We start from the raw sequence: 52,962 nt of genomic DNA on the forward strand, positions 1-52,962 counted from the left end.
ATGGCGGGCGTGGTGTTCGCGGCTGAAGGTGATGGGGTTGGCTTTGCAACCGAATCCTACGCCGCATCAGCGCTTTACACCACGCTCGCCAGCCTCTCAGGCGCCTCTGACGAATAAGACGGGCTAGGCGTGAGTCTTATCAAGCGCTTAGCGCTTCCATTTTCGGTTGTGTCATAAGTTGAGTGTGACTCAAAAAGCAGAATGGACCGGTAATCTTGGCCACTTTGCGGATTGCAAGAAGTTTCTTCTTTCGCGAATCAGCGTGCTGATTCATTTTCGCCTCCTGGGGTCAATCTGGAGGCCAACGTATGAACGTGATTGTTTTCGCTTCGCGTAAGGGGGGCTCGGGGAAAAGTACCCTGGCTGCTCACCTCGCCGCGCAAGTGCACAAGGCAACGAAGCCCTGTCTGCTGATCGACGCCGATCCGCAGGGCTCGCTGACGCTCTGGCATAAATTGCGCGGCACCAACGAGCCGGCGATCAAGACGGCGGTGAACTCGGTCAGCGGGATCATTGCTCAAGCCAAGCGCGACGGCATCGAGTGGGTGTTCATCGACACGCCGCCGAATCTGTCGGCTGTGGTCGACGACTCCATCAAGAACGCCACGATGGTGATCATTCCGGCGCGGCCCGGCGTGTTCGACGTCAACGCGGTGCAGGAAACGATTCAGACCTGCCGCTCGATGCGCAAGCCCTACGCCGTCGTGATCAACGGCGCGCCTGCGCAGCGTGACGGCGCCGAAAGCCGCATCGTCGCGATCGCGCGTGAGGCGCTGGCGAAATTCCGCGCACCGGTGTGGAGCGGCCAGATCACCAACCGCGCCGACCTTCTGATGGCGCTCGGCCAGGGTGAAGGCGCGCGCGAATATTATGCGGAGGGCCGCGCTGCCGCCGAGATCAATCGGCTGTGGGCCGCGATCGAACGCTCGATCAAGGCGATCCGCGGCACGGCGTCTGCGTCCGGCGCGATGCACAAGCAGGCGGCGTAACAACGCCGCTTTGGTTCGAACTGGAAAGAACGCGCGGCACTCGCGCGTTTTTTGCGTGTTGAGGCAACGAGGCAATCGCAGATTGCCTCGCTGGCTTTGGCGATCACGCGATGGATGGCGTTACGCCACCATCAGCAGATAAAAAACGATCACCGGCGCCAGGGTCAGGATCACCGACCAGATGCCGACAGCCCAAAGAATATCCTCGGTCGTAAAGCCCGGCTGACCCGGCCTCACGGCAATAAAACCATTCCTCGAATTCACGACGCCCCCGCGTTGGTCTCAAGCGCAATGCGGAGACTGATACGCGAGCGGTTTTAATATCCCGCTCGGAATTTCGCTGGCATTTGCGCGCGGGTGCTACTTCGGATTAACCACAGCCCGGGCGGCGGGCTGCATCCGGCGGGAGGCCCAAAGCCTCAGTGCATGCCTCCATCCCGATCGCGGATCGCGCCGAGATGCTCGTTGATCCGGAACACGATCAGGATGAACTCGGCGGCGATGCGCGACAACACGATGCCGACGAAGATGCTGGCGATCGACGCGAGCAACTGGATGAAGCCGACGAACGGGCTGATCGCCATCGCGGTGAGGCTCCACAGGATGCCGGAGATCCCGAACAGCACGATGACCGCGATCACCAGCCAGTAGAACGTCTTGATGATCGTGGGCGTGATGAAGCGGTCCCACTGAAACAGATCCTGGAAATCGAACATCATGGTTCTCCCGGCCAGCCGAAATATGATTCGCGTCGCGTGCATCCTACTGCGTCACCCCCGGCGTGATCACTTCGTCCCGGCAGCCTGCACAGCAGGCGTCGGTCAGGACGAGGCGTCTCGCCGGGCCCATGGTTCGGGGCGGCGCCAAAGCGCCTCCGCACCCAGAGGGATCGATAACGCAGAAGCCCAATCAGTCTCGCCAAAGCCAGGCCCGGGACCGGGCACCGGCAGTCCAGGAGCGAGCTATGCGAGTAGGCTGGTTGTGATTGCTGCAAATAACGGCCACAATCGGGCTTCCCTCCAGCATATCCTCACTCAATGACCACGCTGACCTTCGAAGACTTCAAGCCCGGCCGTTTCGGCACGTTCGGCCCGCGCCATGTTTCGCGCGAGGAAATCCTCGCCTTTGCCGCCGAATTCGACCCGCAGCCGATGCATCTCGACGAGGAGGCGGCGAAGAAATCCATGCTCCGCGGCCTGTCGGGCTCGGGCTGGCATCTCGGCTCGCTGATGATGCGGATGATGTTCGACGGCTTCATCGGCCGCACCGCCTCGCTGGGCGCGCCCGGGGTCAACGAGATGCGCTGGGTGGCGCCGCTGCGTCCGGGCGACGATTTGACGCTGGATGTCGATGTCGTCGAAGCGCGCGTCTCGAAGAGCCGCCCCGAGACCGGCATCGTCACCTTCAAGAGCACGATCCGCAACGCGCGCGGCGAGATGCTGTGCGAGATGGAGGCGCCGATCATGATCAGCCGCCGTGACGCTGCGAGCGCGTAGGAGACATCATGCGCTTTTTTGAAGACATCGAAATCGGCGCACGGCGCGAGTTCGGCTCATTCACCTTTACCGCCGAGGACATCAAGCGGTTTGCCGCGCAGTTCGATCCGCAGCGCTTCCATCTCGACGAGGAGGAGGGGCGCAAGTCGCTGTTCGGCGGGCTCGCCGCATCGGGCTGGCACGTCGCCAGCGTCTGCATGAAGCTGCTCGTCGCCGACGGCAAGCGGCTCGCCGCGGAAGCCGCCGCCCGCGGCGAGACGGTCGCGGTCTGGGGACCCTCGCCGGGCTTCCGTGAGCTGCGCTGGATCCGCCCGGTGCTGGCCGGCGACACCATCAGCTTCACCAACCAGATCGAGACCAAGCGCACGTCCGAGAAGCGGCCGGAATGGGGTATCCTTCAGGCGCGCAACACCGGCGTCAATCAGCGCAATGAGGTGGTGTTCTCGTTCCTCGCGACCGCCTTCGTACCGCGCCGGAATCCCGGTTCCTGATGTTGCCCCAGCGCCTCTGATGTTGCACGGACGCCATGGTTGGCAGCTACTTCTGCTGCCGACGTAGTTGTGCGTTGCGTGGAACTCATTTTTTGCTAACGCATTTTGAACCTTTGTCCCTGCCTTATGGCCGGGGGCATGAGCACTTGGGCGAACACTTGGCCTGGCACGTGGGCTGAAAACTTGGGCCGAAAACTTGGGCCGAACACCTGGGGACGACTATGGCAGATCGCAGCGCGCTGAAACTCGTCGGCATTATCTTTGCGACGGTGACGGTTGTCGTGATGCTGGCCACCGGAATGGTCGTGAAGGGCTTTGCCGACGGCAATTATTCCTTCGAGACCACCGCGAGCATCGATCGCTGATCGACCGTCTGTAACCCTCGGCGCCCGAGCGGGCGCTGTAGCGCGCATTCGCGCTTTTCAATGTGACCCGTCGGCAGGCCGCGTCACACTTCTCCCGATCCCGAGATTCAACGATTCCAGATCAGCACCATCACGACGGTCGCGGCTGCCAGGATGCCGAGGAACCGGATCATGATCGTGCCGATGCCCTGCTGCGGCTGGCGCCGCGGAATCGGATCGGCGGCGTTATCCGGCCGGACGCTCTGCATGTATTCTCTCCAAATGGACGTCCCGCCAAGGCGCGGTCCGAACGCGAATTCCGGATTGGACGCGGGCTCGGCATCTCAAGTTCAAAATCGGCTTCTGCAAGAATTGACGCCGCGGAGTTTACACCGCGCTGAATAACGAATCGTTCTGCGCTGAATCGGCCCACGCAAAACCAAGCCGCCGCCCCCTGGTCGGGAGGCGGCGGCCATCAGTCTGGAAAACTGATCGGGATCAGCTGTTGCGGAGGCCGTCGGCGGCGCGCTTCCACTGCGAGACGTTGTCGGCGATCATGCGCGTCGACTTCATCGCGGCCTGGCTCAGCTGGGCATAGCCGGAGATCTCGCGCTGGACGCGCTGGCCCTCGGCATGCAGCAGGTCGCGCAGGCTCTCGAGCTCGCCGATCAGCTTCTCGATCTCGGCGAGCGAGGTGCCGGCGACGCGCTGGATCAGCGAGTTGACGTTGCTGACGGTGGCATCGGTATTGGTGTCGGTCGGCGCGGTCTCCGGGCTCGCCACCGGCCGGCGCAGATAGGCGATGTCGTTGCGCACGAAGTCACGGATGCCGGCTTCGACTTCCGAGACCGCAGCAAGGTTGGAATCGACCTCGGACGTCGTTTCGGCTTCGGCTTCCTCGGTACGGTTGGTGGCGTTCATCGGCTTTCCCCTGGTCGCAATAGCGAAGCGCGGCTTGTCCCCCGCACGACGAATTGATGAAGTTACGGACCTATCAGTGCCGCCGAATTTGACCGCATCTGGGCCAAGTTGGGGCAATGCCTGATCATTAGCGCGACAGGGCTAACAGATCGTTCACCATGAGCGCTTGTAGCCGGCGCCGATGCTCTTGTTGATCGTGCCCTGGGGGGTCTCGCCGACCGAGCCGGAGACGGTGACGCCGTCGAACAGCTTCTGCTCGGCGCCGACCCGGCGCAGCCATCGGTCCTCGGCGGTCGACAGCGTCTGGCCGGCGGTGATGCTGGTGCCGGTGTCGGTAACGGACAGGCGCGCCGACTGATCGGTATCGTAGCTGCGCGTCGGGTGGCCGTCGACGCCGGGCACCGGCACCACGCCCTGCTGGATCAAATTGTAGCCGCTCTGCAAGGTCAGCGAATACTGCTCCGACAGCGGCACCGATTTGCTGAGCGAAGTGCCGACCTTGCTCTGGTCGGCGCCGGGATCGACCCGCGCCTCGACCGAGGTCTTGTCCCAGATCGAAGCCACGCCACCCGTCGAGATCGACGCCCAGGCCGAGCCGCCGGATTGCGGCAGGCTGCCGCCATTGGCGAGCCGCTCCGACAATTGCTCCGACGTCGTCATCGTGCCCTGTTTGGCGACCGTCATGTCGGCGCCGATGCGGGTGTCGAGGAACGGCGAGATCGACTGTTTGACCGACACCGCCGACGAGCCGTTGGCGTTGTTGTTGGTCGACCAGGACGGATCGTTGCCGGCGATGCTGCCGCGTTTGGCCGCACTCTTCGGCGCCAGCGTGGGCAGGCTGGTGGAATCGGTGTCGAGCTGGCTCCAGTCGAGCTTGCTCTGGTCGATGTCCTTCAGGATGTCGGCGTCATTGGCATCGGCCGCCGGCGGCGCCTGGTCGGCCGCAGCCTCGGCGTCATCAGCGGGGGTGTCTTTCGCGCTGTCCTTCGCTATCTCTTGGGCGGCGGGAGTGATCGCCCATGGTGAGGTCTGCGCCGTGGCCGAAAACGCGATCGCCACGCTGCAGCCGGCCGCCAGCACCGGCAGCCTTGTCCAGCTAAATCGTGATGTAGAAGTCATTCCCAGCCCGCAAATTCCAGCGCCGCAACATGCGGTTTTCGTGGCGCGAAATTGTGGCAACGGCGCTGCGAAGGCAACTGATCAACGCGTGATCGTCATGTCCGGGACAAACGTCCCCCGGGCGCGGCCGTTCGGGGCTGGCAAAACAGGCCGCGGCGGCCGGGGCGCCTTAACGCGAAGGCGCGGCCCCGGACATGACGAAGGCGTGAAATCGCGGGTCCGTCAGACCGCGATGCGCGGCAGATGGATCGGGTAGCCGACGGTCTGCTCGACCAGGTCGAAACTGTCGACCAGCACACGGAAGCTCGTGAGCTTGCCGGCCTTGAACTGCGCGAAATGCGCGATCCTGAGCGAGATCGGCTTGTTGGAGTCCAATGCCGTCAGCGAATAGCGCAGCATCGAGGCCGCGGAATCCGTGCCCAGCATGATGGACTCCCGATCGAAGCGGTGAACCCTCAGGTTCTCGCCGATCTGCCTGATCACCTCGAGCACGGCGGCCTTGCCGCGGCGCGAGCCGAAAAAGGAAAACAGGTCGATCGGCCCGTAGATGGCCCATTCGACCTCGTCATCGAGCAACGGCTCGATGTCTGCAAGCTGGCGTTCGTTGATCGCGCGATGCAATGCGCGCGAAAAACGCCAGAGGCTGTGCTCTGTCATTTTGGTCTCGTCCTGAAACTGGATTTTCAAAGCAAACGAATGGCAGGCGGTCAGCGCCGACGCCCTGCCAGGTTGCTGCACGTCACTATTACGGGCTGAAATAGGGCGGAACGGCCAAAACGCAAATGACATTTTTGCAATGCACAATTGCGCCGGTCTTGACCGGAATGTGACCGCCCGCCACAGATCCTGGTTTGGACGCGTTTTCTTCACGCGAACCGGCATCCACTTCGCTCGAAAACGCTCCGATCACCGCAATTCAGCGGTCGCGCTGCCGCAGCGGCTGCCGCTCGATCACGATCTCGGCGTCGCGGATCGCCACCACCGCGAACAGCAGCGCGCCGCCGATGCCGCCGATCGCGGCGCCGAGCGGCATGAAGGTGAAAAACACCAGCGTTCCGCTGTCGAGACCTGAGGTTTTGGCCAGTCCGATCCAGGTGAGCCCGGCTCCGATGCCGAGAGCGGCGCCGCCAAGGGCGCCCAGCGCAAGGCCAAGCACAGCGAGCAATGCGACTTTCATGGTGATTTCAGCCCCGACCGCAACAAGCCCAGTGATAGGTCAGCGTCGGGCCTTCGAGGTTCAACGCTGGCGTTGCGAATTTGCGGGGCGGTGACGCTGGTGTGGGTTGCCCCGTGTTCCGGGAGCTATTCCGCGTTCTGCCCGGTCAGCGCCGCTGCGATATCACGCTCGAGCACCTGCTCGACGAGGTCGAATGTGTCGATGATCTCGCGGATCTCGGTGATCTTGCCGTCGCGCAGCGTATAGAACACCGCGACGTCGAACTGCACGACGCGGGCGTTGTTGCGCTTGCGGAAGAACACCCGCAACTGGGCCGCGACCTTGTCGCCTTCGGCCACCACCAGCGGCGCCTCGTAGCGCATATCGGAATAGCGCTCGTGGATCGTGGTCCACATCTGGCGCAGCGCAGCCTTGCCGCGGTGCTGGCCCATATGCGGAAGAATGTCGATCGGGGCGTTGGCGAGAAACGCGACGTCGTCGCTGCAGCGATCGAGTGCGCCCTCGATGCCGCCGGCATAATAGACGTCGAGGAAGTTCAAGACGCGTTGCCGGTTCAGATCCTCGCCCATGATCGACTCCGCCGGTTCAGTCCGACCGGCCCTTGACTGGCCCTGGCCCGCATTGTGAACCGAAGCGTTCCACTCTCAAACATATGTTTTGACGCACGAGACGCGATTAGGTTCGGCAACCGGAGCGTGCATTGCGGCACAACATGCATGCGGTTGCGCCGGGGTGCCATCCCGGCATGGCAGGAAACTGAACTGATGAAGCTGAACTGATCGCGTCTCGAAGACGTGAAGCGCACGCGGGGGCAGGTGGCCGCGAATTCGTGAGAACTCCCCGGGCGTTTCACGTTGGCCCTGACGCGGCGGGAACCGGCGGGGCGGCTCGGCCGTTGATGCGTTAGAATTCCATTGGAGCCGCATCATGAAATCGATTCTTCTCGCGTCCGCCATTGCCGTCAGTGCGCTTGCCGCCACCTCGCCCGCCGACGCCAAGGGCTGCATCAAGGGCGCGGTCGTCGGCGGTGTCGCCGGTCATTATGCCGGTCATCACGGCGTGCTCGGCGCCGCCGCCGGATGCCTCTACGGCCGCCATCACGCCAAGGAGCAGGAACGTCAGCGCCAACAGCAACAGGCGCAGCCCTCGCAGCAGGAGAAGCTGTGAGGCCCGACCAGTTGTGAAGTCTCATTTCCGGGAACGCCGCCCGCACGGGCGGCGTTGTCTCGTTGCGTACCGGAGACGATGATGACGAAGCCACTGAACAAGACCATCCAGCCAGTTCCCGAGGACAACAAGAGCCACAAGGGCCCCGGCAGCGCCCCCAGCGTTCCCATCGACACCACCAAGGGCCATCGCGACGACGAGAAGCACAACATCCGCGAGCAGGCCGCGCACGGCAATCTGATTCAGAACACCAGCAACAGGCGGTCGGGGTAGGGCGGCGAGGCCGCGGCATATTCCGCCGTCGTCCCGGCGAAAGCCGGGACCCATGACCACAGGGTTACGTTGTTGAAGCATGCTCGGGCCACAGCGCGGGACAACAATTCCTGCCTGTGGTTACGGGTCCCGGGTCGCGCTGCGCTTGCCCGGGACGACGGCGGTGAGATTCCGCCTCGCACATCAAACAGACCCGTAGGCAGCGATCCCGTTTCCGGCGTGACCTGCATCACGCCGCAGGCGCGGGCGCGCGGCTAGCGTGGCGGCATCGGATCACCCGATTGAGAAGGGATCGCCGCCATGAATGCCATCGCTGCACCGAAATCTTCAGCGCAGAACCGGCTCGAAGGCTTTGCGCTCACCGCCATCCTGCAAGGCCTGCCGACCTTCGCCGCCGCCGTGCTGGTGTTGAAGATCCTCGGTGCCCGTGAGATCGTCCGCGAACGCTATGGCGCCGCGATCTTTGTCGTGCTGGCCTCGCCGTTCTCTGCCGCGATCTCGCCATTGCTTGCGGCAAGGTTTCCAAAGCGGTTCGCGCACGCCTACGCGCCGATGTTCTTCGACGCCAGCCTGTCGCTGTCCGAGAAGATCGCGCAGTGGCGCGCGCAGCCCAGCGTCTCGCGGCAACTTGTGACGACGATGGTCATGATGTCCCTGCTAGGGGTCGCGCTGGTCAGCGTGCGGTGACGCGCCGCCTTGCGCCGCTCCGCCGATCAGCCTTAACCTGCCGGAATGCAGATCAGAGATGAACGTGACGAAGACGCCGCGGCGATCAGCCGCGTCACGGCCGCCGCATTCGCGAACGCACCTCACAGCAGCGGCACCGAAGCCCGCATCGTCGCGGCGCTGCGCCAGGCCGGCGCGCTGACGATCTCGCTGGCGGCTGTATCCGATGACGGCAGCATCGTCGGCCACGTCGCCTTCTCGCCGGTGCAAATCGATCGCACCGCCGGGCGCTGGTACGGCCTCGGTCCGATCTCGGTCGTACCGGAGCTGCAACGGGTCGGAATCGGCAGCGCGCTGATTTGTGAGGGACTCATTCGGCTTGCTGCGCTCGGGGCCGATGGCTGTGTCGTGCTCGGCGATCCCGCGTACTACCGTCGCTTCGGCTTCCTCGATGATCGCGCGCTGACCTATGGCGACAAGCGGAGCCGGTACTTGCAGCAGCTCGTCATGAAGGGCGGATCGCCGAACGGGGATGTCAGCTATCACCCGGCGTTTGACGTCGCGTGAGGGGGGGCGGCCGAGACGGCTTCTAAAATGTGCTCTGCCGTGCTAGCTGAGCGCCGCGGCAACAGGTCGTGTTCGCAGACCAGTGGAGGGCGTCATGCGCAAGGATCGCGATCTCGAAAACCTCCCCAGCTTTCAGCATCACGCGTAAGCGGCGGAAGTCCTTCCCCTCAGAAACCCACGTCAAGCGTGGGCACCGCGTCGTCCATGGCGACGTCGAGCTGAGTGAAAAGCTCGGCCGCGATGATCTATGCCCGTGCGGCTCCAGACGCAGGTTTCAAAACTTGCTGCATGAAGTCCGGGGCGCATGATGGCGCCAACCGCAACTATTACTTTCAGAGAGCGGTGATTTCTGAATGTGTCAAACGAGTGCGTCGCGAGAAGCGGCGCCCTCGGAATGCCGCCTGCTAGTCTTCGTCATCATCGAGAAGTTTTTGAACGTCGGATTGGTCTTCGCCGAATGTCACGATTGATAGCGGCAAGCCGATCAGCACGAGCGGACAGGGATTGCCGACGCCACGCTGGACGCGGTCCTGCAGCTTGCTCCAGTGCGTCGTCGCAGCTCCGAATTTGTCTGACACAAACTGATCGGTCCACGCGTCCCGAAATGGAATGGGATTCTTATTGCGCGTGACACGCTTCATCACGTCACGAATTTGCCTCCGCGTCGGGTTGAGTCCGATTCGTTCCATGTCATCGTGTGAGTTTATGTTCTTTTCGTCGGCGAAACGTCGAACCAACGTCCCAATCGAATCCTGGAGGCTCGCGCCGCGCGTGACGATAATACCGAGCGAGATGCCGCCGTCGGCATGAAGGCGTTTGAAGTTTTCCAGGTCGCGGTCGAAAAAGGGATCTTTGTTGTTCCATTCGATTTCAAGCGCAATCGTTCCTGCGTCGAAGGTCTTTACATGATCGATTTCATGCGACTGAGCCTCCCGCTCGACACCGTCGATGATTTTCTGAACAACGAAGTTGTGCTTGCGCCAGTCGTGGCGCGCGAGGGCGTTGCGGAGCCGCTGCGTTCCCTTTGTTTCGCCACCGCCGGAGCCGATGATTTCTTCGATCGGAATCGTGGACGCAAGCAACACACTCTGAAGCTGTTCGGCGACTTCCGGGAAATCGACTCCCAAGATCGCCTTGGCATGAGAGCTAAACTCGATCTCGAAGCCGCGTTCCTTTAGGAGATCAAACATCAATCCACTGTCCCGACCCACCGCAAATAATTATCCACTATCCATCTTGAGAACGTAACGTGAACATGATATTATGCCTTCGGCATACCGCGTATATCGATCATCATGCCTAACGTTTTGGAGTCGCCGATGCTTTCCGCCGGTCAGGATTTGCTGCGCTTTGCGGATGGTCGTCGGTTCTCCACAGTCCTGGCTGATCCGCCGTGGCAATTCACCAACAAAACCGGAAAGGTCGCCCCCGAGCACAAGCGCCTGTCCCGCTACGGTACCATGAAGCTCGATGAGATAGGCGCGTTGCCGATCTCCGAGATCGCTGCACCGACGTCGCATCTGTACCTCTGGTGCCCCAACGCGTTGCTCCCCGATGGGCTGGCCGTGATGAAGGCGTGGGGCTTCAACTACAAATCCAACATCGTCTGGCACAAGGTGCGCAAGGACGGCGGATCGGACGGGCGCGGCGTTGGCTTTTACTTCCGCAACGTGACGGAACTGATCCTGTTTGGTGTTCGCGGCAAGAATGCCCGTACGCTCGCGCCGGGACGACGGCAGGTCAATCTGCTGGCCACGCGTAAGCGCGAACACTCGCGTAAGCCCGATGAGCAGTATGAGATCATTGAAGCTTGCTCGCCGGGACCGTTTGTCGAGTTGTTCGGTCGGGGACCACGGAAAGGTTGGACGACGTGGGGCGATCAGGCGCATGACTACGCGCCGACTTGGAAGACCTACGCCAACCATTCGCAGGCGGGATTAGTTGCCGCCGAATAGGCAAGCAGTCTGCATTCCGTCTAGATTATCGAAGCTTAACTTCCCCAATCCGCGCCGGCACCGCGCCAAAATCGCTGAACCTCACCCAGCGCGGCCTCACGCGGACATAGCCGATATTCGGCCAAGTCTCGCGCTCCGGCCCGTCGGGCCAGGCCGCGAAATAGACCTGCTTGCACGCCGCCAACTCCGCGCCGGTCGGAAAGTCGGCGACACCCTCGAGCTGCGCGGTCTGCTCGGCGTCCCAGCCGATCACCAATGCGGCGCGAGGATCGGTGCGGAGGTTCTGGTATTTGCGCGAGGTGGTCAGCGTGTCGAAGATGATCTCAATGTTGTCGCTGACCGCGATGCCGACGACGGCGGCCTGCGGCGCGCCGTCGTGGACCGTGCTGACCACAGCGAGCCGATGCATCCGCAGGAAGGCGAGAAGCTCGGCACGCGTCATGGTCTACCTTTTCTTCCACCCGCCGCGCTTGCCGGGTGCTCCCCCGCTGCTCCGCGGCGCTGGCCCGAACTCCGGCCCGGACTGCCGCGAGTCGTTCGGCTGGATGATGCGGCTCGTCGTGCCGAACGGCTTCGCGGGCAGCGCGCCGCTCGGGCGGAAGGGCAGCGATTCCGGACCGTGCATCTCGTCGAGGTCGGGCTTGTGCACCCGTGAGCCGGACTTGCCGCCGCGGCTCGCCTTGAGCGAGGTCTGCGCGGGCTTGTTCTTCAGCGCGGCGACCGGCAGGTTGGCGGAGTCGCCGTATTTCCTGGTGCCGGCATAGGCGCCGGCCTGCTTCTGCACGTTGCGCTGCTTGGCGGTCGGATCATCGACCACGGCCATCTCGGTGGCGCGCAGCCGCTTGACCTCGTCGCGGAGCCGGGCGGCTTCCTCGAAGTTCAAATCGGCCGCGGCCTCGCGCATCCGTGTTTCGAGGTCGCTCAGCACGGCCTCGAAATTGTGTCCGATCGAGATCACGTCATCGGCCATGCCGCCGTCGCCGATCTCGACCAGCACGTGGTCGCGCTCGTAGACCGAGTTGAGGATGTCGCCGATCGACTTCTTGACGCTCTCCGGCGTGATGCCGTGGGCCTCGTTGTACTCGACCTGCTTCTCGCGGCGGCGGTTGGTCTCGGCGATCGCGCGCTCCATCGAGCCGGTCATGCTGTCGGCATAGAGGATCACCTTGCCGTCGACGTTGCGCGCGGCACGGCCGATGGTCTGGATCAAGGAGGTCTCGCTGCGCAAAAACCCTTCCTTGTCGGCGTCGAGGATCGCGACCAGCGCGCATTCGGGAATGTCGAGGCCCTCGCGCAGCAAATTGATGCCGACCAGCGCGTCGAACGCGCCGAGCCTGAGATCCCGGATGATCTCGATGCGCTCGATGGTGTCGATATCGGAGTGCATGTAGCGGACGCGGATGCCCTGCTCATGCAGATATTCGGTCAGGTCCTCCGCCATGCGCTTGGTCAGCACCGTGATCAGCGAGCGGTAGCCGGCCGCCGCGGTGGCGCGGACCTCGCCGACGAGGTCGTCGACTTGCGTACGGGCCGGGCGGATGTCGACCGGCGGATCGATCAGCCCGGTCGGGCGGATCACCTGCTCGACGAACACGCCGCCGGACTCGTTGATCTCCCAGCCGCTCGGCGTCGCCGACACCGCGACGGTCTGCGGCCGCATCATGTCCCATTCCTCGAAGCGGAGCGGGCGGTTGTCCATGCAGGAGGGCAGGCGGAAGCCGTATTCGGCTAACGTCGCCTTGCGGCGGAAGTCGCCGCGGAACATGCCGCCAATTTGGGGGACGGTGACGTGGCTTTCGTCGGCGAACACCAGCGCGTTGTCGGGCACGTATTCGAACAGCGTCGGCGGCGGCTCGCCGGGGCGGCGGCCGGTCAGGTAGCGCGAATAGTTTTCGATGCCGGCGCAGCTTCCGGTCGCCTCCATCATCTCGAGATCGAAGGTGGTGCGCTGCTCCAGCCGCTGCGCTTCCAGCAGGCGGCCCTGGTCGTTGAGCTGGTCGAGCCGCATCTTCAATTCTGATTTGATCGACTTGATCGCCTGCACCAGCGTCGGGCGCGGCGTCACATAGTGCGAATTGGCGTACATCTTGATGAATTCGAGCTCGTCCTGCTTGTGGCCGGTGAGCGGATCGAACTCCTCGATGGTCTCGATGGTGTCGCCGAACAGGTTCACGCGCCAGGCGCGGTCCTCATAGTGCGCCGGGAAGATGTCGATGACGTCGCCGCGGACGCGGAAGGTGCCGCGGGTAAAGTCGGCCTGGGTGCGTTTGTATTGCAGCGCGACCAGGTCGGCGATCAGCTGCCGCTGGTCGATGCGCTCGCCCTTCTTCAGCGCGAAGGTCATCGCGGTGTAGGTCTCGACCGAGCCGATACCGTAGATGCAGGACACCGAGGCAACGATGATGACGTCGTCGCGCTCGAGCAGCGCGCGCGTCGCCGAGTGGCGCATGCGGTCGATCTGCTCGTTGATCGAGGAATCCTTCTCGATGTAGGTGTCGGTCCGCGGGACGTAGGCTTCCGGCTGGTAGTAGTCGTAATAGCTGACGAAATACTCGACCGCGTTGTCGGGGAAGAAGCTCTTGAATTCGCCATAGAGCTGCGCGGCCAGCGTCTTGTTCGGCGCCAGAATCAGCGCCGGGCGCTGCGTCGCCTCGATCACCTTGGCCATGGTGTAGGTCTTGCCCGAGCCGGTGACGCCGAGCAGCACCTGGGTGCGGTCGTTGCGGTTGATGCCCTCGACCAGCTCCGCGATCGCGGTCGGCTGGTCGCCCTTGGGTTCGTAGGCGGACTTGATCTCGAACCGCACGCCGCCTTCGGATTTCTCCGGGCGCGGCGGCCGGTGCGGGGTCCACACCCGCATCGAGCCGTCATCCCTGCGGAATTCCGGGCGGCCGTCGCGGATCAGGTTTTCCAGCGCGTCGGCGGTCGCCTTGACGCCGAGCGCCTCCATCTTGCTGCGCGGCGGACGGGCGAGCGCCTCGTCATCGTCCTCGGCGGTCGGCAGCCCGAGCTGCCGCGCCAGTTCCGGATCGAGCGTCGGGATGGTGGCCGAGGTGCCGTAATTGGCCTGCGGGGCTTCCTCGAGGCCGGACGCATCGCGCCTGGCGACGTCCTCGCTGGTCTCGCGCGTCGACGCGCGCGCGCGATGCGCGGCGGCCTCGCCGCCGGCGCGGCGGTCCCAGGAATTGTCCGGCGGCGGCTGCAGGCCGGTGCCCGAACCCATGCCGGCATCGCCGCGGTTGATCGCGGGATTGAGCAACTCAGCCAGCGCCGGTCCGATCGGTTGGACCTCGGGCCGGTGTGCCTTGGATTTGGGGGATTTGCCGGGCTTTTTCGGAGTGTTCGGTGTCTTCGCCATGCCGGGAATATGGGACGAGTCCGGCAGCGAGAAAAGGGTAATCGACGGCTGGATTGGGGCACAGACGAGGCTGCTGACAGCAGGGTGTCAGCAGCCGGCGCCGTCGCGGCCGTCAGGCGCGCGGCAGGTCGATGATGTCGAGATGGATCCCGCCGCAGCCGTCGCAGCGCATGGTCCAGTAGTCGGCGGCACGGCCGGGAATCACGCGCAGCAGCGAGAGCCGGGCGGCGCATTCCGGGCAGCTGGTTCTGACCTGCGCCGGCCAGACCGGATCCGGCTCGCGTTGCGGGACGACGGCGACCACGACGTTGCCGGTCACGCCGACGGCATTGTCATGCCATGCCGTTGTGCGAACCGGTCGATAGTCCGCTTCGCGTCGTCGATCGCCGCATCCGGATCGGACCACGCAAAGCCGATGTCGAGCATCGGAAACGGCATGCCATCGATGACGACCGGCCTTTGATCGACCCGTTGAATCCTGGCGTGCCATTGCCCCTTCCCCATCTCGAACGACTTGATCTCAAAACCGCTGTAAATCATGGCGACCTCGGGATGCCCCTTCTCGTAGGAAGCACGGGCGCTGGGGTGCCCTATGTGAACCAGATCACAAGTCGCGCGGTTTATTTCCGACGGGCAAAGGAGTTCCAGCTTTTTGTTTTGACGCGGGTTCTTCAGGCGAACCGCACCAACGCGCTAACGCATGATGAGATTAGGTCAAGCTCGAGCGGCATCGAATGTCCACCTCTCCCTTGGGAGAGGTCGATTTGCGCAGCAAATCGGGTGAGGGGTTACGGTTTATCGAGAGAGCAAGCGCCCTCACCCGGATTGCTTCGCAATCCGACCTCTCCCCGACGGGGAGAGGTGGCCTGAAATCGCGGCAAGCCGGTTCAACCCAATCTCATCAAGCTCTAGCCGCGAGCCGCGATGTGATCGGCGAGCACGGCCGCGTCGTCGCCGACGCCCGACAGGAACGAGGATTTCATCTTCGACAGCCATTGCAGGCCGAGAAAATACAGGCCCGGGACGTCGGAGACGCCGTGGCGGTGTCGTGGTGCTCCATCGGCGTCCAGCACCGGTATGTCGATCCAGTTCAGATCGAGCCCATAGCCGGTGGCCCAGATCACGCTAGCAATCCCTTCGGCGCGCAGGTCGATCGTGCGCAGCGGCGCAGTGAGGGCCGGCGGATCGGGCAGGCGGATCCGCGCCAAGGGATCGTCGGGATGATCGAGGCCGCGTGCCGCGACGAAGTCGTCGACGATTCCGAGGAATGTCGCGTAGTAGGCGTCGCCATTGGCGATGTTGGTGGCGAGATCGGGCGCGATCTCGAGCATGCCGTCGCGCGCCGCCGTCACGCGGCCGAGCAGCGTCACGCCGTCGGCGGCGAAGCGGCGGAAATCGATGGTGTGACCGCCATGGGCGCCCGAAATCACCGGCAGCAGGCGGGACGGGCCGCGCTGCTCGACCGGCGTCTCGTCGACGCTCATCTCGGCCAGCCACCAGAACAGGTCGCGGCCGCGATAGCGGCGCGGCAGGCGGTTGTGACGCCCGACCGAAAGGAAGACATGGCGGCCGGCGCGCATCAGCTCGTCGGTGATCTGCGCGCCCGAGGCGCCGGCGCCGATCACCAGCACCGCGCCGTCGGGCAATTGCGCGGGATTCTTGTAACTGCTGGCGTGGACCTGAAACAGGCCGGGATGACCGTCCAGCACGTCGGGCCGCAGCGGCCGCTGATAGGGGCCGGTGGCGATGACGACGTTGCGAGCGGCGATGCGGCCGCCGGCAAATTCGGCGAGGAAGCCATCGGCGTTGCGGCGCAGCTTGGTGACCTCGACGCCGCAGCGGATCGGCGGCGCGACGAAGGCGGCGTAGTCCTCGATGAAGGCGATGATGGAGGCGGTGTCCGAGAAGCCGTCGGGATCGCTATGCGGAAACGCAAACTCCGGCAGCCGCACCGACCAGTTCGGAAACTGGAACATCAGGCCGTCCCAGCGTTCGCTGCGCCAGCGCTCGGCGATCCGCCGCCGCTCCAGCATCAGATGGGCGATGCCGCGCTGCTTCAGCCGATGGCTCATGGTGAGCCCGGCCTGGCCGCCGCCGATCACCAGCGTGTCGATCCTCTCGTCAGGCATTGCGCGCTCCCTTGCGGCGCGCGGCGGGTTCCGCGGCGGCACGGATGATCCAGCGCCGGAACGCGGCGAAATCGCGCTGCTCGGCGTGGAAGCCGCGATAGACCAGATACCAGCGCATCCCCTTCGGTACGCTGAGCGCAAACGGCGCCACCAGCCGGCCGGCGGCGAGATCGTCATCGATATAGGGCCGGATGCCCATCGCGATCCCGAGCCCGTCGCTAGCTGCCTGCAGCGCCTGGCCGTAGAACTGGAATTCCGGCCCGCGCGCCGTCAGGCGCGGCACGCCCGCGGCCTTCAGCCAGGACGGCCAGTCGTCGGGCGAATGCGCGACGCGGATCAGGCTCGGCCCCTTCAGGTCGCCGGGACGCTTGAGGGTGTTGGCGAGCCGCGCGGTGCACACCGGCATCAGGTCGGCGGCGAACAGTGGCTCGGCGACGAGGCCCGGCCACTGGCCGTCGCCGAGCTGGATGCCGCAGCTCCAGTCGTCGGCGAACGGCACCGCCATGCCGCCGGTCGTGATCCGCACCTCGATGTCGGGCTCCGCTTTGCGGAACTCGGCGAGGTGCGGGATCATCCATTTCAGCGCGAAAGTCGGGCCGACGCCGACGGTCAGCACGCGCGTGCTCGCGGATGCCGTGACCTGCGCGGTGAGGCTCGCCAGCGCGTCGAAGATCGGCGTCAGCCCGCCCTGATAGGCGCGGCCGGCCTGTGTGGTGACGAGGCGATTGGCCTTGCGCTCGAACAGCGCGACGCCGAGCCGCTCTTCCAGGAGATGCACCATCCGGCTGATCGCGGCGGCCGAAACGTTGAGCTCGCTGCCTGCCGCGGCGAAGCTACCGGTCCGCGCCGCGGCCTCGAATGCCTTGATGCCGTTGAGAAAGAGCAGCCGCCGCATGAACCCTCAGGAAAACTGATGCAAGGGCAAGATAACTCAGTTTGCCGGCAGAGGCCAAGCAGCGCAGAAATACCGGAGACGATTTTGAATCCCTGCTGACCCCGGCGAGGACCAAATGACTGAGACCACAGACGCCCTGGTGCTCGATCTCGTGGAATGGGTCGCGCGCGAGCCGCGGCCCTATGCCGAGGTGCTCGAGGTGTGGCGCACCTCATGCCCGAGGCTGACGATCTGGGAAGACGCCGTCGACCGCGGCTATGTCGCGCGCCGTCCCTCGGTCGAGGGCATGCGGGTGATGGTGACTGAAATCGGCGAGACCTTCTTGCGCGCGCATGGGCGGATGCATTGATAGTACGGCAGCGCGGTATCTGACCCCTCTCCCCATCGGGGAGAGGTCGATTTGCGCAGCAAATCGGGTGAGGGTCTCAGGTCCTATGAGATAGCGTAACCCCTCACCCGGATCACATCTAGCGATGCGATCCGACCTCTCCCACAAGGGGAGAGGTGAACCGATTGCGCGGTGGGAGATCGATGACGACGAGTTAGCGTCCCGGCTCCGCCAGCCTTGGCCGGATGATCTCGACGATGCGGTCGGCCGATGTGCCCGGCGGAAAGAAGCCGAGATAATTGCCGTCGCGGTCCATCAAATAGATGTAGGCGGTGTGGTCGACGGTGTAGTCACGGGCGTCCTTCAGCGGCACGCGGGCATAGTAGACCTTGTAGGCATCGGCGACCTTGCGGATCGCATCATCGCTGCCGGTCAGCCCGATCAGCCGTGGGTGAAACAGCGGCACGTACTCCGCGAGGTGGGCCGCGGTGTCGCGCTCGGGATCGACCGTGATGAAGATCGGTTGCACCTGATCGCCGTCAGGGCCGAGCTTGTCGAGCGCCAGTCCGATTGCCTGCAGATCGGTCGGGCAGACGTCGGGGCAATAGGTGAAGCCGAAATAGACCAGCATCAGCCGGCCGCGGAAATCGCTGTCGGTGCGGACATGCCCGGTCTGGTCGGTCAGCGCGAACGGGCCGCCGACCGGCTCCCGGTTCCACATCAGGATGTCCATGATTTCGGCAGCCGAGCGCGTCGATTGCGCCGGCGCATCGCCGGCCAGTGCTGACGCCAGCGTCAGCAAGAGGCCGGCGCCGGCGCATGCGAAGCCCCGCAGGATCGGCGCGATCATATGCCGAAGGAGAGGCGGCTGCCGGTTGTCGTGACCAGCACCTTGTCGCCCATCTGCGCGGTCGCCTCCTGCACGAAGTTGAGCCCGGAGCAGTGCATCGGGACCACCACATCGGGGTCGAGCTTCTTGATCTCGGCGACCACCTCGGTGAGGTAGTCCTTCGGCGCCGGTCCGAGATGGAAGCCGCCGACGATCGCGTGCACCTTCTGGATGCCGGAGACCTCCTGCGCCTGCTTCACCGAATTGACGATGCCGACATGGCCGCAGGACGAGATCACGACGAGGCCGAAGTCCCGCACGTTGAAGCAGGTGGCGTGCTCGTGGATGTGCTCGTCGGGCACGATCTTGCCCTCGAGCTCGGCCGGCAGATAGTGGCTGGCATTGCAGCCGAGCCCGTCCTTGATGCCGAACTCGACCCAGGTGTTGGGCAGCACGCGCTCGATGCTGCGGCGGTTGATCTTGCCGGTGGTGAAGGCGTGACCGGCGATCACGGTCGGAGATTCGCACAGCACCGTCGTGATGCGTTGCGCCGCGAGCTGGCGCCGATCCAGCGTGCCGAAATCGGTGAACTGGCCCTTGGTCGGCGTTGCGCTGACCCGGTGGCAGAAATTGTCCTCGCCGCCGGCATAGAGTTTCACGTCGGCCGGCAGCTTGTCGCGGAATTTGTCGAGGAAGCCGTTGAGGCCGCCGAAATGGTCGTAATGCCCGTGGCTCACGATCAGCGCGTCGATCTTCGCCGGATCGACGCCGACCAGCGCCATGTTGTTGAGCAGGACGTCCGGCGTGTAGCCATAGTCGAGCATCAGCGTGCGCTGCGCGCCCTTGGCTTCCGACTCCAGCCACAGCGACAGGCCCCATTCATTGTGCAGCGACTTCTGGTAGTCGGCGGTGCGCGGCGGCGGCGCGATCGTGACGCCTGCCGCCTGCTTCGGCTTGAAGAACAAATCGTAACTGGAATCGACCAGCACGCGGATCGAGAGCTTGTCGACGGTCGGTACCTCGATCGGCGCCGCGCTCGCGATCTCGACGCAGGAGAATGCATTCGCGGCTGCGGCGCCAGCCAGTGCCGCCGAGCCCTTCAGAAAGTCGCGTCGTGCCAGATCCTTGATCATCGCAATTCCTCCCGCTGCAAATGTCGTCATGGAAACAAAACAAAACTATTTGCGGAGCCTATTCCCAATCGTGGACCCGCTCAATCGGCTCATCACAATTGCGCGCGAATGGGAGCCGGCCATTGACTTGGCATCCGGATTATTCAAATTCATGCAAACGCATCTTTCGCCGCGCAACATGTCCGACAACAGGATCACGCCCATGATCGATCTCCACTACTGGTCCACGCCGAACGGTCACAAGATCACGATGTTCCTCGAGGAGACCGGCCTCGAATACAAGATCTTCCCGGTGAACATCGGCAAGGGCGATCAGTTCAAGCCGGACTTCCTGCAGGTCGCGCCGAACAACCGTATTCCGGCGATCGTCGATCACGCGCCGAAGGGCGGCGGCAAGCCGATCTCGTTGTTCGAATCCGGCGCGATCCTGCTCTACCTCGCCGAGAAGACCGGAAAATTCCTGGCCGAAGATCTCTACGGCCGCTATGACGCGATCCAGTGGACGTTCTGGCAGATGGGCGGGCTCGGGCCGATGGCCGGGCAGAACCATCATTTCCGCAACTACGCGGTCGAGAAGCTGCCTTACGCGATCGATCGCTATGTCAACGAGACCAACCGGCTCTACGGCGTGCTCAACAAGCGGCTCGCCGACCGCGAATTCATCGCCGGCGACTATTCGATCGCCGACATGGCGAGCTATCCCTGGGTCGTGCCTTACAAGAACCAGGGCCAGGAGATCGACGACTTCCCGCATCTGAAGCGCTGGCTGGAGACGATCGGCAAGCGCCCCGCGACCGAGCGCGCCTATGCCAAGGCCAAGGAGGTCAACCCGAATTTCGGCCAGCCCGCGATCCGCACCGAGGAAGAGCGCAAGCTGCTGTTCGGGCAGACCGCGGCGGTGGTGCGGTAGGGCGAAGGTCTCCTTCGCCGTCATTGCGAGGAGCGAAGCGACGAAGCAATCCATGTTTCCCCGCGCGAGGACATGGATTGCTTCGCTTCGCTCGCAATGACGGGTGTGGGACCAGCGGAGCTCACGCCCCGACATACTTCGCCGGCCGCCGCTCCTTCCACGCCGCGAGCCCCTCGGCGAGATCACGGCTCGGCACCAGCGCGGCGAACTGCTCGCTCTCGACCAGCAGGCCTTCGGCAATCGGCATGTTGAGCCCGCGCGTCACCGCGGTGATGGTGCCGGCGACGGCACCGGGCGAATGTCTGACGATGCGGCTGGCGAACTCGCGTGCGGCGGTCAGCAATTGATCGTGCGGCACGATCCGGTTGACCAGCCCGATCTCGCGTGCGCGCTCGGGCGGGAACGGATCGCCGGCCAGCAGCAGTTCGAGGGCGCGCTTGCGTCCCGCCAGCCGGGGCAACCGCTGCGTGCCGCCGAAGGTCGGGGGCATGCCGAGCTTGATCTCGGGTTTTGCGAATAGCGCGCGGTCGCTGGCAATGGCGAGATGCACGGCTTCGGTGATCTCGCAGCCGCCGCCGAAGGCGAGCCCGTTGACCGCGGCGATGACCGGCTTCTTGAACGCTTCGAGCCGCGCTGTCATGGCCTGGCCGCGGCGGACGAAGTCGCGCACCGCGACCGCGGCGCCCTGCTTGGCGCTTTCCGAAAATTCCTTGATGTCGGCGCCCGCCGAGAAGGCGCGTTCGCCGGCGCCGGTCAGGATCACGGCGCGCACGCCGGCGTCGCCCTCGATGCGGTCGAGCGCCGCCATCAGCGCATCGATCAGTGCGTAGTTCAGCGCGTTGAGCTGGGCGGGACGGTTCAGCACGATCAGGGCGATCCCGTCGTCGATTGCGAGCAGGATGGGGTCGGGCATGGTGACTCTCCGGCATGGGTGTTCGTGGCGCGGAACCTAGAGGCTCCCGCAACTTGTGTATATTCACTGGTGAGTATACATACGACGGATGCCCAGGCCCTCCGAACCCACCCGCGCGCGCATCGTCCAGGCGGCGAATTCGCTGTTTTACAGTGAAGGCATCCGCCGCGTCAGCCTCGACGAGGTGGCCGCCAAGGCCGGCCTCACCAAGCGCACGCTGTATTATCACTTCAAGAGCAAGGACGACCTCGTCGCCGCCTATCTCGCCGCGCGCGACCAGCCCAATCTCGCGCTGTTCCGCAAATGGTTCGCCGAGGCCGAGGGCGGGCTGCCGGTGCAGGTCGAGGCGATCTTCAAGAACCTCGCGCGCTCGGCGCGGCATCCGAAGTGGAAAGGCTGCGGCTTCCTGCGCACCTCCGCCGAACTCGCCAACATGCCCGGGCATCCCGCAATCCGGATCGGCGCCGCGCACAAGAAGAAGTTCGAGGACTGGCTGCGCGCGACCTTCGCGGAGCAGGGGATTGCGGACTCCCTGAAGCTGGCGCGGCAGATCCTGCTGCTGCTCGACGGATCATTCGCCGTTGTGCTGCTGCATCGCGACGCCAGCTATATGGAGACGGCGGGCGAAGCCGCGCGCTCGCTGATCGAGACGGCGCTGAAGAAATCGGGACGAAAGCGGGGGTAGGGCCCGAGTTGCATTCGGGCAACATCATTCGGAAAGATGGGGCGTTAACCTTCATTCGCCATTGCGCGACCACGCCCTGAGCAGACAATCCGCATCGTCACATGCTTGCAATCTTGGCTCCCGAGGAGCCCGTGGAGGCTGGGATGATGAACTCGCGGCGGGTGCGGGCGGCGGCGTTGGGCGGGACGGTCGTTCTGTCGGGCTGCATTGTCTCGTGGTTTGCGGCGTCCGGTTCGGCTGGCATCGAGAAGATCGGTGCGTCAGTCACCGATGCGTCAGTCACCGGTGCACCAGTTGATGAGCCCCGCGCACCCGCTGTCGTCGCCGATGCCGTATCGGCGATATCGCCGGCAACGGCCACGTCGAATGCTGCCGTCGACGGCTCTCATGCCGTGACCATGAGCGAACAGGAAGCGGTGGCGACCGCCCATGCTGTGCCGACCGCGCGCGAGACGGAACCTGTCGTCGAGGCCGCGTTGACCGATCCGGCGCTGCCGCCGGACATCCAACCGCTGCAGGCGCCGGCAGCGAACACGCCGGATCCGGAGCCTCGCGTGGTCAAGCCGGCGGTGGACTCCGTCGAAATCCTCGACGAGTGCTGGGACGTCAATGCCTGCATCGATCGCTATCTGTGGGCGCTCTACCAAAGGACGCCCAAGGAAGACACCATCAAGGTGCCGGAGCAGCGGCAGGTGACGGTCAAGAGAAAGAAGAAAATGGTGACGGTCACCAGAACCTTCACTAGGCTCGTCGATGAGGACTTCGCCTGGAAGGACACCAAGGCGGCCGAAAGAGCCGGCATGCCGATGATGGACTACGTCATGGGGGGCGTCGATCGGAGCTTCAAGCTGAAGCTCTTTCGGGCGCTTCTCGCGGCGGAACAGGCCGGACTGTCGCCCGGCATCACCAGCGCTTTCCGCGATGACTACCGCCAGTCGATTGCAAGCGGGCTGAAGGCGGCCAGCAACAAGTCGTATCACGGCGGCAGCTTCCGTGGCGGCTACGGCCATGGGCTCGCGGCCGACATCGTCAGCATCGACGGCTCGACTCGCGACGACCGTTGGAAATCGTCGGAAAGGCTCTGGAAATGGGTCGACGCGCACGGCAAGGAGTTTGGCGTCGCGCGCCCCTATCTCGATTTTGACCCGCCTCATCTGGCGCCGATCGATGGCAAGGAATATGCCGCTCACCGCGGTGGCGAAACGCGGCACGCGGCGACGGACGCGAAGAAACGCAGCCGCGACGCAGCGCACGACAATCGCGCCGCGGTGAAACGCGCAAAGACCGCGAAGTCATCGAAGGTGCGAACGATCTGAGCGGGTTCGCGATGGTTCGTATGGTGGGTTAGCCCACCGGGTCTGCGCAAAAAGCACGGTCCGATGAGGGCTCCGGCGTAACCCGCCAGCGTGGTACCCGAAGTGCTCGGAACGGCTAAAGCGCGCCGCGCTCCTGTAGCAGTGCCAGCACCGCATCGAGGTCCGGCAGCACCGCCGCGCATTTCGCGCGGGTTGCTTCGGTCGGTGGTGCCATGTCCGGCACCATCAACGTGATCGCGCCGGCGGCGTGGGCGGCGGTGACGCCGTGGTTGGAGTCTTCCACGGCGATGCAGGCCGCCGGTGCCACGCCGAGCCGCGCGGCGGCCTTGAGATAGAGCTCCGGGTCCGGCTTGCCGTGGGTGACGTCATCGAGCGTCAGCAGCGTGTCGAAGCGGTCGCGGATTCCGGAGAGCGTGAGATGGCGCTCGGCTGTGCGGCGGGATGACGAGGTCACGATCGCGGTCCGGCAGTCGGCGACGGCAAGACCGTCGAGCAGTGCGATCGTGCCGGGCTTGAGCGGCAGGCCAGCGTCAAACATGCGATCGCGGGTGACGATGAAGGCGCGATTGACCTCGGCGAGCGGAAACGTTGCGCCGTAATGATCGCGCAGCATCGCTTCGCAGACCGAGCCGGGAAGCCCGACCATGGAATGGCACAGCGCGCCGACGCCGTCGGTGTAGCCGCACGCATTCAGCGCCGCGACCAGGCTGTCGAAGTAGACCTTCTCGGTGTCGAGCAGCGTGCCGTCCATGTCGAGCAGGACGGCATCGACGGTCCAGGGCGCGCTCACTTGGCGCTTACCGCGGCTTGCTGTTCCGCCAATTTCCGCAGGCAGGCCGGGCAGAGGCAGTCGCCGCCATTGGCCGGCATCGGCAGGCGGAAGCTTTCGTCGGAACACCAGCACGATCCCGTGAGCGAGCAGGAGAATTCGCTGCCGCATGCCGTACAGGCAAGCCGGCGCGGAGCAGCTGGTTCGGAACGATCGTGTGACGTGAGGTCCATTCTAACCGCGATTTAATGCGCGAATTAATCTCGGGTTCATCCCCGGCCGCGCTATGATGCCGGGCAACAGATATAGCCGGGATAGGCCGTTAAGGGAATTCTGATGGCCCGTGATTCACAAGCCGCGCTGATTGCTCTCAACCGGTTTGGATTTGGCGCCCGTGGCGGGGCGGCCGGCGACTTCATCAACGCGGCCTCCGATCCGCGCGGTTTCGTGCTGGCGGAACTGGCGCGTCCGAACGGCGCGCTGCTCGAAGTGCCGGGCCTGCTCTCAACGCCGGAGCTCGGCAAGCAGGTGTTCGACTATCAGTTCGAGATCCAGCAGGCGCGCAATGCCGCGAAGGCCGCGCAGCAAGGCGCGAGCGAGATGCCGCCGCAGGGGCCGGACGCGAAGCCGCAACCGCGGCGTAATCTGTCGCTGTCGACGGCCGCCAAGGAGATTGCCGGCAAGGACCCGGCGATGCAGGCACAGGCCGCCGACAATAATGCCAATGCGGCGATGACGCCGTCCGCCGCGATGCAGCCATCGGCCAATCCGCCGAAGCCGCCGGCGCAGCCGCTCAACATCATCCAGAAGACCTTCCGGGCCGAGGCGCTGGCGCGGCTGCAGCGCGGCGTAGTCGCCGATTGCGGTTTCGTCGAGCGGCTCGTGGTGTTCTGGTCCAACCATTTCTGCATCTCGGCCAACAAGGGCGCGCTGGCGCGGATGTGGGCCGGCTCGTTCGAGCGCGAGGCGATCCGCCCGCACGTGCTCGGCCGCTTCGGCGATATGCTGACGGCCGTCGAGCAGCATCCGGCGATGCTGTTCTTTCTCGACAACCAGCAATCGCTCGGCCCTGAGTCGCGCGCGGGCATCAATCGCAACCGCGGCCTCAACGAGAATCTGGCGCGCGAGATCATGGAGCTGCATACGCTCGGTGTCGGCGGTGGTTACACCCAGGACGACGTGACCGCGCTGGCGCGTGTCATCACCGGCTGGACCTTTGCCGGCCGCCGGGGCCAGCTCGGTGCGCCCGGCAGCTTCGTGTTCAATGCCAATGCGCACCAGCCCGGGCCGCAGCAGGTGCTGGGCAAGACCTATGCGCAGGCCGGCGTCGCACAGGGCGAGGCGGTGCTGTCCGACATCGCGCGGCATCCCTCGACCGCGAAATTCATCGCGACCAAGTTCGCCCGTCATTTCGTGGCCGACGATCCGCCGCCGGCGCTGGTGGCGAAGCTGCAGGACACCTTCACCAGAACCGACGGCGATCTCAGGGCGCTGGCCACCGCGCTCGTTCAGTCGAGCGAGGCGTGGCAGGCGCCACTCACAAAGATGCGCTCGCCCTACGAATTCCTGCTCGCCTCCGGCCGGCTGCTGGCACGCAATCCGGAGGATCCGGGCCGCTACCTCAACGGTCTCAACGTGCTCGGCCAGCCGTTGTGGTCGCCGGCGGGGCCGAACGGTTTCCCGGATACCGCTGCGGCATGGGCCGCGCCCGAGGGCATCAAGCTCAGGCTCGACATCTCGGCGCAGCTTGGCTCCCAGCTCGCCGACCGGTTCGACCCGCGCGACCTGCTCGAGTTGATCGCCGCCGACGCTGCTTCGGTCGAGACGCGGCGCACCATCGAGCGTGCGGAATCGCGGCAGCAGGCGCTGGCGCTGCTGCTGATGTCGCCGGAATTCCAGAGGAGATGACCATGGATTGCTCCGAGAGCCTGATGCAGCAGGCGACGTCGCGGCGCGCGCTGCTGCTTGGCGGCGCCTCCTTTGCCGCCTGGGCCTATCTGCCGAAATTCGCGCGCGCGGCCGATGGCCGCGATCCGCGCTTCGTCACCATTATCCTGCGCGGCGCGCTCGATGGCCTTGCCACCGTGGCGCCGGTCGGCGACCCCGATTATGCCGGCCTGCACGGCGCGATCGCGCTGAAGGCTGATGGTCCGAACGCGGCGGTGATGCTCGATCCCTTCTTCGGCCTGCATCCGGCGATGCCGGAATTCGCGCGGATGTATCGCGCCAAGCAGGCCGCGGTCGTTCATGCGGTCGCGACCTCGTATCGCGACCGTTCGCATTTCGACGGCCAGGATGTGCTGGAGAGCGGCTTCCCTGGGCCCGGCCGGGTGCAGTCCGGCTGGCTCAACCGCGCGCTCGAAGCATTGCCTAAGGGCGAGCGGGTGACGAGCGCGCTTGCGGTCGGTCCGACCACGCCGCTGGTGCTGCGCGGCGCAGCGCCGACCGTCGGCTGGGCGCCGACTGCACTGCCGCAGGCCGCCGACGACACCGCAATGCGGCTGCTCGATCTCTACCAGCACCGCGATCCGACGCTGGCGAGCGCGCTGACCCAAGGCTTGCAGCTCGAGAAGCAGGCGCAGGGCAACGAGATGAAGCCGCAGCCCGGCGGTGGCGGTGGCGGCGTCGCGGCGATGCGGCTGGTGGCGCGCGGCGCCGCCAAATTGATGGCGGCGGATGACGGGCCGCGGATCGGTGCGCTGGCGTTCGACGGCTGGGATACCCACGCCAACGAAGGCGGGCCTGTCGGCCGGCTTGCGCAGCTGCTCGGCGGCCTCGACGGCGCGCTGGCGGAATTCCAGAGCGGCTTAGGTGCGCGCTGGCGCGACACGGTAATCCTGGTCGCCACCGAGTTCGGGCGCACCGCGCGCATCAACGGCACCGAGGGCACCGACCACGGCACCGGCACCATCGCGCTGCTCGCTGGCGGCGCGGTGAACGGCAGCCGCATGATCACCGACTGGCCGGGCCTGAAGCCGGCCAATCTCTACCAGGCCCGCGACCTCGCCCCGACCACCGACCTGCGCGCCGTGATCAAGGGCGTGCTGCACGACCAGTTCGGCCTCGGCGAGCGCGTGCTGGCCGATGCCGTGTTCCCGGACAGCGCCCCGGTGAAGCCGATGAAGGGGCTGGTGGTGTAAGCGGCCGTCACAAACTCGGTGTCGTCCCGGCCAAGCGAAACGCGAGCCGGGACCCACAACCACTGTTGCGAGTTGCTGGAACGTGCTGGGGCCCCAGTGCAGCATCACCCCGAACATCTGTGGTTATGGGTCCCTGCTTTCGCAGGGACGACAGCGAGTGCTACTTCGCGATCCTGTCGATCTCCGCCATCTCCTCCGCACTCAGCTTCCAGCCGATTGCTTTCACGTTCTGCTCGATCTGCTCGGGACGCGTCGCGCCGGCGATGACGCTCGCGACTTGCGGGCGGGCGGCGAGCCAGGAGAAGGCGAGCTCGAGCATGGTGTGGCCGCGCTCCTGTGCGAAGGCCTGCAGCTGCTCGACGATGCCCTCGTTGCGCGGCGTGACGTAGCGGTCCTTCAAGGCCGGCGCCTTGGCGAAACGGGTGTCGGCTGGCGCGGCAGCGCCGCGCTGGTATTTTCCGGTCAGAAGACCGCTCGCGAGCGGGAAGAACGGCAGCAGGCCGAGATTGTATTGTTGCGCGGCGGGCAAGAGATCCTTCTCGATGCCGCGCACCACGAGGCTGTATTCGTCCTGGCAGGACACGAAGCGGTTCACGTTCAGCTCGCGCGCGACGTATTCCGCTTCCGCGATCCGCCACGCCGGGAAGTTGGAGTTGCCGATGTAGCGCACCTTGCCCTGGCGCACGAGATCGTCGAGCGCGCGCAGCGTCTCGTCGATCGGGGTCAAGGAATCGTAATCGTGCTGCTGATAGAGATCGATGTAGTCGGTCTTCAGGCGGGTGAGGCTCGCTTCGACCGCGGACATGATGTAGCGCCGCGAGGCGCCCTGCTTGGTGCCGTCGGTCGCCATCGGCTTGGAGAATTTGGTGGCGAGCACGATGTCCTTGCGGCGATCGCCCAGCACGGTGCCGAGCACGGTCTCCGAGCCGCCCATGCCGGCATAGATGTCGGCGGTGTCGAACAGGGTGATGCCGAGATCGATCGCCTTGTGGATCACCTTGCGCGAGGTTTCCAGGTCGGTGCGCTGGCCGAAATTGTTGCAGCCGATGCCGACCGCGGACACGCGCAGGCCGGAGCCGCCGAGATTACGAATTTCCATGAGACGATCCTGTGGGATAGGCGAGGGATGCCGTGCATTGTGACAAGCACGCCGAGGGGCAGCAAGGTGCCGCCCTACCGCCGATCACGCATGGCACCTATCACGGACGGCAATGTCACAAAAAAAGCGGTCCCGGTCAGACGCGGCGACTGACGGGGACCGCTCGGGGCGAAGATCTGAGACGGGGGGCCTGATCTTACGCAAGCGGAAGCCTAGCCGGGCTTTGTAACGCGCCGGTGACATCTCCATTCCATCCACAGGCCGCGCAGGCGCGCTCAGATGATCTTGCGATAGATGACGAAGCCGGGCTTGTCCGCGACCTTGTCATATAGCTGCATCGCGGTGTGGTTGGTCTCATGGGTCTGCCAGTAGACGCGCGGCGAACCGACGAGCTTCGCCTGCGCGTAGACGCCGTTGATCAAGGCGCGGCCGACGCCCTTGCCGCGCGCGGCCTGGCTGGTGAACAGATCCTGCAGATAGCAGGTGGGCGCGATCGCCGTGGTCGAGCGGTGAAACAGATAGTGCGTCAGCCCGAGCAGCGTGCCGCCGGCGTCGGCGACCAGCGCATGCACCGGCTCGTAGGCATCGAAGAAGCGCTGCCACGTCATCGCGGTGATCTCGGGCGCGAGCGCGGTCGGTCCGGACCGTTCATAGAAGGCGTTGTAGCCGTCCCACAGCGGAAGCCACTGGGCGTAATCGTCGCGCGTGACGAAGCGGATGGTAACGTCGTCGGACATGAACGAACCTTGGATGTTTCCGCGTTGCACGATGCCTGCGCATCGCTCGCGACGTTCTAAAGCATGATTCGGAAAAGTGTGAAGCGGTTTTCCGAAAAGATCATGCTCAAACAGGAGTCGCTATCGCGCGGGATCAATTGCCGACGTGGTCGCGCCTCATTCGGCGGCGCGCAGCAGCCGCGCCAGATGGCGTTCGCGCCCGGCGCGCTGCGCGCGATATTCGTCGGCCCCGGCCGGATCGTCGGTGTGCCGCACGAGGTCGGTCACCGGCGTATAGCTCAGCATGCGGCCGCCGTCCGGCAGCGCCGTGCAGCTGAAGCGCAGCACCTGGCCGTCGGCGAGATTGAGGTTGATCGGCGTGGAATCGCCGGATCGCATCATTGCGATGCGTTCGGCGATGAACGCGCTCAGCTCGTCTTCAGGCAATTCGTAGGCGCCGGTGTCGCGGCCATGATACATCAGCGCGACGAAGGGCGGCTTGCTGTCGGCCTGCGCATCGGAGAGCGCGAAATATTCGCGGAAGGCGCGGTTGATGAATTCGGCGCGGGTGTCGGCGTCGAGCAGCACGATGCCGATGTCGACCTGGTCGAGCGCGGCGGCGAGCCGCGCCGAGGTGGCGTGATGCTGCTGGTCCGCGGCAAAGGCGTCGATCCATTTCTGCCGCAGCATTCCGGTGATCAGAGCGGTGCCGGCCGCGGTCGCGGCCAGCATCAGCATCCGCGCGACATCCGCCGCGTCATAGCCGGGCAGCGCGCGATGGTCGAGGAAGAACAGCGCCGAGGCGGCCACCGCGATCGCCGCGGAGATCAGCCCGGAGCTGATGCCGCTGATCGAGCTGGCGAGCGCCACGATGCAGACGAACAGCGGCGCGGGATTGGGGACGGGGACAAGGAGACGGTCGATCAGGAAGGCGGCAAGCGCCGTGATCGCCGTCAGGGCTGGACCTGAAATGGCACGCCAATCGAACCGCATGCGCGTTCTCGCTATCTGTCAAACGAACGATAAAGCTTTAGTTTGACGACAGCTCCGCAACAGCGCCGGGATTTCCGCCCCGACCGTTAAGCGGCCCTTGCACGGGCCGAACCAGCTTTCGCTGCTTTCAAATCAAATGATATGCAGATCGGCATGGAACCCGGTTCCGGGCCCGCGGGTTACCGCGTGCTTTGCTTGCAAGAGGACATCGATGCCCGCCATTTCGCCTTCGCTGCTGCCGATCCTGATGCTGTTTGCCTCGAACGTCTTCATGACCTTCGCTTGGTACGGCCATCTCAAGTTCAAGGATCATTCGCTCCCCCTTGTCATCATGGTGAGCTGGGGCATCGCCTTCTTCGAATACTGGCTGGCGGTGCCGGCCAATCGCTGGGGCAGCGAGGTCTATAGCGCGGCGCAGCTCAAGACCATGCAGGAGGTGATCACGCTGGTCGTGTTCGCCGGCTTCTCGGTGTTGTATCTGAAGGAGCCGCTGGGCTGGAATCACGCGCTCGGTTTTGCCTTCATCGCCGCCGGCGCGTTCTTCATCTTCCACAAATGGAGCTAGCGCGTTCGCGCTAGCGGTGCGGCGCCGGCTTGGCGGCAGGCGCCGTCACATGTGCCGGGTGCGCGCGGTCTTCGCCCTGCGTGCCGGTCACGATCAGGAGCGATGCTGCAAGCAGGATCGCCGCCGACAGCGTCACGGTCACAAGTCCGACGGGGGTCTTCATCATGTCGCGCCGCTGTCTCTCCCGCGCCTTGCCGCGGATCAGGTGCTAAAAGGAATTGCTGGATTACGCCGGGATCGATGTCGCCATGCTGATGTTGCTCGCCAGCAGCGTCACGGCGACGACCAGACACAGCGTCAGCGCGCCAAGCGCGAGCGACGCGGCGATCGCGTTGGTCAGACGGGATGATGCCACTGGGGCAGGGCGGCCATGGAAGCCTGCCGTGCCGGACCACCGTTTCATGGTGTAAATCCCTCAGGCCGCGAGCGAATCACTCGCGACATCCGAGCAAATCTGCCCAGCGTCACCGGCAACATTGCGGCGGCGACGTCCGGTGAAAACGGCGAAAATGCGGCCTCGGCGGGGATTTTGCCCGTTATTTGGGCAGTTTCCACGATATTCCCGGAATTCAGAGCGGTCGTTCAAACGCCTGCCACAAGGCGGGCCTGAGGCTCGGCCCCGGCACCAGGCTGCCAATCCATCGAGACAAATCCGGGGGTCTGCTCGACCCGTTTCAGCCAGGCGCGGATCGACGGGAAGGTCGCCAGGTCGAAGTCGCAGCGGTCGGCGACGTGGGTGTAGCCGTAGAGGGCGATGTCGGCGACGGTGAATTGTTCGGCCGCGAAAAAGGCGTGCCCCTTGAGGTGATTTTCCATCACCTGCAGCGCCGCATAGCCGCGCTCCATCCAGTCCTCCAGCGCGTGCGTCTGCAGGTCGCGCCCGCCCTTGACCAGCGACAACCAGAAATAGGCGGCGCCGATATTCGGCTCCAGCGCGTGCTGCTCGAAGAACATCCATTGCAGCGCCTCGGCGCGCTCGATCCGCGACTCCGGCGCCAGCGGCGTGCCGATCGCGACGTACCAGAGGATGGCGTTCGACTCGGCGAGATGGCGGCCTTCGGCGACCTCGAGCAACGGCACCTGGCCGCTCGGATTCTTGGCCAGGAAGTCCGGGGTGCGGCTCTCGCCGCGCAGGATGTCGATCTCGATCGCCTGGTATGGCGTGTTCAGCACCGCAAGCGCCAGCCGAACCTTGTAGCTGTTGCCGGAGCGCTGCATCGAATAGAGCTTGTACATTGCGTCGGGGTTCACTCGGTGCGTCAGGTTCACTTGGTCTGAGACGGTACGCTTGAAAATTGCGCGGCCTGTCACACCGCAATGCCGCTAAACAATGATGCCGACAGGGGTGCGTCGCAAGCCCTGGAACGTGGAAAAAGTCGAAACGTCTACCGCACCGCACGCGTGCAGAACGATTCCATCAACACGGCAGAACAACTCGGATCACGGCTGCGCGACGCTTTGCACAGTGCCGGTCGATGCCGTCGATACCGTGGTCGATACCTTGGGCCGGCGCGCGGCAATTTACAAACGTTAACGCGCCATCCCGATCGCGCGACGTGCCCACCGGCGGCTGCAACGGACCGCCCGCCGTCGGCACCATCCCGCAAGCGCCGCACCGCAATTGTCCTCGGAGCAATCTGCGCCGGCGCACGCGGCCGCAGGCCTTGCCGGCAAGGCTGGAGCGGTCACGGCGGCGCTTGCCGGATATGAGTCATTTGGGGCCGGAACTTGCGGAATATTGCGCGTGTTGCGAGCCATGCGGGAAAGTTTTCGTGCTCAACCGCCAAGCTTCTTGCGATGCAGCGGCGACGGGCCTAGGGTGCCGCGATCCCATTCAAATCAAGTCGTGGCCCAACGGCTCACGACGTTTGCCAGGAGATGATAATGGCCTTCCTGTCCGCTGCGCTCGACCGTGTGAAGCCGTCCGCGACGATCGCGGTCACGGACAAAGCACGCGCGCTGAAAGCCGCGGGCCGCAACGTCATCGGCCTCGGCGCCGGCGAGCCTGACTTCGACACGCCCGCCAACATCAAGCTGGCTGCGATCCACGCGATCGAGGCCGGCAAGACCAAGTACACCGATGTCGGCGGCATTCCGGAGCTCAAGGAAGCCATCATCAATAAGTTCTCGCGCGAGAACGGCCTGAGCTACAAGCCGAACCAGATCATCGTCGGCACCGGCGGCAAGCAGGTGCTCTACAATGCGCTGATGGCGACCATCAATCCGGGCGACGAGGTGATCATCCCGGCGCCGTATTGGGTCAGCTATCCCGAGATGGTCGCGCTCGCCGGCGGCGAGTCGGTGCCGGTGGTTTGCCCGGCCTCGACCGGCTTCAAGCTGCGCCCGGAAGATCTCGAGAAGGCGATCACGCCGAAGACCAAGTGGGTGATCCTGTGCTCGCCGTCGAACCCGACCGGCTCGGCCTATACCAGGAGCGAGCTCAAGGCGATCACCGACGTGCTGGTCAGGCATCCGCATGTCTGGGTGATGACCGACGACATGTACGAGCACCTCGTCTATGACGACTTCGTCTTCACCACCGCGGCGCAGGTCGAGCCGAGCCTCTACGAGCGCACGCTGACCGTGAACGGCGTGTCGAAGGCCTACTGCATGACCGGCTGGCGCATCGGCTATGCCGGCGGCCCGGCGCAGCTGATCAAGGCGATGGCGACGATCCAGTCGCAGTCGACCTCGAACCCGTCGTCGATTGCGCAGTGGGCGTCGGTCGAGGCGCTCAACGGTCCGCAGGATTTCATCGCTGCGAACAACAAGGTGTTCAAGGAGCGCCGCGACCTCGTGGTGTCGATGCTCAACCAGGCGAACGGCATCGAGTGCCCGCGGCCGGAAGGCGCGTTCTACGTCTATCCGTCCTGCGCCGGCACGATCGGCAAGACGGCGCCCTCGGGCAAGGTGATCGACAACGACGAAGCGTTCGTCACCGAGCTGCTCGAGAGCGAAGGCGTCGCCGTCGTGCAAGGGTCGGCGTTCGGCCTCGGACCGGCGTTCCGCATCTCCTACGCCACCAAGACCTCGGATCTCGAGGATGCCTGCAAGCGCATCCAGCGCTTCTGCGGTAATCTGCGGTAATCGGTTCTGAACTAAGAAACCAAGAAACGCTCCCGCACCTGGTGCGGGAGCGTTTCTGTTTGTGCAGTGACGTCGCGTGCCGGTAAAATCGCAGAGTCAACTCACAACCTGCTCATGTCACGCGCGTGTGCGCGAACTTCGATGCCACACGCGGGAAGTTTTTACGGCCTCTTTGCGAACTGCCTTGTTTTGGACACGACCCTTGCATTCTGTCCGCCGCACAAATTCAGTTCAGTTCACCTTGCGGAGACAGATAATGCGACTTTCGACTCTCACCCTTGCAGCGCTTGCGTTGCTGGCGCCGTTCGCCACCGCCAACGCGGCACCTCAGCAGGTTCAGGCCGGGGTTCTGCAATGCCAGGGCGGCGAGAACGTCGGCTTCGTCGTCGGCTCTGTTGCCCGCCTCGAGTGCGTGTTCCAGAGCGGCGGCCGCCGTCCTGAGCCTTATGTTGCGACCGTGAAGCGGATCGGCGTCGACCTCGGCGTCACCGCGACGACCCAGCTCGCCTGGGCCGTCAGCGCGCCGACCACGCAGCTTCCGCGCGGTGCGCTTGCCGGCAGCTACGGCGGCGTCGGCGTCAACGCGTCGGTCGGCCTCGGTGCTGGCGGTAACTTCCTGTTCGGCGGCCCGAACAACGCCTATGCGCTGCAGCCGATCAGCGTGCAGGGCCAGACCGGGCTCAACGTTGCGGCCGGCATCGCCGGGATCGATCTCGAGCCGGTCCGCACCGCTGGTCCTCGCCGGCATCATCGTCACCACCGTCATCATCACCACCACTAAGCCGGTCGGTGTTCGGTCAGAGAGGCCCGCGAAAGCGGGCCTCTTTTTTTGTTGTCTGCTGTTTGCTGTCCGTTGCTCGACCAAGCCGGCAGGCCCGGAGGAAGATAGCAGCGCCGCAACATCTCCTAACAATCGGTGGCCGAGCACCGCAAATTCTGGCTGCACAATCGATGTTGTGGCATAGGATGCGAAAGGCGCCACGGACACGGCGCCGTTCTGCTCTCTGCTCGCGTCATGCCCCTCAGCCGGAGACTCCCCCCTCATGCGTCGCTTCACTCTCCTTGCCGGTGCCGCCATCGCCACGCTGACCGCAATTGTTGGCGCCGACGCCCAACAGCCGAGTCAGCGCGTTCAGGTCGGCGTCCTGGAATGCCGCGGTGGCGCGAGCGTCGGCTTCATCGTCGGCTCCGTGACCCATCTCGGTTGCGTGCTGCGCGCCAACGGCCTGCCTGAGGACCGCTACATCGCGACCATCCAAAAGGTCGGCATCGATCTCGGCCTTACCCAGGAATCGGCGCTGGCCTGGGGCGTCTATGCCCCGGTGGAGCGGCTCGGGCCGGGTGCGCTCTCCGGCAATTACGCCGGCGCGCAGGGCAGCGCGACGCTCGGCGTCGGCGTCGGCGGCAATGTGCTGGTCGGCGGCTCCGACAACACGATCGCCCTGCAGCCGCTCAGCGTGCAGGGCCAAGTCGGCGTGAACATCGCCGCCGGCCTCGAGAGCCTGGAGCTGCGTCCGGGGCGGTAACGCCGTCTGGGCATGATCTCCGCGCAAACGCTTCGCGTTTGTCGCGAGGGAAAACCGCTGCGCACTTTTCCGGATCATGCCCTAACGCCGCGCGCAGCGTTCTGCAATCTGCCGAAGAAGCCGCGGGCTTCTTCGGCAACGATCCCGGGCGCCTCAGCGTGAACATAATGCCCGGTCTCGACGAACCGGATCGAGGGTTCGCTCCAGTAGTCCCCCAGCCTGTCCGACCATTCCGGCGCGATCAGCGGATCACGGCGGCCCCAGAGAAAACGCGAGGGGACTTCGATGCGCGGCGGCGCCGGCAGTCTGCCTTCCAGCCAGAGCCGGCGATTGGGCGCGGACGAGAGATACCAGTCGAAGCCACCCTGGATGTTGCCCGGCTTCATGAAGTTATCGACATAGGCTTCGAGCAGGTCGCCGAACACGGCGGGATCGTCGCCCGACCAATGGTTGAGGAAATGGCGGAAGTAGAGCCGGCATGACTCGCGCGAGCTTCCGACCAGTTGCGCGGCCCATGGCAGCTGCTGGAAGTATTGATACCAGACCTCGATCAGGTGGCCGGGCTCGCCGTAGCGGTGGCCGAGGCCCGGATAGGGCGTGGAGAGATAGAGCGTGCCGGTCAGCCGCCGCGGCTGACGATGCGACATCGCCTGCATGACATAGGCGCCGAGATCGCCGCCGATCACGCCGAAGCTGTCGTGACCGAGCGCGTCCATGACGGCGAACATATCCTGCGCATGCCGATCGGCGGTGGCGGATGCATCGGGCTCTGGCGTCGCCTTGCCGGTGTCGCCGCAGCCGCGCAGGTCCGGCGCGATCAGCTCGAAACTGTCGCCGAGCCGCAGCATCAGCGGGCGCCACACCAGCCAGAACTCCGGCCAGCCATGGAGCAGGAGCAGCGCCGGGCCCTTGCCGAAACGCGCGACGTTGACGGACAGGCCGCCGACGTCGATCTTCTGTTGCGTGATGCCGGCCGCGGCTGCATCCGCGAAAGCTTTTTCCAGTGCCGTCATGGTGACCTCCTGTGGTTGCCGCAGGCTGTCCGCGTTCGCGCGTCCGGTCCAATACTCGTTCGATACGCTAGCAGAGCTATTGCGTATGGCTGCCGGCGCCGGCCGCCGTGCTATATCGCCGGCATGGAATTGCGACACCTCAGATATTTCGTGGCGCTCGGCGAGGAATTGAACTTCACCCGCGCGGCCGAGCGGCTGCATATCGCACAACCGCCGCTGAGCCAGCAGATCCGCCAGCTCGAGGACGAGCTCGGCGTGACGCTGCTGCAGCGGAATAGCCGTCCAATCAGGCTTACCGAGGCCGGCGAGCTGTTTCTGGCGCGCGCACGCGTGCTGCTCGCAAGTTTCGAGAGCGCGGTTGCCGACACGCGGCGCGTCGGCCGCGGCCAGGCCGGCAGGCTCGCGATCGGATTCGTCGGCTCCGCGATGTTTGCCGGCCTGCCCGATATCATCGGCGCCTATCGCGACGCCTGTCCCGATGTCGAGCTCGTGCTCGACGAGATGCTGGCGGCCGAGATTGCCGAGGCATTGCGGCGGCGCCGGATCGACGTCGGCTTCGCGCGCCCGGCGCTGTTGCCCGAAGCAGGGCTTGCGCAGCGCCTGATCCTCGATGAGCCCTATGTCGCGGCGCTGCCGCGCGCGCATCCCCTCGCGGCGCGAGGCGACATTGCGCTCGCCGAACTGTCCGACGATGCCTTCGTGCTGTATCCCGCGCAGCCGGAGCCTTCGGTCACCGGCCTGATCGCCGCTGCCTGCCAGGCCGCCGGCTTCACGCCGCGGCTCGCGCAGGAAGTTCTGCATCTGCAAACCGCGATCGGCCTGATCGCCGCCGGTATCGGCGTGTCGCTCGTACCGGAAGCCGCGGCGCGCGCGCAAACCGGTCGCGGCGTGGTGTATGTTCGGCTTGCCGCGCCTGTTGTGACGGCTCCGCTCACGATTGCGTGGCGCGAGGAAGATGTGTCGCCTGCCGTGCAGCGATTGCTCGACATCGCGCAGCGCTGGCGCGAGATTGCGCCGCCAAGGAACTGACGCATCGGACGCAATCGTCCGGCGAACGGCGGCGCGCGGCTCCGCCATCGCAAACTTCCGCGACGCCGCACCGCAGCGACGTTTTCCCGCTTGCCAAACGCCAAACGCAGGCAGACCATAAACGGTCGCCGACCCAATCATGGGCCGAGCTCCAACACGAGGAGGCGGCAATGGGACAAGACGTCAGAAGTCCCCGAGGTCCACGGTGCATCGCGCTGATGGGCCCTTTCCAAAGCGGTAAAACCACACTTCTGGAAGCGATTCTGGCGCGTACGGGCGCCATCAAGGCAGCCGGCAGCGTCGATGCCGGAACCTCCGTCGGCGATGCCAACCCCGAGGCGCGCCAACACAAGATGGGCGTAAGCCTGACCGCCGCCGCCACCACCTTCATGGGGGACAGCTACACCTTTATCGATTGCCCCGGCTCGATCGAGTTCGCGCACGACATGCGTGCCGCGTTGCCGGCAGTCGATGCCGCGGTCGTGGTCTGCGAGGCTGACGAGAAGAAGTTGCCGCAGCTGCAGATCATCCTGCGTGAGCTCGAGGAGCTCGGGATTCCCCGTTTCCTGTTCCTGAACAAGATCGACCGTGCCAACAAGCGCGTCCGCGAGACGCTTGCGACGCTGCAGCCGGCCTCGCGCGTGCCGCTGGTGCTGCGCCAGATCCCGATCTGGAACGGCGATCTGATCGAGGGCTTTGTCGATCTCGCGCTGGAGCGCGCCTTCGTCTATCGCGAGCACAAGCCGTCGGAGGTGATGGCGCTGGAAGGCGGCAATCTCGATCGCGAGAAGGAAGCGCGCTTCTCGATGCTGGAGAAGCTCGCCGATCACGACGATGCGCTGATGGAGCAGTTGCTGGAGGATATCCAGCCGCCGCGCGATGCCGTGTTCGACGATCTCGCGCGCGAACTGCGCGAAGGGCTGATCTGTCCGGTGCTGCTTGGTGCGGCGAGCCGCGAGAATGGCGTGCTCCGCCTGCTGAAGGCGTTGCGTCACGAGGCGCCCGGCGTCACTGAGACCGCCAGCCGGCTCGGCGTCAAGGACCAGAAGGATGCGCTGGCCTATGTGTTCAAGACCGTGCATCTGCAGCACGGCGGCAAGCTGTCGCTGGCGCGCGTGCTCGCAGGCCGGCTTGACGACGGCGCGACGCTGCAATCCTCAAGCGGCGAGAGCGGGCGGGTTTCCGGCATCCTCGCGGTCTCGGGCACGCATGACAGCAAGCGGCCCTCGGCGGAGGCCGGCGACGCGGTCGCGCTCGGCAAGCTCGATGCGATCAAGACCGGCGATACGGTCTCGAGCGGCAAGACCGCCCCGGCCTCGCTGGTCAAGATCGAGCCGGTGGCGCCGGTGCTGTCGATCTCGATCGCCGCGACCGACCGCAAAGACGACGTCAAGCTCGGCCAGGCGCTGCTGCGGTTGAACGAGGAGGATCCCTCGCTGACGATGATCCAGAACCCGCGCACCCACGACACCGTGCTGTGGGGGCAGGGTGAGATGCATCTGCGCGTCGCGCAGGAGCGGCTGAAGGACCGCTACGGCGTCAACGTCAAATCGCATCCGCCGGCGATCGGCTATCAGGAGACCATCCGCAAGGCGGTCACCCAGCGCGGCCGGCACAAGAAGCAGTCCGGCGGCCACGGCCAGTTCGGCGACGTCGTGCTCGACATCAAGCCGAAGCCGCGCGGCTCTGGATTCGAATTCCACGAGAAGGTGGTCGGCGGCGCGGTGCCGCGCAACTATATCGGCGCGGTGGAGGAGGGGGTGGTCGACGCGCTCGCGCGCGGCCCGCTCGGCTTCCCCGTGATCGACGTCGACGTCACGCTGACCGACGGCTCCTATCACAGCGTCGACTCCTCCGACCTTGCGTTCCGCACCGCGGCGCGGGTCGGTGTCAGCGAGGCGCTGCCACAGTGCCAGCCGGTGCTGCTGGAGCCGATCCACATGGTCGAGATCGTCTGTCCGACCGATGCGACCGCCAAGATCAACGCGATCCTGTCGGCGCGCCGCGGCCAGATCCTCGGCTTCGACACCCGCGAGGGCTGGAGCGGCTGGGACTGCGTCCGTGCCACGATGCCGGAATCCGAGATCGGCGACCTCATCGTCGAGTTGCGCTCCGCCACCGCCGGCGCCGGCACCTTCACCCGCCAGTTCGACCGCATGGCCGAAGTGACCGGCCGCGCCGCCGACCAGATCATCGCCGCGCATCGCGACGCGGCGTGAGACTGCCGCTCCGATCACGCCCCGCGCGGGCGTGATCGTTGGCAGGATGGCCGGAGGCCGCTAGCTTGCGTCCCTGATGGGGGCGCAACGACATCATGCTTGAATCCCGCCGCAACCTGGCGCTGGCCTGCGCGCTCAGCGCGCTGGCCGGCTATGTCGACGGCATAGGCTATCTGCATCTCGGCGGGTTGTTCGTCTCCTTCATGAGCGGCAACTCGACGCGGCTCGGCGTGACGCTGGCCGAGGGCCATTGGCAGCACGCTCTGGATGCGCTGGAACTGATCGTGTTGTTCGTCGCCGGCGCCGCGGCCGGCAGCCTCATCGTGCTCGGCCGCTTCGCGTATCGCCAGCCGCTGATCCTGCTGGTCGAGGCGCTGCTGCTGATGGCGGCGGCGTTGGCTTATGCGTATGGCCTGCCGAACACGGCGGTCGCCGCCATCGTGCTGGCGATGGGGCTCGAGAACGCCGTGTTCCAGCTCGAAGGCGGGGCCGGGCTTGGCCTGACCTATGTCACGGGCGCGCTGGTGAAGGCGGGGCAGCTGATCGCCGCCGCGCTGACCGGCGGCGCAGGCTGGGCCTGGCTGCCCAATTTGCTGCTATGGGCGGCTATGGTCGCCGGCGCACTCGCCTACCGCTGGATCAACCTCGCCGCGATCTGGTTTGGCGCGGCCACCGCCTTCGGGCTCAGCGCGCTGGTTGCCGCAACCGCGAAGCGGACGGATTGACAGCGCGCCTGCCTTGGCCGATGTCACGGCCATGACATCCCAAGGCAATACCCAAGGCAACCTTCAAGCCAAAACCCGCGCCGCGTGCCTGATCGGCTGGCCGGCGGCGCATTCCCGCTCGCCGCTGATCCATCATTACTGGCTGCGCACGCTTGGCATCGAGGGCGGCTATGTGATCGAGGCCGTGCCGCCGGAGGATTTCAAGGATTTCCTGTTCCGCTTGTCGTTGCGCGGCTTCGTCGGCGCCAACATCACCCGTCCGCACAAGGAGCACGCGCTGGCGCTGTCCGCACCGGATGAGCGCGCCCGCGCCGTCGGCGCCGCCAACACGCTGTGGTTCGCCGATGGTGAGTTGCGCTCGACCAACACCGATGTCGAAGGCTTCATCAACAATCTCGACGCCTGCGCGCCCGGCTGGGACAAGACGGAGGACGCGCTGGTGCTCGGCGCCGGCGGCGCGGCGCGTGCCGTGGTGTTCGGCCTGATCGAGCGCGGGATTGCGCGCGTGCATCTGGTCAACCGCACCATCGACCGCGCCCGCGCGCTCGCAGAGCAGTTCGGCGCGCGTGTTCATCCTGCGACGTGGGACACGGTCGGTGAGCTGCTGCCGCGCGCGGGCCTGCTCGTGAACACGACGTCGCTCGGCATGCATGGCCAGCCCGCGCTCGAGATCGATGTCGGGTTGTTGCCGCAGGGCGCGGTTGTTTCCGATCTTGTCTATGTGCCGCTGGTGACGCCGTTGCTTGCCGCGGCAGCGGCGCGGGGGTTGAAGACCGCCGACGGGCTCGGCATGCTGCTGCATCAGGCCGTGCGCGGTTTCGAGCTGTGGTTCGGCCAGCGCCCGCACGTCACGCCGGAGCTGCGTGCGCTTGTCGAAGCCGATCTCACAAAGACTTGAGGCCTGGAATAGCGTCTCCGGAGCGGTGTCTCGTGTTAGTCCCCCGCGTTCCCTCCCGGAGATCACCATGCCTGCCAGCCGTTCCCACTTCACTCGTCCGTTCATTGCGCTCGCGATGGTGACGGCATCCACGCTCTACGCGCTTGCCCAGCAGCCGCCGACGCCGACGCGGGTGCGTGGAATCGTCGAGAGCGTCGATGGCGATACGCTGGCGGTGAAGTCGCGCAGCGGCGAGGACGTCAAGCTGCACATGGCGGGCAACATGGTGGTGCTTGGCCTCACCAGGATCGGCCTGTCCGACATCAAGGTCGGTTCCTTCATTGGTACGACCACGGTGCCCGGGCCCGATGGCGTGCCGAAGGCGGTCGAGGTGCATGTCTTCCCCGAGAACATGCGCGGCACCGGCGAGGGTTCGCGGCCGTATGATCTGAAGCCGAACAGCAGCATGACCAACGCCACCGTCGCGGAATCCGTCGTCGGCAATGATGGTCATACATTGCTGGTCAAGTACAAGGACGGCGAGAAGAAGGTGCAGGTCACGCCTGACACGCCTGTCGTGACCTATGTTCCCGGCGACAAGGCGGATCTGACGGCCGGCGCCAAGGTCATCGCCTTCTTGAAGAAGCTGCCCGACGGCTCGCTCGAAACCGACCGCGTCAGCGTCGGCCGCGACGGCCTCACGCCGCCGATGTGACGCGTGGTTCGTAGCTCGGATGAAGCGAAACGAAATCAAGGACGGTGCCGACCTTGAGAAAGTCCCGGATTGCGCTCCGCTCCATCCGGGCTACGGGATGACAGTTTCGTTATCGCAGTAACAGCACCCTCATCCGGTCCGTAGTTGCCATGCGAGTCTCCTCTCCTGCGAAGGGGAGGTAGCCGCACGGAATACCTGCAACTCCCCGGTGTTCCCTGATTCGCCAGCCAAACCCATGAGGGACACCATGCCGAAATCGACCCTGTTCGCCGCATTGCTTCTCGCTGCCTTCACCTCAGCCGCATCGGCGCAACAACCGCCGACGGTGCGCATCCGCGGCACCATCGAGGCCGTCGATGGCGCGATGCTGTCGATCAAGTCGCGCGATGGCGACGACATGAAGGTGCGCACCACCGATAACGTCGCGGTGTTCGGCGTCGCCAAGACCGATCTGTCGGAGATCAAGGCCGGTTCCTATATCGGCGTCACCGCGATGCCCGAGCCTGACGGAACGCAGAAGGCGATCGCGGTTCACATCTTCCCGGAAAACCAGCGCGGCGCCGCCGAAGGTTTTCGTCCCTGGGACCTGCGTGCCAACTCGACGACCATGACCAACGCCACCGTCGCCGAGACGGTGGAGGGCACCGACGGCCAGAACATCACGGTGAAATACAAGGACGGTGAGAAGAAGGTGGTGGTGCCGCCGGGAACCCCGGTCGTCACCTTCGTTTCCGGCGACAAGTCGGAGCTGAAGCCGGGCGCCAAGATCATCATCTTCGGCGCGGTGAAGAAGGACGACGGCACGCTGGAAGCCAACCGCGTCAATGTCGGCCGCGACGGCATCGCACCGCCGATGTGACGCGAAGCTCTTTCAACACGTCGTCCCGGCGAAAGCCGGGACCCATAACCACCGATCATCATTGTTGAACAGTGTTGTGGCCATAGCCGTGCCAAATCTTGCACGGCTGTGGTTATGGATCCCGGGTCGCGCTTCGCTTGCCCGGGACGACGGGGAGTGTGTAGCCGCGCTAAACCGCCAGGACCTTGTCGTCGATCTCGGCGATGGTATTGACGCCGCACAGCCCCATCGTGGTGGTGAGCTCCTTGCCGAGGATGTCGAGCGCCTTGGCGACGCCCTCCTGGCCGCCGGCACCGAGGCCGTAGGCATAGGCGCGGCCGATCATGCAGGACTTCGCGCCGAGTGCGAGCGCGCGCATGATGTCCATGCCGGTGCGGATGCCGCCGTCGAACATGATCTCGAGCTTCGAGCCGACCTCGTCGACGATCTCCGGCAGCACCTCGATCGAGGACGGCGCGCCGTCGAGCTGGCGGCCGCCATGGTTGGACACCACGATCGCCTGCGCGCCGGTCTTGGCGGCGAGCTCGGCGTCCTCGACATCGAGAATCCCTTTAAGGATCAGCTTGCCCGGCCAGATGCTGCGGATCCAGTCGATGTCCTTCCAATTCAGCGTGGTATCGAACTGCGAGGCGGTCCATTCCGACAGCTTGGTCAGATCCTCGGTGCCTTTGACGTGACCGACGATGTTGCCGAAGCTGCGGCGCTTGCCGCGCAGCACGCCGGCGACCCATGACGGCTTGCTCGCGAAATCCAAGAGCTTCGACAGCGACCACTCCGGCGGCACCGTCATGCCGTTCTTGATGTCCTGGTGGCGCTGGCCGATCACCTGCAGGTCGACGGTCAACACCAGCGCCGAGCATTTCGCCGCGATCGCACGCTCGATCAGCGACTTGATGAAGCCGCGGTCCTTCATGACGTAGAGCTGGAACCAGAACGGCTTGTCGACGGCGGCCGCGATGTCCTCGATCGAGCAGATCGACATCGTGCTCTGGGTGAACGGGATGCCGGCCGCTTGCGCCGCGCGGCAGGCATAGATCTCGCCGTCGCCATGCTGCATGCCGAGCAGGCCGACCGGCGCCAGGATCAGCGGCATCGCCGAGGGCTCGCCGAGGATCGTGGTCGCCAGGCTGCGCTTGGACACATCGACCAGGATGCGCTGGCGGAACTTGATCTGCTGCAGGTCCTCGGTGTTGGCGCGCAGTGTGTCCTCGGTGTAGGAGCCGCGGTCCGCATAATCGAAAAACGCCTTCGGCACCCTGCGCTTGTGCAGCTGACGCAGGTCTTCGATGCAGGTAATGTGCTTCATGGACGTTCCCGGCCCTTCTTCTTGGTCGCAAGTTCGATGCAGACGTCTTGCGGGTGTTCGGTCTTGCCGTCATCTAGCATGGTTGGATGGCCCGCCAAATCTGAAGACGGATGGGAGAGCACGATGACGCAATCAGGCTCCAAGCCGAAGCCAGACGACAGTGCCGAAAAGCGCCGGCTCGACGAGGCCCTGGAAGAGGGCCTGGAGGAGACGTTTCCCGGTTCCGACCCCGTCAATGTCACCCAGCCGGCCCCCAGCAAGGGCGACCAGCACGTCAAGCGAGTCGGCAAGAGGTAGGGGACAGCAGTCGTTCCCGGGGATTGCCTGAAGGGCCATAATGTTATATTTTTCAGCGCCTTAATGCCGAAAAACGCGGTTCAGCCGCGGTAATGATTCATCATATTTTTTGAAGTCATTTTAGCGCTTGGCAGTCTATAAGGCCGATGCACGCTACACTGGTAGGCGTTCAGGACTCTCTCGCCGGGTGGTTCGAGAGGTCCGTGTTGGGGGTATCATGAGCCGCAAATATTTCGGGACCGATGGAATTCGGGGCCGCGCCAACGGGCTGATCACGCCGGAGCTCGCGCTCAAGGTGGGGCAGGCCGCAGGGTTGGTGTTTCAGCGTGGCGACCATCGCCATCGCGTCGTGATCGGCAAGGACACGCGGCTGTCCGGCTACATGATCGAATACGCCATGGTCGCAGGCTTCACCTCGGTCGGGATGGACGTGCTGCTGGTCGGCCCGATGCCGACGCCGGCGATCGCGATGCTGACCAAGTCGATGCGCGCCGATCTCGGCGTCATGATCTCGGCGTCGCACAATCTTTTCGAGGACAACGGCATCAAGCTGTTCGGCCCGCAGGGCTTCAAGCTCTCCGACGATGTCGAGAAGCAGATCGAGCAGCTGCTCGACGAATCGCTCGACCGCCGCCTGGCGCAGAGCGCGAGCCTTGGCCGGGCCCGCCGCATCGACGGCGTCCACGACCGCTACATCGAATTCGCCAAGCGCACCCTGCCGCGCGACCTCTCGCTCGACGGCCTGCGCGTCGTGGTCGATTGCGCCAACGGCGCCGCCTACAAGGTGGTGCCGGAAGCGCTGTGGGAGCTCGGCGCCGATGTGGTGCCGATCGGGGTCGAACCCGACGGCTTCAACATTAACAAGGAATGCGGCTCGACCTCGCCGGAAGCGCTGTCGCGGAAGGTGCGCGAGATGCGCGCCGACATCGGTATCGCGCTCGATGGCGATGCCGATCGCGTCATCCTGGTCGACGAGCGCGGCCACATCGTCGACGGCGACCAGCTGCTCGCCGTGATCGCGCAGAGCTGGAAGGAAGAGGGGCGCCTCGCCAAACCCGGCATCGTCACGACCGTGATGTCCAATCTCGGACTGGAGCGCTTCCTGCAGGGCCACGGAATTTCGATGGTCCGCACCCCGGTCGGCGACCGCTACGTGCTCGAGCAGATGCTGAGCGGCGGCTACAATCTCGGCGGCGAGCCGTCCGGCCACATCATCATGTCGGACTATTCGACCACCGGCGACGGCTTCGTCGCTGCGTTGCAGGTACTGGCCGTGGTGCAGAAGCTGCGCCGCCCGGTGTCGGAGATCTGCCGGCGCTTTGATCCGTTGCCGCAAATACTGAAGAACGTGCGCTATCGCAGCGGCAAGCCGCTCGACGACGCCGAGGTCAAGTCCGCGATCACCGACGGCGAGAAGCGCCTCAACGGCCATGGCCGCCTGCTGATCCGCCCCTCCGGCACCGAGCCGGTGATCCGCGTCATGGGCGAGGGTGACGATCGCATCCTGGTGGAAGAGGTCGTCGACAACATCGTCAGCGCTCTCGGCCACGCCGCCGCGGCGTAAGGCTGCTGTTTTCAATCTCCGATCTGCCGGTCCCGTCATCCCCGCGCAAAGGCTTCGCCTTTGTCGCTGGAGGAGCGCGCCCTTGCGCGCGTCTCGAAGGATGCACGGCCCGGCGGTGGCCGATTCATCCTTCGAGACGCGGCCAACCGGCCGTTCCTCAGGATGACGGGTCGTCGATGAGAACTCCACAGCGCATCGCTGCCATTAGCTAGTACTGGTTTGCCCTACCGCCGCGTCGTACGGCACGGGGCATTTTTCGCTTCGGCATGATCTCCGGTGTGTTCTTCGGCGTCGCCTTCGGCATCGGCGTCTCGGCGCCAGCGGTGCTGGGCCACACCTCGATCGCCTTCGTCTATCAGCTGTGCGCATTCCTGCCGGCGATCGGCCTGCTCGCGGTGTTCCTGCCGAAGATGCCGAAGGCCGTTCGCTGAACGTCCGCGGCGAGGGCGCCGCCCTGCATTAAGCATTCGCTAACACCCAGCGCTTGCGTGCGCGGCAAACCGCGCGCGTGCGTCAACGCTTCATTAGCACCTGTGGCGAGATCGCCATTATTCACCGCCGCACGCGCGCTTTTATGGACCCGTAAGCAACAGCCGCAGCAAAAGGTGAGAGAAAATCAACCTTAAAAATTAGGGTTAAGTGCCGCTTAAACATTTGCTGCCATCGTCCGCCCGTGAGTTTCAGACGTGGGGCCTTTCGTGTCGCCTCACTTGGGCCAAAAGGACGAAGCCAATGCGTAGCGTAAAGACCCTGATCGCCGCCGGAGCGGCATCCCTGCTGTCCTCGGCGGCGTTCGCTGCCGACATGCCGATCATGCCGCCGCCCCCGATGGCGTATGCTCCTCCGCCGGTCCAGGATTTCGGCGGCTGGTATCTGCGCGGCGACATCGGCATGACCAACACCCGGGCCAAGCTGCACGCCAATGCCTACGACACGCTGCCGGCCGGCACCACGTTCAACCAGTTCGGCACCGGCTTCGACAGCGGCATGCTGTTCGGCGTCGGCGTCGGCTATCAGTTCAACAGCTGGTTCCGTGCCGACATCACCGGTGAGTATCGCTCGAAGGTGAGCTTCAACGGCACCGACTTCTTCACGTTCCCCGGGCCGAGCTCGCTGGGCGACACCTATCATGGCGGCGTCCAGAGCTGGGTCGGCCTCGCGAACATCTACGCCGATCTCGGCACCTGGGGTTGCCTGACCCCGTTCATCGGTGCCGGTGTCGGTGCCGCGGTGATCAAGACCTCGGCCTTCTCCGACGTCGCCACGTTCCCGAGCGGGTCCGGCCTGACCAGCTCCTTCATCGCCGACGGTGCGACCAAGACCAACTTCGCCTGGGCGCTGCATGCCGGTGTCGCCTACAAGGTCACCAACAACTTCACGGTTGAACTGGCCTATCGCTACCTCGACATGGGCACCGCCGCCCACGGCCAGGGTCACTTCTTCGACGGCACGCCGGCCGGTCCCTCGAGCTTCCAGTTCCGCGACATGACCTCGCAGGACGTGAAGCTCGGCGTGCGCTTCGCCTTGCCCTGCTGCGACGTGCTGCCCCCGCCGCCGCCGCCCCCGCTGATCCGCAAGGGCTAATTTGAGGGTTAATTTCGGGCCTTCACGGTTAACGATTGAAACGGCGCGGGATCATCCCGCGCCGTTTTTCTTTGCCGTGCCATGTCGCGACCTTCTGCAACTTGAGTGGTCGAAAGCTCGCGGCGACAACGATTGGTTAAGGTTAACAGGCGATGATCAACGCGCATTCGGTGAGTGGGATGGAGCGTTGCAATGCGTAGGTTCTTGCTGGCGGCGATGATGTTCGGGGCGGTGACCGGCGCACAGGCGGCCGACATGCCTGATTTCCTTCGCGGCAGTCTTCCCGCTTCCAGCGCGCCGACCAGAAACTGGGACGGCTGGTATGCCGGCGGTCAGGTCGGCCAGACATGGATCAACACCGACTTCGGGGGCAGCGTTGCTTCCCTGACCAATTCCATCTTCCGCAACACCACGCTGCAGGGGCCGACGTCCCAATTCAATCTGCTGGGCCGGGTCAATGCGCAAAGCTCGGGCTTCGGAGCATTCGTCGGACGCAACTATCAGTTTGACGACGTCGTGGTGGGTGTCGAAGCAAACTATACCTATTGGTCCGACCTTACGACAACGACCTCCGGAAGTCTTGGTCCGATTCAAGTCGCTCAGCCAAACTTGGTCCTGCCGGCCGGTGCGTCTGCCGCCGACGGCGTGACGTTGAATGGAAGCGCTGCGCTGAAGCTCAAGGACGAGATGACATTCCGCGGCCGCGCAGGTTGGGCAACCGGTGACTTTCTGCCTTACGTCTTCGGCGGCCTTGCAGTCGGCCGAATGGATGTTTCGCGTACGGTCACAAGCTCCGTGAACCGAACGATCAACTTTGCTGACGGAAGTTCGACCACCTTTGCACTCCCGCAGTTTTCCCAAACCGCGACGGATGCGAAAACAGACGCCTACGTTGCCGGCTGGACCGCCGGTCTCGGCCTGGAATACATGCTGTGGAACTGTGTTTTCGTGCGCGGCGAGTGGGAATACGTGAAGTTCAGCCCGGTCAAGAACACATCGGTCACGCAGAACAGCGTACGCGCCGCCATCGGCTACAAGTTCTAACGAGCGCCACGTCGCTTGACACTGCAATGTGCGGCTGATCGGATGTTGCTCCGCAAGCGGAGCGATCTCAGATGAAAATCTTCGGCGACGCCAATTCAGGCAATTGCCTGAAGGTGAAATGGGTGTGCGAGAAGTTGGCGCTGCCATACACATGGGTCGAGATCGACACCATGAAGGGCGGCAGCCGGACGGCGGAATTCCTCAGGTTGAACGGTTGGGGCCAGGTGCCGACGGTCGAGCTGGGTGACGGCCGCACGCTCGCGCAATCCAACGCCATCATCCGTTACCTCGCGCGCGGCAGCGATCTGATCCCCGGCGATCCCTATCGCGCGGCGCAGATGGATGCCTGGATGTTCTGGGAGCAGAACAGCCATGAGCCCTATGTTGCCGTCTGCCGCTTTCAGGCCGTGTATCTCGGCAAGGCCGTGTCGGAGATCGATCCGAACCTCATCAAGCGCGGCTATGTGGCGCTTGATCATTTGGAGCGGCATCTTGCCGGCGCGCAATTCCTGGTCGGCGATGCGTTCTCGCTCGCCGACGTCTCGCTGCTTGCCTATACGCGCGTTGCGGAGGATGGCGGCCTTGCGCTCGAACGCTATCCCATGATCCGCCGCTGGATCGCCGACGCGGAGCATGTGCTCGCTCTGCCGCCGGTCCGCTGACCTCAGGTGAACGCCGCCATGCGTGAAGCTTCATCGATCACGATCCGCCGCGCTCGCCGTGAGGATGTCGCCGCCATCGTCGGCATGCTGGCGGACGATCCGCTCGGCAGTGCGCGCGAGCGGATCGAGGATCCGCTTCCGCAAAGCTATTACGACGCCTTCGCGCGGGTCGAGCGTGATCCGAACCTGCAGCTTGTCGTCGCCGTCGACGGGGAGGGCGCCGTCGTCGGCTGCCTGCAGCTTGCGGTGCTGCCGGGTATCAGCTCGCAGGGCTCTTCGCGCGGCCTGCTCGAGGACGTCCGCGTCGCATCACACTGCCGCAGCCGCGGCATCGGCGAGCGGCTCGTGCAGTGGGCGGTCGCGGAGGCGCGCGCGCAAGGCTGCATGCTGGTCGAGTTGCTGACGCATCACACGCGCGTCGATGCGCAGCGCTTCTATGAGCGGCTCGGATTCGCGCGCAGCCATGTCGGCATGACGCTCCGATTCTGACCTGCGCGAGTTGTGCCGCGCACACGGCAATGCCTGCGGTAGCCGCTGCTGCGCGATCCGGTTAACAGCGAATAAACTAAGCCGGTCTCGGTGAATTTACGGGTCGGAACGAGTCCGGTATGTCGGGCGTCACCCACGGGGCGGCGGGCAACCGGGGATTTGGATGTCGGATTATTCGATCGTGCGGGTCGGCAACGAGTACGTCGTGCAGGCCGGCGACAAGAGCATTTTGAAAATATCGAGCCGGCGCAGGGCAGTTAAGATCATGACTCTCGCGGCGGATTTGCTCGATCAGGAGACGATGCAGCAGGTCGAGGACGCTCCATCAATCAGCCGTGATCTTCCGACCGTCCCGGAAAAGTCGGAACTTCCTTGACGTTTTGGTGCCCTTCCACTATTGCCGACGGCGGGAAACCTCTCCCCACCGAGAGGCAGCTATCTGGAAGGGTAGATGATGACTGCAGCGAAGCCCGCTTCGCGGCCCAATGTGCCGCATTTCTCCTCCGGCCCCTGCGCCAAGCGCCCCGGCTGGAACCCCAACAATCTCAAGGACGCCGCCCTCGGCCGCTCGCATCGTGCGAAGGTCGGCAAGGCCAAGCTCAAGCTCGCGATCGAACTGACGCGCGAAGTGCTCGAGGTGCCTGCGGACTACAAGATCGGCATCGTGCCGGCGTCGGACACCGGCGCGGTCGAGATGGCGCTGTGGTCGCTGCTCGGCGCGCGGCCCGTCACCACGCTCGCCTGGGAATCCTTCGGCGAGGGCTGGGTCAGCGACATCGTCAAGGAATTGAAGCTGAAGGACGTCACCAAGCTGAACGCGGCTTACGGTGAAATCCCCGATCTCGCCAAGGTCGATCCCGCGTCCGACGTCGTCTTCACCTGGAACGGCACCACCTCCGGCGTGCGCGTGCCGAACGCCGACTGGATCAGCGCAACCCGTGAAGGCCTCACGATTTGCGACGCGACCTCGGCCGCCTTCGCGCAGCCGCTCGATTTCGCCAAGCTCGACGTCGTTACCTTCTCCTGGCAGAAGGCGCTCGGCGGCGAGGCGGCACACGGCATGCTGATCCTGTCGCCGCGTGCGGTGGAACGGCTCGAGACCTACAAGCCGGCCTGGCCGCTGCCGAAGATCTTCCGCCTCACCAAGGGCGGCAAGCTCAACCAGGGCATCTTCGAAGGCGAGACCATCAACACGCCGTCGATGCTCTGCGTCGAGGATTATCTCGACGCGCTGAACTGGGCGAAGTCGATCGGCGGCCTGAAGGCGCTGATCGCGCGCGCCGATGCCAACACCAAGGCGCTCGCCGACTGGAAGGCGCGGACGCCCTGGATCGACTTCCTGGCCAGGGATCCCGCGATCCGCTCCAACACCTCGGTGTGCCTGAAGTTCACCGATCCCGCGATCACCTCGCTTCCATCAGACGCCCAGGCCGACTTCTGCAAGAAGCTGGTCGCGCTGGTGGAGAAGGAGAACGCCGGCTTCGACTTCGCGTATTACCGCGATGCGCCGGCGGGCCTGCGGATCTGGTGCGGCGCCACCGTCGAGGCAAGGGACGTCGAACTGCTGACGCAGTGGATCGACTGGGCCTTCGCCGAAACCAAGGCAGCGCTGCCCAAGGCGGCCTAAGCTTTCTCTTGTCACCTCTCTCCGTTCTTACGGGGAGAGGTCGGATTGCGCAGCGATCCGGGCGAGGGGCCTTTTCGGCTTGTTCCGCGCCCGTGGCTGCCCTCACCCCAACCCTCTCCCCGCAAGAACGGGGAGAGGGAGAAGTGATCAGAGACTTCACCACATTGGTCCAAGAGACCCGCCCGCTGCAGGGCAGAGGAACAGTCACATGACAAAACCCAGGGTTCTGATTTCCGACGCGCTGTCTCCCGCCGCCGTGCAGATCTTCAAGGATCGCGGCATCGAGGTCGACTTCCAGCCCAACCTCGGCAAGGACAAGGACAAGCTCGCCGAGATCATCGGCAACTATGATGGCCTTGCGATTCGCTCGGCCACCAAGGCGACCGCCAAGATCATCGAGAAGGCGACCAAGCTGAAGGTGATCGGCCGCGCCGGCATCGGCGTCGACAATGTCGAGATTCCGGCCGCGACCGCCAAGGGCATCATCGTGATGAACACGCCGTTCGGCAATTCGATCACGACCGCCGAGCACGCCATCACCTTGATGCTGGCGCTGGCGCGCGAGATCCCGCAGGCAGACGCCTCGACCCAAGCCGGCAAGTGGGAGAAGAACCGCTTCATGGGCGTCGAGATCACCGCCAAGACGCTCGGGGTGATCGGCTGCGGCAATATCGGCTCGATCGTCGCCGACCGCGCGCTCGGCCTGCGCATGAAGGTGATCGCGTTCGATCCGTTCCTGTCGCCGGAGCGCGCCAAGGACATCGGCGTCGAGAAGGTCGAGCTCGACGATCTCTTGAAGCGCGCCGATTTCATCACGCTGCACACGCCGCTGACCGAGAAGACCCGCAACGTCATCGACGCGGCCGCGATCGCCAAGATGAAGAAGGGCGTCCGCATCATCAACTGCGCCCGCGGCGGCCTGGTCGACGAGCAGGCGCTGGTCGATGCGCTGAATTCCAAGCATGTCGCGGGCGCCGCCTTCGACGTGTTCGTCGAGGAGCCGGCGACCTCGAACGTGCTGTTCGGCCATCCCAACGTGATCTGCACCCCGCATCTCGGCGCCTCCACCACCGAGGCGCAGGAGAACGTCGCGCTGCAGGTCGCCGAGCAGATGTCGGACTATCTGCTGTCGGGCGCGATCTCCAACGCGGTCAACTTCCCATCGATCACAGCGGAAGAGGCGCCGAGGCTGAAGCCATTCATCGAGCTCGCCGAGAAGCTCGGCTCGTTCGCCGGCCAGCTCACCGAGAGCGGCATCCTCAAGACCACGATCACCTATGAGGGCCACGTCGCCGAGATGAAGATCAAGGCGATCACCTCGGCGGTGCTGTCCGGCCTGCTGCGGCCGATGCTGGGCGAGGTCAACGTGGTTTCGGCGCCTGTCGTCGCCAAGGAG

62 protein-coding genes and 1 pseudogene (1 of these 63 only partly in view) are annotated in these 52,962 nt (G+C 64.9%); 35 read left to right on the forward strand and 28 right to left on the reverse strand.

What is annotated here, in order from left to right; genetic code table 11:
* Positions 1-308 precede the first annotated feature (308 nt).
* Positions 309-989 (forward strand): ParA family protein, encoded by a 681-nt coding sequence (locus AC066Y_RS27760; RefSeq protein ID WP_021081815.1) that lies wholly within the window; start codon positions 309-311, stop codon positions 987-989.
* A 120-nt stretch (positions 990-1,109) separates the two neighbouring features.
* Here the strand turns inward: AC066Y_RS27760 and AC066Y_RS27765 are convergent, their stop codons facing one another.
* The gene (locus tag AC066Y_RS27765) at positions 1,110-1,253 is read right to left on the reverse strand and encodes a hypothetical protein (RefSeq protein ID WP_173640864.1); all 144 of its coding nucleotides are present in this window, start codon (positions 1,251-1,253) and stop codon (positions 1,110-1,112) included.
* A gap of 155 nt (positions 1,254-1,408) precedes the next feature.
* Positions 1,409-1,705, reverse strand: coding sequence for a DUF4282 domain-containing protein (locus tag AC066Y_RS27770; protein ID WP_092126096.1), 297 nt, complete (start codon positions 1,703-1,705; stop codon positions 1,409-1,411).
* A gap of 321 nt (positions 1,706-2,026) precedes the next feature.
* Between AC066Y_RS27770 and AC066Y_RS27775 the strand changes: the two genes are divergently transcribed.
* The 3 genes from AC066Y_RS27775 to AC066Y_RS27785 all read left to right on the forward strand — a co-directional run bounded on the left by AC066Y_RS27775 (position 2,027) and on the right by AC066Y_RS27785 (position 3,341).
* The gene (locus AC066Y_RS27775; RefSeq protein ID WP_092117490.1) at positions 2,027-2,485 is read left to right on the forward strand and encodes a MaoC family dehydratase; all 459 of its coding nucleotides are present in this window, start codon (positions 2,027-2,029) and stop codon (positions 2,483-2,485) included.
* Positions 2,486-2,493: 8 nt separating this feature from the next.
* Positions 2,494-2,976 carry a MaoC family dehydratase gene (locus tag AC066Y_RS27780; protein WP_478276652.1) on the forward strand — a complete coding sequence of 161 codons (483 nt, stop codon included), beginning with the start codon at positions 2,494-2,496 and terminating at the stop codon, positions 2,974-2,976.
* A 221-nt stretch (positions 2,977-3,197) separates the two neighbouring features.
* A complete protein-coding gene (locus AC066Y_RS27785; RefSeq protein ID WP_016841369.1) occupies positions 3,198-3,341 on the forward strand; it encodes a hypothetical protein in 144 nt (47 codons plus the stop codon).
* A 107-nt stretch (positions 3,342-3,448) separates the two neighbouring features.
* Here AC066Y_RS27785 and AC066Y_RS27790 read toward each other — a convergent pair whose 3' ends face one another.
* The 6 genes from AC066Y_RS27790 to AC066Y_RS27815 all read right to left on the reverse strand — a co-directional run bounded on the left by AC066Y_RS27790 (position 3,449) and on the right by AC066Y_RS27815 (position 7,106).
* Positions 3,449-3,589, reverse strand: a complete 141-nt coding sequence (locus tag AC066Y_RS27790; RefSeq protein ID WP_478276653.1) for a hypothetical protein — start codon at positions 3,587-3,589, stop codon at positions 3,449-3,451.
* A 229-nt stretch (positions 3,590-3,818) separates the two neighbouring features.
* The gene (locus AC066Y_RS27795) at positions 3,819-4,241 is read right to left on the reverse strand and encodes a hypothetical protein (protein WP_223969771.1); all 423 of its coding nucleotides are present in this window, start codon (positions 4,239-4,241) and stop codon (positions 3,819-3,821) included.
* A gap of 153 nt (positions 4,242-4,394) precedes the next feature.
* On the reverse strand, positions 4,395-5,360 hold the full coding sequence (locus AC066Y_RS27800) for a hypothetical protein (protein WP_478276654.1): 966 nt from the start codon (positions 5,358-5,360) through the stop codon (positions 4,395-4,397).
* A 222-nt stretch (positions 5,361-5,582) separates the two neighbouring features.
* Positions 5,583-6,017, reverse strand: coding sequence for a nuclear transport factor 2 family protein (locus tag AC066Y_RS27805; RefSeq protein WP_207835132.1), 435 nt, complete (start codon positions 6,015-6,017; stop codon positions 5,583-5,585).
* A 259-nt stretch (positions 6,018-6,276) separates the two neighbouring features.
* Positions 6,277-6,537: a hypothetical protein gene (locus AC066Y_RS27810; protein WP_097673103.1), complete on the reverse strand. Its 261-nt coding sequence runs from the start codon at positions 6,535-6,537 to the stop codon at positions 6,277-6,279.
* A 125-nt stretch (positions 6,538-6,662) separates the two neighbouring features.
* Positions 6,663-7,106 carry a nuclear transport factor 2 family protein gene (locus tag AC066Y_RS27815; protein WP_478276655.1) on the reverse strand — a complete coding sequence of 148 codons (444 nt, stop codon included), beginning with the start codon at positions 7,104-7,106 and terminating at the stop codon, positions 6,663-6,665.
* 358 nt (positions 7,107-7,464) lie between these two features.
* Between AC066Y_RS27815 and AC066Y_RS27820 the strand changes: the two genes are divergently transcribed.
* The 4 genes from AC066Y_RS27820 (at position 7,465) to AC066Y_RS27835 (ending at position 9,210) form a co-directional block, all read left to right on the forward strand.
* The gene (locus tag AC066Y_RS27820) at positions 7,465-7,704 is read left to right on the forward strand and encodes a hypothetical protein (RefSeq protein WP_342726523.1); all 240 of its coding nucleotides are present in this window, start codon (positions 7,465-7,467) and stop codon (positions 7,702-7,704) included.
* A gap of 81 nt (positions 7,705-7,785) precedes the next feature.
* The gene (locus tag AC066Y_RS27825) at positions 7,786-7,977 is read left to right on the forward strand and encodes a hypothetical protein (RefSeq protein WP_478276656.1); all 192 of its coding nucleotides are present in this window, start codon (positions 7,786-7,788) and stop codon (positions 7,975-7,977) included.
* A gap of 300 nt (positions 7,978-8,277) precedes the next feature.
* Positions 8,278-8,664, forward strand: a complete 387-nt coding sequence (locus tag AC066Y_RS27830) for a hypothetical protein (RefSeq protein WP_478276657.1) — start codon at positions 8,278-8,280, stop codon at positions 8,662-8,664.
* Between the two features lie 45 nt (positions 8,665-8,709).
* Positions 8,710-9,210 carry a GNAT family N-acetyltransferase gene (locus AC066Y_RS27835; RefSeq protein WP_478276658.1) on the forward strand — a complete coding sequence of 167 codons (501 nt, stop codon included), beginning with the start codon at positions 8,710-8,712 and terminating at the stop codon, positions 9,208-9,210.
* A gap of 404 nt (positions 9,211-9,614) precedes the next feature.
* On the opposite strand, the gene AC066Y_RS27840 is transcribed toward AC066Y_RS27835, so the two are convergent.
* Positions 9,615-10,400 carry a BglII/BstYI family type II restriction endonuclease gene (locus AC066Y_RS27840; protein ID WP_478276659.1) on the reverse strand — a complete coding sequence of 262 codons (786 nt, stop codon included), beginning with the start codon at positions 10,398-10,400 and terminating at the stop codon, positions 9,615-9,617.
* A 129-nt stretch (positions 10,401-10,529) separates the two neighbouring features.
* Here AC066Y_RS27840 and AC066Y_RS27845 point away from each other — a divergent pair, with 129 nt between their 5' ends.
* Complete coding sequence (locus AC066Y_RS27845) at positions 10,530-11,165, forward strand: MT-A70 family methyltransferase (RefSeq protein WP_478276660.1); 636 nt, start codon at positions 10,530-10,532, stop codon at positions 11,163-11,165.
* A gap of 25 nt (positions 11,166-11,190) precedes the next feature.
* Here AC066Y_RS27845 and AC066Y_RS27850 read toward each other — a convergent pair whose 3' ends face one another.
* The 6 genes from AC066Y_RS27850 to AC066Y_RS27875 all read right to left on the reverse strand — a co-directional run bounded on the left by AC066Y_RS27850 (position 11,191) and on the right by AC066Y_RS27875 (position 17,547).
* On the reverse strand, positions 11,191-11,607 hold the full coding sequence (locus AC066Y_RS27850) for a pyridoxamine 5'-phosphate oxidase family protein (protein WP_478276661.1): 417 nt from the start codon (positions 11,605-11,607) through the stop codon (positions 11,191-11,193).
* Between the two features lie 3 nt (positions 11,608-11,610).
* Positions 11,611-14,523: an excinuclease ABC subunit UvrB gene (gene uvrB, locus AC066Y_RS27855; RefSeq protein WP_478276662.1), complete on the reverse strand. Its 2,913-nt coding sequence runs from the start codon at positions 14,521-14,523 to the stop codon at positions 11,611-11,613.
* A gap of 112 nt (positions 14,524-14,635) precedes the next feature.
* Positions 14,636-14,842 carry a hypothetical protein gene (locus AC066Y_RS27860; RefSeq protein ID WP_478276663.1) on the reverse strand — a complete coding sequence of 69 codons (207 nt, stop codon included), beginning with the start codon at positions 14,840-14,842 and terminating at the stop codon, positions 14,636-14,638.
* Positions 14,839-15,063, reverse strand: coding sequence for a hypothetical protein (locus AC066Y_RS27865; RefSeq protein ID WP_478276664.1), 225 nt, complete (start codon positions 15,061-15,063; stop codon positions 14,839-14,841). Before AC066Y_RS27865 ends, AC066Y_RS27860 begins: the two co-directional genes overlap by 4 nt.
* Before the next feature lie 368 nt (positions 15,064-15,431).
* Positions 15,432-16,652 (reverse strand): NAD(P)-binding domain-containing protein, encoded by a 1,221-nt coding sequence (locus AC066Y_RS27870; RefSeq protein WP_478276665.1) that lies wholly within the window; start codon positions 16,650-16,652, stop codon positions 15,432-15,434.
* On the reverse strand, positions 16,645-17,547 hold the full coding sequence (locus AC066Y_RS27875; protein WP_478276666.1) for a LysR substrate-binding domain-containing protein: 903 nt from the start codon (positions 17,545-17,547) through the stop codon (positions 16,645-16,647). The genes AC066Y_RS27870 and AC066Y_RS27875 overlap by 8 nt, the downstream gene beginning before the upstream one ends.
* A gap of 115 nt (positions 17,548-17,662) precedes the next feature.
* Between AC066Y_RS27875 and AC066Y_RS27880 the strand changes: the two genes are divergently transcribed.
* Complete coding sequence (locus AC066Y_RS27880) at positions 17,663-17,896, forward strand: hypothetical protein (protein ID WP_478276667.1); 234 nt, start codon at positions 17,663-17,665, stop codon at positions 17,894-17,896.
* Positions 17,897-18,089: 193 nt separating this feature from the next.
* On the opposite strand, the gene AC066Y_RS27885 is transcribed toward AC066Y_RS27880, so the two are convergent.
* Entirely contained in the window at positions 18,090-18,725 is a 636-nt protein-coding gene (locus AC066Y_RS27885; RefSeq protein ID WP_478276668.1) for an SCO family protein, read from the reverse strand.
* Complete coding sequence (locus AC066Y_RS27890) at positions 18,722-19,837, reverse strand: MBL fold metallo-hydrolase (protein ID WP_478276669.1); 1,116 nt, start codon at positions 19,835-19,837, stop codon at positions 18,722-18,724. Before AC066Y_RS27890 ends, AC066Y_RS27885 begins: the two co-directional genes overlap by 4 nt.
* A gap of 202 nt (positions 19,838-20,039) precedes the next feature.
* Here AC066Y_RS27890 and AC066Y_RS27895 point away from each other — a divergent pair, with 202 nt between their 5' ends.
* Entirely contained in the window at positions 20,040-20,747 is a 708-nt protein-coding gene (locus tag AC066Y_RS27895; protein ID WP_478276670.1) for a glutathione S-transferase N-terminal domain-containing protein, read from the forward strand.
* 121 nt (positions 20,748-20,868) lie between these two features.
* Here the strand turns inward: AC066Y_RS27895 and AC066Y_RS27900 are convergent, their stop codons facing one another.
* On the reverse strand, positions 20,869-21,660 hold the full coding sequence (locus tag AC066Y_RS27900; RefSeq protein WP_478276671.1) for a crotonase/enoyl-CoA hydratase family protein: 792 nt from the start codon (positions 21,658-21,660) through the stop codon (positions 20,869-20,871).
* An 88-nt stretch (positions 21,661-21,748) separates the two neighbouring features.
* Here AC066Y_RS27900 and AC066Y_RS27905 point away from each other — a divergent pair, with 88 nt between their 5' ends.
* Together AC066Y_RS27905 and AC066Y_RS27910 are read left to right on the forward strand one after the other, a co-directional pair.
* Positions 21,749-22,345: a TetR/AcrR family transcriptional regulator gene (locus AC066Y_RS27905; RefSeq protein ID WP_478276672.1), complete on the forward strand. Its 597-nt coding sequence runs from the start codon at positions 21,749-21,751 to the stop codon at positions 22,343-22,345.
* A gap of 143 nt (positions 22,346-22,488) precedes the next feature.
* A complete protein-coding gene (locus AC066Y_RS27910; protein WP_478276673.1) occupies positions 22,489-23,661 on the forward strand; it encodes a peptidase M15 in 1,173 nt (390 codons plus the stop codon).
* A gap of 115 nt (positions 23,662-23,776) precedes the next feature.
* Here AC066Y_RS27910 and AC066Y_RS27915 read toward each other — a convergent pair whose 3' ends face one another.
* Complete coding sequence (locus tag AC066Y_RS27915; RefSeq protein ID WP_478276674.1) at positions 23,777-24,451, reverse strand: HAD family hydrolase; 675 nt, start codon at positions 24,449-24,451, stop codon at positions 23,777-23,779.
* A complete protein-coding gene (locus AC066Y_RS27920) occupies positions 24,448-24,663 on the reverse strand; it encodes a cysteine-rich CWC family protein (RefSeq protein WP_478276675.1) in 216 nt (71 codons plus the stop codon). The genes AC066Y_RS27915 and AC066Y_RS27920 overlap by 4 nt, the downstream gene beginning before the upstream one ends.
* 103 nt (positions 24,664-24,766) lie before the next feature.
* Between AC066Y_RS27920 and AC066Y_RS27925 the strand changes: the two genes are divergently transcribed.
* Together AC066Y_RS27925 and AC066Y_RS27930 are read left to right on the forward strand one after the other, a co-directional pair.
* Complete coding sequence (locus tag AC066Y_RS27925; RefSeq protein ID WP_478276676.1) at positions 24,767-26,338, forward strand: DUF1800 domain-containing protein; 1,572 nt, start codon at positions 24,767-24,769, stop codon at positions 26,336-26,338.
* Entirely contained in the window at positions 26,335-27,570 is a 1,236-nt protein-coding gene (locus AC066Y_RS27930) for a DUF1501 domain-containing protein (protein ID WP_478276677.1), read from the forward strand. Before AC066Y_RS27925 ends, AC066Y_RS27930 begins: the two co-directional genes overlap by 4 nt.
* Before the next feature lie 160 nt (positions 27,571-27,730).
* Here AC066Y_RS27930 and AC066Y_RS27935 read toward each other — a convergent pair whose 3' ends face one another.
* The 3 genes from AC066Y_RS27935 to AC066Y_RS27945 form a co-directional block, all read right to left on the reverse strand.
* The gene (locus AC066Y_RS27935) at positions 27,731-28,669 is read right to left on the reverse strand and encodes an aldo/keto reductase (protein WP_478276678.1); all 939 of its coding nucleotides are present in this window, start codon (positions 28,667-28,669) and stop codon (positions 27,731-27,733) included.
* A 275-nt stretch (positions 28,670-28,944) separates the two neighbouring features.
* Positions 28,945-29,406 carry a GNAT family N-acetyltransferase gene (locus AC066Y_RS27940; RefSeq protein WP_092117429.1) on the reverse strand — a complete coding sequence of 154 codons (462 nt, stop codon included), beginning with the start codon at positions 29,404-29,406 and terminating at the stop codon, positions 28,945-28,947.
* Positions 29,407-29,562: 156 nt separating this feature from the next.
* Complete coding sequence (locus tag AC066Y_RS27945) at positions 29,563-30,378, reverse strand: PAS-domain containing protein (protein WP_478276679.1); 816 nt, start codon at positions 30,376-30,378, stop codon at positions 29,563-29,565.
* 211 nt (positions 30,379-30,589) lie between these two features.
* Here AC066Y_RS27945 and AC066Y_RS27950 point away from each other — a divergent pair, with 211 nt between their 5' ends.
* Complete coding sequence (locus AC066Y_RS27950) at positions 30,590-30,943, forward strand: DMT family protein (protein ID WP_478276680.1); 354 nt, start codon at positions 30,590-30,592, stop codon at positions 30,941-30,943.
* Between the two features lie 10 nt (positions 30,944-30,953).
* Here the strand turns inward: AC066Y_RS27950 and AC066Y_RS27955 are convergent, their stop codons facing one another.
* The 3 genes from AC066Y_RS27955 to AC066Y_RS27965 all read right to left on the reverse strand — a co-directional run bounded on the left by AC066Y_RS27955 (position 30,954) and on the right by AC066Y_RS27965 (position 32,179).
* Complete coding sequence (locus AC066Y_RS27955; protein ID WP_456718853.1) at positions 30,954-31,109, reverse strand: hypothetical protein; 156 nt, start codon at positions 31,107-31,109, stop codon at positions 30,954-30,956.
* Between the two features lie 60 nt (positions 31,110-31,169).
* Positions 31,170-31,346, reverse strand: a complete 177-nt coding sequence (locus tag AC066Y_RS27960) for a hypothetical protein (RefSeq protein WP_173640895.1) — start codon at positions 31,344-31,346, stop codon at positions 31,170-31,172.
* Between the two features lie 179 nt (positions 31,347-31,525).
* Positions 31,526-32,179, reverse strand: coding sequence for a glutathione S-transferase family protein (locus AC066Y_RS27965; RefSeq protein ID WP_092117422.1), 654 nt, complete (start codon positions 32,177-32,179; stop codon positions 31,526-31,528).
* A 648-nt stretch (positions 32,180-32,827) separates the two neighbouring features.
* Between AC066Y_RS27965 and AC066Y_RS27970 the strand changes: the two genes are divergently transcribed.
* From AC066Y_RS27970 to AC066Y_RS27980, 3 genes are all read left to right on the forward strand, one after another.
* Positions 32,828-34,030, forward strand: coding sequence for a pyridoxal phosphate-dependent aminotransferase (locus tag AC066Y_RS27970; protein WP_478276681.1), 1,203 nt, complete (start codon positions 32,828-32,830; stop codon positions 34,028-34,030).
* Between the two features lie 256 nt (positions 34,031-34,286).
* Complete coding sequence (locus AC066Y_RS27975) at positions 34,287-34,811, forward strand: DUF992 domain-containing protein (protein ID WP_212316213.1); 525 nt, start codon at positions 34,287-34,289, stop codon at positions 34,809-34,811.
* 262 nt (positions 34,812-35,073) lie between these two features.
* The gene (locus tag AC066Y_RS27980; protein ID WP_478276682.1) at positions 35,074-35,556 is read left to right on the forward strand and encodes a DUF992 domain-containing protein; all 483 of its coding nucleotides are present in this window, start codon (positions 35,074-35,076) and stop codon (positions 35,554-35,556) included.
* A gap of 74 nt (positions 35,557-35,630) precedes the next feature.
* On the opposite strand, the gene AC066Y_RS27985 is transcribed toward AC066Y_RS27980, so the two are convergent.
* Positions 35,631-36,569 carry an alpha/beta fold hydrolase gene (locus tag AC066Y_RS27985; protein ID WP_478276683.1) on the reverse strand — a complete coding sequence of 313 codons (939 nt, stop codon included), beginning with the start codon at positions 36,567-36,569 and terminating at the stop codon, positions 35,631-35,633.
* A 123-nt stretch (positions 36,570-36,692) separates the two neighbouring features.
* Here AC066Y_RS27985 and AC066Y_RS27990 point away from each other — a divergent pair, with 123 nt between their 5' ends.
* From AC066Y_RS27990 to AC066Y_RS28015, 6 genes are all read left to right on the forward strand, one after another.
* Complete coding sequence (locus AC066Y_RS27990) at positions 36,693-37,598, forward strand: LysR substrate-binding domain-containing protein (protein ID WP_478276684.1); 906 nt, start codon at positions 36,693-36,695, stop codon at positions 37,596-37,598.
* Between the two features lie 170 nt (positions 37,599-37,768).
* Positions 37,769-39,817: an elongation factor G gene (locus AC066Y_RS27995; protein WP_478276685.1), complete on the forward strand. Its 2,049-nt coding sequence runs from the start codon at positions 37,769-37,771 to the stop codon at positions 39,815-39,817.
* Between the two features lie 95 nt (positions 39,818-39,912).
* Positions 39,913-40,542, forward strand: coding sequence for a YoaK family protein (locus tag AC066Y_RS28000; RefSeq protein ID WP_478276686.1), 630 nt, complete (start codon positions 39,913-39,915; stop codon positions 40,540-40,542).
* A gap of 31 nt (positions 40,543-40,573) precedes the next feature.
* Positions 40,574-41,440, forward strand: a complete 867-nt coding sequence (locus AC066Y_RS28005) for a shikimate dehydrogenase (protein WP_478276687.1) — start codon at positions 40,574-40,576, stop codon at positions 41,438-41,440.
* Positions 41,441-41,507: 67 nt separating this feature from the next.
* The gene (locus AC066Y_RS28010; protein ID WP_478276688.1) at positions 41,508-42,134 is read left to right on the forward strand and encodes a hypothetical protein; all 627 of its coding nucleotides are present in this window, start codon (positions 41,508-41,510) and stop codon (positions 42,132-42,134) included.
* A gap of 247 nt (positions 42,135-42,381) precedes the next feature.
* The gene (locus AC066Y_RS28015) at positions 42,382-42,993 is read left to right on the forward strand and encodes a single stranded DNA-binding domain-containing protein (protein WP_478276689.1); all 612 of its coding nucleotides are present in this window, start codon (positions 42,382-42,384) and stop codon (positions 42,991-42,993) included.
* 169 nt (positions 42,994-43,162) lie between these two features.
* Here AC066Y_RS28015 and AC066Y_RS28020 read toward each other — a convergent pair whose 3' ends face one another.
* Positions 43,163-44,299, reverse strand: a complete 1,137-nt coding sequence (locus AC066Y_RS28020; RefSeq protein WP_478276690.1) for an alpha-hydroxy acid oxidase — start codon at positions 44,297-44,299, stop codon at positions 43,163-43,165.
* 123 nt (positions 44,300-44,422) lie between these two features.
* On the opposite strand from AC066Y_RS28020, the gene AC066Y_RS28025 reads away from it, so the two are divergent.
* The 10 genes and pseudogenes from AC066Y_RS28025 to serA form a co-directional block, all read left to right on the forward strand.
* Positions 44,423-44,596 carry a hypothetical protein gene (locus AC066Y_RS28025; RefSeq protein ID WP_478276691.1) on the forward strand — a complete coding sequence of 58 codons (174 nt, stop codon included), beginning with the start codon at positions 44,423-44,425 and terminating at the stop codon, positions 44,594-44,596.
* Between the two features lie 217 nt (positions 44,597-44,813).
* On the forward strand, positions 44,814-46,160 hold the full coding sequence (gene glmM, locus AC066Y_RS28030) for a phosphoglucosamine mutase (protein WP_092117402.1): 1,347 nt from the start codon (positions 44,814-44,816) through the stop codon (positions 46,158-46,160).
* 257 nt (positions 46,161-46,417) lie between these two features.
* Positions 46,418-46,591: pseudogene (locus AC066Y_RS28035) on the forward strand (MFS transporter); the annotation flags it as partial.
* Positions 46,592-46,892: 301 nt separating this feature from the next.
* Positions 46,893-47,744, forward strand: a complete 852-nt coding sequence (locus AC066Y_RS28040; RefSeq protein WP_478276692.1) for an outer membrane protein — start codon at positions 46,893-46,895, stop codon at positions 47,742-47,744.
* Positions 47,745-47,936: 192 nt separating this feature from the next.
* Complete coding sequence (locus AC066Y_RS28045; protein ID WP_478276693.1) at positions 47,937-48,788, forward strand: outer membrane protein; 852 nt, start codon at positions 47,937-47,939, stop codon at positions 48,786-48,788.
* 71 nt (positions 48,789-48,859) lie between these two features.
* On the forward strand, positions 48,860-49,450 hold the full coding sequence (locus AC066Y_RS28050) for a glutathione S-transferase family protein (protein WP_478276694.1): 591 nt from the start codon (positions 48,860-48,862) through the stop codon (positions 49,448-49,450).
* Positions 49,451-49,468: 18 nt separating this feature from the next.
* On the forward strand, positions 49,469-49,939 hold the full coding sequence (locus AC066Y_RS28055) for a GNAT family N-acetyltransferase (RefSeq protein ID WP_478276695.1): 471 nt from the start codon (positions 49,469-49,471) through the stop codon (positions 49,937-49,939).
* A 163-nt stretch (positions 49,940-50,102) separates the two neighbouring features.
* Positions 50,103-50,315 carry a hypothetical protein gene (locus AC066Y_RS28060; RefSeq protein ID WP_478276696.1) on the forward strand — a complete coding sequence of 71 codons (213 nt, stop codon included), beginning with the start codon at positions 50,103-50,105 and terminating at the stop codon, positions 50,313-50,315.
* Between the two features lie 78 nt (positions 50,316-50,393).
* Positions 50,394-51,566: a phosphoserine transaminase gene (locus AC066Y_RS28065; protein WP_478276769.1), complete on the forward strand. Its 1,173-nt coding sequence runs from the start codon at positions 50,394-50,396 to the stop codon at positions 51,564-51,566.
* A 208-nt stretch (positions 51,567-51,774) separates the two neighbouring features.
* Positions 51,775-52,962 carry the 5' portion of a phosphoglycerate dehydrogenase gene (serA, locus tag AC066Y_RS28070; protein WP_478276697.1) on the forward strand. It continues 402 nt past the right edge of the window, so 1,188 of the gene's 1,590 nt are visible here — the first part of the coding sequence; the start codon lies at positions 51,775-51,777; its stop codon lies off the right edge, out of view.

This window comes from Bradyrhizobium sp. USDA3010 (assembly GCF_056429065.1).

Excerpts from the sequence above, each read along its gene's own strand:
- AC066Y_RS27760 (WP_021081815.1), top strand. The coding sequence starts at position 309 with ATGAACGTGATTGTTTTCGCTTCGCGTAAGGGGGGCTCGGGGAAAAGT.
- AC066Y_RS27770 (WP_092126096.1), bottom strand. The coding sequence starts at position 1,705 with ATGTTCGATTTCCAGGATCTGTTTCAGTGGGACCGCTTCATCACGCCC.
- AC066Y_RS27775 (WP_092117490.1), top strand. The coding sequence starts at position 2,027 with ATGACCACGCTGACCTTCGAAGACTTCAAGCCCGGCCGTTTCGGCACG.
- AC066Y_RS27780 (WP_478276652.1), top strand. The coding sequence starts at position 2,494 with ATGCGCTTTTTTGAAGACATCGAAATCGGCGCACGGCGCGAGTTCGGC.
- AC066Y_RS27785 (WP_016841369.1), top strand. The coding sequence starts at position 3,198 with ATGGCAGATCGCAGCGCGCTGAAACTCGTCGGCATTATCTTTGCGACG.
- AC066Y_RS27790 (WP_478276653.1), bottom strand. The coding sequence starts at position 3,589 with ATGCAGAGCGTCCGGCCGGATAACGCCGCCGATCCGATTCCGCGGCGC.
- AC066Y_RS27795 (WP_223969771.1), bottom strand. The coding sequence starts at position 4,241 with ATGAACGCCACCAACCGTACCGAGGAAGCCGAAGCCGAAACGACGTCC.
- AC066Y_RS27800 (WP_478276654.1), bottom strand. The coding sequence starts at position 5,360 with ATGACTTCTACATCACGATTTAGCTGGACAAGGCTGCCGGTGCTGGCG.
- AC066Y_RS27805 (WP_207835132.1), bottom strand. The coding sequence starts at position 6,017 with ATGACAGAGCACAGCCTCTGGCGTTTTTCGCGCGCATTGCATCGCGCG.
- AC066Y_RS27810 (WP_097673103.1), bottom strand. The coding sequence starts at position 6,537 with ATGAAAGTCGCATTGCTCGCTGTGCTTGGCCTTGCGCTGGGCGCCCTT.
- AC066Y_RS27815 (WP_478276655.1), bottom strand. The coding sequence starts at position 7,106 with ATGGGCGAGGATCTGAACCGGCAACGCGTCTTGAACTTCCTCGACGTC.
- AC066Y_RS27820 (WP_342726523.1), top strand. The coding sequence starts at position 7,465 with ATGAAATCGATTCTTCTCGCGTCCGCCATTGCCGTCAGTGCGCTTGCC.
- AC066Y_RS27825 (WP_478276656.1), top strand. The coding sequence starts at position 7,786 with ATGACGAAGCCACTGAACAAGACCATCCAGCCAGTTCCCGAGGACAAC.
- AC066Y_RS27830 (WP_478276657.1), top strand. The coding sequence starts at position 8,278 with ATGAATGCCATCGCTGCACCGAAATCTTCAGCGCAGAACCGGCTCGAA.
- AC066Y_RS27835 (WP_478276658.1), top strand. The coding sequence starts at position 8,710 with ATGCAGATCAGAGATGAACGTGACGAAGACGCCGCGGCGATCAGCCGC.
- AC066Y_RS27840 (WP_478276659.1), bottom strand. The coding sequence starts at position 10,400 with ATGTTTGATCTCCTAAAGGAACGCGGCTTCGAGATCGAGTTTAGCTCT.
- AC066Y_RS27845 (WP_478276660.1), top strand. The coding sequence starts at position 10,530 with ATGCTTTCCGCCGGTCAGGATTTGCTGCGCTTTGCGGATGGTCGTCGG.
- AC066Y_RS27850 (WP_478276661.1), bottom strand. The coding sequence starts at position 11,607 with ATGACGCGTGCCGAGCTTCTCGCCTTCCTGCGGATGCATCGGCTCGCT.
- uvrB (WP_478276662.1), bottom strand. The coding sequence starts at position 14,523 with ATGGCGAAGACACCGAACACTCCGAAAAAGCCCGGCAAATCCCCCAAA.
- AC066Y_RS27865 (WP_478276664.1), bottom strand. The coding sequence starts at position 15,063 with ATGATTTACAGCGGTTTTGAGATCAAGTCGTTCGAGATGGGGAAGGGG.
- AC066Y_RS27870 (WP_478276665.1), bottom strand. The coding sequence starts at position 16,652 with ATGCCTGACGAGAGGATCGACACGCTGGTGATCGGCGGCGGCCAGGCC.
- AC066Y_RS27875 (WP_478276666.1), bottom strand. The coding sequence starts at position 17,547 with ATGCGGCGGCTGCTCTTTCTCAACGGCATCAAGGCATTCGAGGCCGCG.
- AC066Y_RS27880 (WP_478276667.1), top strand. The coding sequence starts at position 17,663 with ATGACTGAGACCACAGACGCCCTGGTGCTCGATCTCGTGGAATGGGTC.
- AC066Y_RS27885 (WP_478276668.1), bottom strand. The coding sequence starts at position 18,725 with ATGATCGCGCCGATCCTGCGGGGCTTCGCATGCGCCGGCGCCGGCCTC.
- AC066Y_RS27890 (WP_478276669.1), bottom strand. The coding sequence starts at position 19,837 with ATGATCAAGGATCTGGCACGACGCGACTTTCTGAAGGGCTCGGCGGCA.
- AC066Y_RS27895 (WP_478276670.1), top strand. The coding sequence starts at position 20,040 with ATGATCGATCTCCACTACTGGTCCACGCCGAACGGTCACAAGATCACG.
- AC066Y_RS27900 (WP_478276671.1), bottom strand. The coding sequence starts at position 21,660 with ATGCCCGACCCCATCCTGCTCGCAATCGACGACGGGATCGCCCTGATC.
- AC066Y_RS27905 (WP_478276672.1), top strand. The coding sequence starts at position 21,749 with ATGCCCAGGCCCTCCGAACCCACCCGCGCGCGCATCGTCCAGGCGGCG.
- AC066Y_RS27910 (WP_478276673.1), top strand. The coding sequence starts at position 22,489 with ATGATGAACTCGCGGCGGGTGCGGGCGGCGGCGTTGGGCGGGACGGTC.
- AC066Y_RS27920 (WP_478276675.1), bottom strand. The coding sequence starts at position 24,663 with ATGGACCTCACGTCACACGATCGTTCCGAACCAGCTGCTCCGCGCCGG.
- AC066Y_RS27925 (WP_478276676.1), top strand. The coding sequence starts at position 24,767 with ATGGCCCGTGATTCACAAGCCGCGCTGATTGCTCTCAACCGGTTTGGA.
- AC066Y_RS27930 (WP_478276677.1), top strand. The coding sequence starts at position 26,335 with ATGACCATGGATTGCTCCGAGAGCCTGATGCAGCAGGCGACGTCGCGG.
- AC066Y_RS27935 (WP_478276678.1), bottom strand. The coding sequence starts at position 28,669 with ATGGAAATTCGTAATCTCGGCGGCTCCGGCCTGCGCGTGTCCGCGGTC.
- AC066Y_RS27940 (WP_092117429.1), bottom strand. The coding sequence starts at position 29,406 with ATGTCCGACGACGTTACCATCCGCTTCGTCACGCGCGACGATTACGCC.
- AC066Y_RS27945 (WP_478276679.1), bottom strand. The coding sequence starts at position 30,378 with ATGCGGTTCGATTGGCGTGCCATTTCAGGTCCAGCCCTGACGGCGATC.
- AC066Y_RS27950 (WP_478276680.1), top strand. The coding sequence starts at position 30,590 with ATGCCCGCCATTTCGCCTTCGCTGCTGCCGATCCTGATGCTGTTTGCC.
- AC066Y_RS27955 (WP_456718853.1), bottom strand. The coding sequence starts at position 31,109 with ATGATGAAGACCCCCGTCGGACTTGTGACCGTGACGCTGTCGGCGGCG.
- AC066Y_RS27960 (WP_173640895.1), bottom strand. The coding sequence starts at position 31,346 with ATGAAACGGTGGTCCGGCACGGCAGGCTTCCATGGCCGCCCTGCCCCA.
- AC066Y_RS27965 (WP_092117422.1), bottom strand. The coding sequence starts at position 32,179 with ATGTACAAGCTCTATTCGATGCAGCGCTCCGGCAACAGCTACAAGGTT.
- AC066Y_RS27970 (WP_478276681.1), top strand. The coding sequence starts at position 32,828 with ATGGCCTTCCTGTCCGCTGCGCTCGACCGTGTGAAGCCGTCCGCGACG.
- AC066Y_RS27975 (WP_212316213.1), top strand. The coding sequence starts at position 34,287 with ATGCGACTTTCGACTCTCACCCTTGCAGCGCTTGCGTTGCTGGCGCCG.
- AC066Y_RS27980 (WP_478276682.1), top strand. The coding sequence starts at position 35,074 with ATGCGTCGCTTCACTCTCCTTGCCGGTGCCGCCATCGCCACGCTGACC.
- AC066Y_RS27985 (WP_478276683.1), bottom strand. The coding sequence starts at position 36,569 with ATGACGGCACTGGAAAAAGCTTTCGCGGATGCAGCCGCGGCCGGCATC.
- AC066Y_RS27990 (WP_478276684.1), top strand. The coding sequence starts at position 36,693 with ATGGAATTGCGACACCTCAGATATTTCGTGGCGCTCGGCGAGGAATTG.
- AC066Y_RS27995 (WP_478276685.1), top strand. The coding sequence starts at position 37,769 with ATGGGACAAGACGTCAGAAGTCCCCGAGGTCCACGGTGCATCGCGCTG.
- AC066Y_RS28000 (WP_478276686.1), top strand. The coding sequence starts at position 39,913 with ATGCTTGAATCCCGCCGCAACCTGGCGCTGGCCTGCGCGCTCAGCGCG.
- AC066Y_RS28005 (WP_478276687.1), top strand. The coding sequence starts at position 40,574 with ATGACATCCCAAGGCAATACCCAAGGCAACCTTCAAGCCAAAACCCGC.
- AC066Y_RS28010 (WP_478276688.1), top strand. The coding sequence starts at position 41,508 with ATGCCTGCCAGCCGTTCCCACTTCACTCGTCCGTTCATTGCGCTCGCG.
- AC066Y_RS28015 (WP_478276689.1), top strand. The coding sequence starts at position 42,382 with ATGCCGAAATCGACCCTGTTCGCCGCATTGCTTCTCGCTGCCTTCACC.
- AC066Y_RS28020 (WP_478276690.1), bottom strand. The coding sequence starts at position 44,299 with ATGAAGCACATTACCTGCATCGAAGACCTGCGTCAGCTGCACAAGCGC.
- AC066Y_RS28025 (WP_478276691.1), top strand. The coding sequence starts at position 44,423 with ATGACGCAATCAGGCTCCAAGCCGAAGCCAGACGACAGTGCCGAAAAG.
- glmM (WP_092117402.1), top strand. The coding sequence starts at position 44,814 with ATGAGCCGCAAATATTTCGGGACCGATGGAATTCGGGGCCGCGCCAAC.
- AC066Y_RS28040 (WP_478276692.1), top strand. The coding sequence starts at position 46,893 with ATGCGTAGCGTAAAGACCCTGATCGCCGCCGGAGCGGCATCCCTGCTG.
- AC066Y_RS28045 (WP_478276693.1), top strand. The coding sequence starts at position 47,937 with ATGCGTAGGTTCTTGCTGGCGGCGATGATGTTCGGGGCGGTGACCGGC.
- AC066Y_RS28050 (WP_478276694.1), top strand. The coding sequence starts at position 48,860 with ATGAAAATCTTCGGCGACGCCAATTCAGGCAATTGCCTGAAGGTGAAA.
- AC066Y_RS28055 (WP_478276695.1), top strand. The coding sequence starts at position 49,469 with ATGCGTGAAGCTTCATCGATCACGATCCGCCGCGCTCGCCGTGAGGAT.
- AC066Y_RS28060 (WP_478276696.1), top strand. The coding sequence starts at position 50,103 with ATGTCGGATTATTCGATCGTGCGGGTCGGCAACGAGTACGTCGTGCAG.
- AC066Y_RS28065 (WP_478276769.1), top strand. The coding sequence starts at position 50,394 with ATGACTGCAGCGAAGCCCGCTTCGCGGCCCAATGTGCCGCATTTCTCC.